Below are 57,671 nucleotides of genomic sequence, written 5' to 3'. Positions count from 1 at the left end.
CACGAAGGTTGGCTAAGTACGGTCGGACATCGTACGGTTAGTGCAATGGCATAAGCCAGCTTAACTGCGAGACAGACACGTCGAGCAGGTACGAAAGTAGGTCATAGTGATCCGGTGGTTCTGAATGGAAGGGCCATCGCTCAACGGATAAAAGGTACTCCGGGGATAACAGGCTGATACCGCCCAAGAGTTCATATCGACGGCGGTGTTTGGCACCTCGATGTCGGCTCATCACATCCTGGGGCTGAAGTCGGTCCCAAGGGTATGGCTGTTCGCCATTTAAAGTGGTACGCGAGCTGGGTTCAGAACGTCGTGAGACAGTTCGGTCCCTATCTGCCGTGGGCGTTGGATGATTGAGGGGAGTTGCTCCTAGTACGAGAGGACCGGATTGAACGAACCGCTGGTGTTCGGGTTGTCATGCCAATGGCATTGCCCGGTAGCTATGTTCGGAATCGATAACCGCTGAAAGCATCTAAGCGGGAAGCGAGCCCCAAGATGAGTCATCCCTTGGACTTTAAGTCCACTAAAGAGCCGTTCGAGACTAGGACGTTGATAGGTCAGGTGTGTAAGCGTTGTGAGGCGTTGAGCTAACTGATACTAATGACTCGAGAGGCTTAACCATACAACCCAGATGGGTTTTACTGAAAATGTTCCAGACATTTTCCAGTACTTCCTCCTTCCCTTGAGGTCGTACAGTACTTAGATAGAATACAAACACTTAAGAAGTGCAACTCAAACCAGCTTTCCGAATTAATTTACTGCCTGCATCAAGATAAGACGGGTAGTGAATAACAAATTTGCTTGGTGACAATAGCATTGTGGTCCCACCTGATCCCATCCCGAACTCAGAAGTGAAACGCAATCGCGCCGATGGTAGTGTGGGGTCTCCCCATGTGAGAGTAGGTCATCGCCAAGCGCCTAATTTTCTCGATAAGAGAGCAGAAAGCCAGCTGAATAAGCTGGCTTTTTTTGTTTTTCGCGTTTTCAACTTCAACGCTCTATTCCTCAAAATACTTCTTTAATTACTGACTTTTTAATTTATCGCCTCATATGCAGTGTTAATAGAGAGCTACTCATAGCTCCGTTTTCTTCATTCTCCAACACCCCTAGCATCATTCCTCTAAATGGCTGCTTGGTCTAAATACTGTAGCGTACCGTATTGAGGTTCCTGTGATTTGTGTCCTTATAGGACTAATCGTTAAATTCAAAGCTCGTACTCTTTGTATGTTCGTTTAGGGGAGATTTAGCATCTTGGCTCGTATCTTTATCCCGTTCTCACTCCTCAACAAAAGTCTCTGCTTTACTGTTTCATTAACGAATATTCATTTTATCGCTCGTTCACTAAGGATCCCTCAGATACTTGTTGCTGATCTTATGTAAATTGGTCTTACCAATTTACATTCAGCGATTGAGTTTGCTATCAATGGAGATGTTGTGTAGTTGTAAATTTAATCTTTGATGCGGGTTGAGAAGCAGGAGGAGGTACTGACGTGAAAGGGGAGCTAACACAACAGCTTTTAGATGCTGTTGGCATCATGTTATTGGGCATGGGGCTGGTTTATTTATTTTTAAGTGTATTGATATTAGGTGTACATCTGGTTGCTAAGTGGTGCCGTGAAGAGCCCAAAGCAGCAGATCCGTTAAAGGCGAATGATGCTCGCTCGACCGGAGCTGCAAACACCTTGGATCCTAAATTGGTGGCTGCGATCAGCTTAGCCGTCCAGCAGTATCGTTCTCAGGCTAAATAATGGAGCGCCATATGAACCGAGTAAATTCGATTGTGGCGTCTAAGCCATTACAGTTAACCGATGTTGTTTTGAGGGATGCACATCAGTCTATTTTAGCAACGCGTTTACGCATTGATGACATGCTTCCGATTGCACCTCTGCTAGATAAAGTGGGATTTTGGTCGCTCGAGTCTTGGGGCGGAGCGACCTTCGATGCCTGTATCCGTTATTTGGGTGAGGACCCTTGGGACAGGATCCGCGAACTGAAAAAGTTAATGCCTAATACGCCTCAACAAATGTTGTTGCGCGGACAAAACCTTTTGGGTTATCGCCATTATGCCGATGATTTAGTGACACGTTTTGTCGAACGTGCCCATGCCAATGGGGTCGATGTGTTCCGTATCTTTGATGCGATGAATGATGTGCGTAACCTCGAGATGGCGGTAAAGGCGGTGCGTGATGTCGGTGGGCACGCGCAGGGCACAATTTCTTATACGACCAGCCCTGTTCATACGGTTAATACATGGGTCGATATGGCAAAGCGTCTTGAGGACATGGGCTGCCATTCGCTGTGCATTAAAGATATGGCGGGTCTACTCAAGCCGATGGAAGCCTTTGAGCTTATCAGTCGCTTAAAATCACAAACTCAACTCATGCTCTCATTGCATTGTCACGCCACCACTGGCCTGAGCACTGCTACCTATCAAAAGGCGATAGAGGCGGGAATCGATGTGCTCGATACCGCGATTTCTTCCATGAGCCAAACCTATGGTCATACGGCAACTGAAACTGTGGTTGCCATGGTGGCAGAGACTGAGCGTGATACTCACTATGACCTTGCCTTACTAGAGGAAATTGCCGCCTATTTCCGTGAGGTGCGGAAAAAGTACGCCAAGTTTGAAGGAGCATTAAAGGGCATTGATTCGCGCATTCTTCGTGCTCAAGTGCCCGGTGGCATGTTGACGAATATGGAGAGTCAGCTCAAAGAACAAGGCGCGGCTGATAAGCTCGATGCTGTGCTGGAGGAGATCCCTAGGGTACGTCAGGATTTAGGTTTTCTGCCTTTGGTTACGCCAACCTCGCAAATTGTTGGCTCTCAGGCGGTTATCAACGTACTGATGGGGCAAAGATATCAATCGTTGACGAAAGAGACTGAAGGCGTGTTAAGGGGCGAATATGGCGCCACTCCAGCCCCGGTTAATCCCGAGTTGCAGGCCAGAGTGCTAAACGGCGCGGCGGCGATAACCTGCCGTCCTGCGGATTTACTCGCACCAGAGTTGGACAAACTGCGTACGGAGTTATTATCAAAGGCGCAGGACCAAGGGATTAGTCTCGTCTCTGAGAGTAATGAAAAGTCTTTGGATGATGATTTACTCATCTATGCGCTCTTCCCGCAGATTGGTTTACAGTTTTTAAAGCACCGTCACGATCCAACCGCCTTTGAACCTAAACCTGAACTTGCGCCAGTGTTGCCTGCTACGCCGCGAGAGGCCGAAACCTATACCGTCATGGTTGAGGGGCAAACTTATGTGGTTGAAGTCGCCGAGGGTGGCGAAATCAGTCAAATCCAAGCTCAAGGGCAAGCAGCACAGCAGCTTGGTCAAGCTAATCCTTATCAGTCGAGTGCTGCGTCAGTACCTCAAACCAGTGAAGTGAAACTTAAGATGAGCGCGCCACTATCGGGCAATATCTTCAAAGTGCATGTCGGCATTGGTGACAAGGTGTGCGCCGGCGATGTTGTTATCATCCTAGAGGCCATGAAAATGGAGACTGAAATCCGCGCTCAGGGAGATGGCATTATTACCCATCTCTTTGTGAAAGAAGGGGATTCGGTTGCCGTGGGTTCTCAATTACTGGCCTTAGCTTAGGAGTCGTTATGGATGGTTTACTGGCTTTCTGGGCCGAAACGGGCATAGCCCATTTTACTGCAGGGCAAGCTTTGATGATGGCTGTGGGCGCCTTGCTGTTATACCTTGCGATAGTGCGTGGCTTTGAGCCACTACTGTTGTTACCTATTGGTTTTGGCGCCGTGCTGGCGAATATTCCCAACGCGGGCTTTACCGAAGAGGGCGGTATGCTGTATTACGCCTACCATGTTGGGATTGAAACCGGGGTGTTTCCGCTGCTGATCTTTATGGGAGTTGGCGCACTGACAGATTTTAGTGCGCTGATTGCCAATCCAAAGACCTTGCTGCTCGGCGCGGCGGCGCAGTTTGGGATTTTCGCGACCTTAATTGGGGCGATAGCGCTAAATCTAGTACCAGGTTTTGAATTTACCATGCAGGATGCCGCTGCCATTGCCATTATCGGTGGCGCGGATGGACCAACGGCGATTTTCCTTGCCTCTAAGCTTGCGCCTGAGTTACTGGGCGCGATTGCTGTGGCGGCCTATTCCTATATGGCGCTGGTACCGATTATCCAGCCGCCGATAATGCGCTTACTCACGACCCAAGCCGAGCGTGAGATAAAGATGGAGCAGCTCAGGGAGGTGAGTAAGAAGGAGAAGATTATTTTCCCGTTGATGGTATTGGGCTTAACGATTTTATTCTTACCCGCAGCGACTCCTCTGGTTGGCATGTTTTGCCTTGGCAACCTAATGCGTGAGTCGGGTGTGGTCGATAGATTATCGAAAACGGCGCAAAACGAGCTGATTAATATCGTCACCATTTTCTTAGGTTTGGCCGTCGGTTCTAAACTTTCTGCGGAGCAATTCTTGCGCGTCGAAACCTTGGGGATCTTGGTTCTGGGGGCGTTGGCATTCGGGATTGGTACCGCAGCAGGGGTGCTGATGGCAAAACTGATGTGTAAATTAACTGGCGGTAAGGTCAACCCGTTAATTGGCGCGGCGGGCGTATCGGCAGTGCCAATGGCGGCAAGGGTGGTGAATAAGGTGGGGTTAGAGGCTAATCACCATAACTTTTTGTTGATGCATGCCATGGGGCCAAACGTTGCTGGGGTATTAGGCTCTGCGGTGGCGGCTGGGATTTTACTGGCTGTGCTTGGCTAGGCTGCGTGTTTGGTGGCTAGAGCAAAGCCTATTGGTTAACAATAGGCTTTTAAGCCGTTAACCACAGGAGCAGCATTAGCAGCAAAATCACCGTGCCGCTGATGGCTATGATGTAGATAAAGCCACGTTTTCCTTGGGCCAGCGGCAAACCATTGGCTTTTAAAAACAGTATCCACAGTAAGCAAAGGATAAGTGGGAATAAAAACAGTTTAGTCATGTTTCATTCTACTTTTGATAAATAAGTGAAGAGTTTAACAGCTTGTTTAGCCGAAAGTCATGGATGTTTTATTCGCAATAAATGAAATACGGATAATAAAAAAGACCGCATCTAAGCGGTCTTTTTTATTGGATAACTCTTAATGATTTATCGTGAGAGATTAATTATCGGCAATCGCAGCCGTTTGAGTCTCGTTGCTGTAGAACTGCTCAACATCAAGCTCATTTTCAGATTTGCCAATTACCACGGCGGTCATCATGTCGCCTGTGACGTTGGTCGCAGTGCGGATCATATCGATAATACGGTCGATGGCGGCAATAAAGGCGATACCTTCTAGGGGTAAACCAATCACACCTAAAGTGACGGTTAACATCACCATGGCGCTGCCTGGCACGCCAGCGGTACCGACTGAGGCCACAGTGGCTGTGACGGCAATCATCACATAATCTAAGGTATCGAGTGGAATGCCGTAAATTTGAGCGATAAAAATCGCGGCAATTGCAGGGTAGATACCACCACAACCATCCATGTTCATGGTGGCGCCGAGTGGCATAACGAAGGCGCTATAACGCTTTGAAACACCCATGGTTTCAACCGCTCTGGTACTGGCGGGCAGGGTGCCGAAGCTTGAGGAGGTACTAAAAGCCACTAATTGCGCCGGCATGGCCTTACGGAAAAATTGCACAGGGCTTAAGCCCGCGGCAAATTTAACCAGTCCGCCGTAGACAAAAATCATATGGATAAGGGCGGCAATATAGATAGCGGCAATAAATTTACCTAGAGGTAATAGGGTCGATAAACCATATTCACCCACTACCCAAGCCATTAAACCAAATACGCCAATTGGGGTGAGTTTTAGCACCATGCGTGTCAGTTGGAACATGACTTCTGCACCTGCTTCGATGGTGCGTTTTAGTGGCTCTGCTTTCTCACCAACCTTGTTGATAGCAATACCGACTAATGCGGCAAATACAATGATCTGTAGTACTTTCCCATCCGCCAGTGAGGCAAAGGGATTGACTGGGATCATATCGAGCAACACCTGCGCAAAGCCTGGAATATTGCGCTCACGCACTTCCGTGGTGGCCAGTTGCATTGTGCCGCCCATATCGATAAGCGAGCCAACCGCTAAACCAATCAGTGAGGCAACAGTGCCAGTCAGCATAAACATGCCTAAGGTCTTAAGACTTAAGCGTTTGAGATTCGTTTGAGAGCCGAGTGAGGTGATACTGACCACAATCGCACAGAAGACCAGTGGGGCAACCAGCATCTTAATGGCGCTGATAAACAAATCGCCAAGCGGTTTAAGCACAGTGGCGGTTTCACCTAAAAGTACGCCAACGAGCGCACCTAAAATAAAGCCTGCGAGGACTTTTTGCCAAAAAGGAATGCGGCTAATGGTTTGAAGGATCATGCGTTTTCCAAAAATATATCATTACAAGCCCGTGGACCTGAGATGCTAGTATGAGTATCCACTTGAAGTGAGTGAACTTATACCAAGCGACGAGTCAGGTACAGGACATTTTTTGCCATTAAAGGCATTGTATCGGCTGTGATAGGGTTATAACAAACCGATTTTCTTATAACTTATTGTGATAAATGAGTTTGTTGTGAAATGGTTAGTCGCTACATCCTTTTAACGCTGTGGTAGTTCACTGTTTGATAGCGTGAAAGAGCAGTAATTTCATAGAGTAAGCTTTTATGTCTGAATTAAGCATGATGTTTTCTGGGGCTTTTTTAGCCGCGACCTTGTTACCGGGAGGATCAGAAGTTTTACTGATTGCGTTGCTGAATAAAGCGCCGCAAGTTTGGGTCGCATTAGTGGTGGTGGCCAGTGTGGGCAATACCTTAGGGGCGATGACAAGTTTTTATCTAGGGCGGTTCGGTCGGTTTGCAAAGTGCCCCGAGGCCCTAAGTGAGGGAAAGCAAGCCAAAGCCTTAGCCATTATTGAGCGTTACGGTGTTTGGTCGTTATTGTTGTCGTGGGCGCCAGTGATTGGCGATCTATTATGTTTATTGGCGGGATGGTTGAAGCTTCGGGCGTTCCCCGCATTAGTGATGATTTTGATCGGCAAAACCCTGCGTTACCTTATTGTGGCGGCCGCCACATTACATTGGTTTAGTTAGTTTTTAAACGTGTTGTTCGGTTAAAGGACGATAAGACTGCAAAGGAAGTCCTTGTATTACTTGGAACTTTGCAGGGCTTAATGAGTCTGAACTCATTATTGATACCGAGCATTCTACAGGGGCTAATTTTTTAGCCTATTGATGTATAAGGGGAATACCTTGAAAAAATGGATATTAGCGGTCGCGATCTCCGCCGCACTCGCAGGTTGTGCCAGCCAAACCTCAACTCAATTACCCGCGGGTGTAAAGTTAATTGAAAATGTGCAACTGAAGGACTCTGAAGTTGGTATTCCCTTTAAAAAATATCAGCTTGCCAATGGTCTAACGGTTATTTTGCATCAAGATCATTCCGATCCCTTAGTGCATGTCGATGTGACTTATCACGTCGGCTCGGCCAGAGAACTTGCTGGCCGTTCAGGCTTCGCCCATTTATTCGAACATATGATGTTCCAGGGCTCTGAGCACGTCGCCGATGAGCAACATTTTGAGGTGGTGACCGAGGCGGGGGGCACGCTAAACGGCTCTACCAATACCGACAGAACCAACTACTTTGAGACAGTCCCTAGCAACCAGCTCGAAAAAATGTTGTGGCTCGAGTCTGACCGTATGGGCTTTTTGTTGCCGGCGCTGACCAGCGAGAAGTTTGAAGTACAGCGCGAGACAGTGAAAAACGAGCGTGCTCAACGCATTGATAATCAACCCTATGGCCGAATGAGCGAGCGCTTTAATCAGGCGATGTTCCCGGTCGGTCATCCCTATTCTTGGCCTGTGATCGGCTGGCCAGAGGATCTTAACCGCGCCACAGTGGATGATGTGAAACACTTTTTCCAGCGTTGGTACGGCCCGAATAACGCCACTCTGACCATTGGCGGCGATTTTGATGAACTACAAGCCTTAGCCTGGGTAAACAAATACTTTGGCGAAATCCCCCGTGGCCCCGAGGTTCAGCCAGAGCCCAAGACGTTAGTCACGCTCGATAAGACGCGCTATATCTCAATGGAAGATAACGTGCATTTACCGCTGATCCGTATCGGCTTTCCGACTGTGTATGCCAGCCATCCCGATGAAGCCGCGCTGGACTTATTAGCCAATATCCTCGGTGGCGGTAAAACCTCACTCGTTTACAAAAACTTGGTTAAGGATGGTTATGCAGTACAGGCAAGCGTGAGCCAACCCTGCCAAGAGTTAGCCTGTCAGATGTCGATTTATGCCTTAGCCAATCCGCAAAAAGGCGCGACCTTAGCCGAACTTGAGCAGCGTATTCTCGACTCGATTAATGAGTTTGAGCAGCGCGGCGTCACCGACGATGACCTGCAAAAAGTGAAAGTGCAGTTTGAGGCCGATACCATTTTTGGCCTGCAGAGCGTAAAAGGCAAAGTGTCTATGCTTGCCTTGAATCAAACCATGTTTGGTGAGCCGAATAAGATTGCAGTAGACCTTGCGCGCTACGCCAATGTGACCAAAGACGATGTGATGCGGGTATTTAAAAAGTACATCAAAGACAAGCCCATGGTGGTGATGAGTGTGGTGCCACAGGGAATGACGGCTTTAGTCGCTCATCCGGATAACTTCACCCCTCAAACCTTGCCCGTGGCGTATACGGCTGTAGAGGGGGATTTACCCGCCGCTAAGTTAGTGTCAAGTTTCGACCGTTCCAAAATGCCTGCCTCGGGCGCGGCGCCCGTGCTAAAAGTCCCGACGATTTGGACCACTAAGTTAGCCAATGGCATCGAAGTGATGGGCACTCAAAGCAGCGAAACTCCAACAGTAGAGTTAGTGATTTATCTTAACGGCGGACACAGATTAGTGCCCGTTGAAAAGGCGGGCCTGGCAAGCTTAACCGCTGAGATGCTAAATGAGTCGACTCAAAAGCGCTCAACCGAGCAGTTGTCGCAGGCGCTTGAGATGCTCGGCAGTACGGTGGACTTTAGTGCCTCCGAATCCCAAAGTACGATTAAGGTGTCGGCGCTTACCGAGCACTTGGATGAAACCTTAGCCATTTTAGAAGAAAAGCTGTTCCAACCTGCGTTTAACGAGGCCGACTTTGCACGGGTGAAGCAACAACAGTTGCAGCAAATTCAGCATATGCAGTCAGATCCAGGCTATGTCGCTAACTCTGCGTTGTATAGCTTGCTCTATGGTAAGAATAACGCTCAAGGCGTGAGTGATGCGGGGACCTTAGATTCCGTTGCTGCGCTGACTCTTGCGGATGTGAAGGCGTTTTATGCTGAACAGTACCGTGGGGCAAACGCTAAAATCATTACGGTAGCGGATCTGCCTGAAAGTGCATTGCTACCTAAGCTCGCGGGATTGAGTCAATGGCAAGGGGAGGCGAGTAGATTGCCGCCACTCAAGTCATTCCCTGCACTGAAGGGCGGGACTATCTATCTTATCGATAAACCGGGCGCCGCTCAGTCGGTGATTAACATTGCGAAACGTGCCTTACCCTATGATGCAACAGGTAATTATTTTAAATCTTACCTTATGAACTATCCGCTTGGTGGTGCCTTCAATAGCCGTATTAACCTCAATCTACGTGAGAACAAGGGGTATACCTATGGGGCTCGCAGTTCATTTACCGGTGGCGTCGAAGTCGGTGACTTTGTGGCCTCGAGTGATGTGCGTACCGATGTGACGGCTAAGGCGGTAAATGAATTTATCAAAGAGATCAAAGTCTATCAGCAGAATGGGATGACAGACACTGAGCTCGGCTTCATGCGTAACTCGGTTTCCCAAGGGCAAGCATTGGATTATGAGACGCCTTATCAGAAGGCGGGTTTTATGCGGATGATCCAGCGTTACCAGCTGAGCCAAGATTTTACTACCGAGCAGGACAAAATTATAAATACTGTAACAAAAGATGAACTCAATGCCCTCGCGGCTTCCGAGCTAGATATCTCGAAAATGATCATCTTAGTTGTCGGGGATAAGGCGAAAATTGAAGCGGATTTAGCAACTTTAGGCTATCCAATTGAAACTTTAGTATTGTAAATTAGCTTTTCGACCCAATATAAATTGCAGACAAGCTAATTGTGCAGCACAACCTCGCTGCCAGTCTAAAGTATTAACGAGTAAGACGGTGACAGCATTAGCTGTCACCGTCTGCGTTTTATCGCAGAAGAATGTAATTAGGCTTGCTCCACGGACAGGTTTAGATTTATTTTGAGGCGTATTTTGAAAGATAAGCCTCAAAATAAAGGTCTGACTGTTAACCTTGTCGCGATAGCGAATCACCAATCAGAGAAGCGCAAATTGAAGCCATTCAATGAATTAGTACAACATTTCTCGGACGCTCAAGGGCGTGCCGCACTCCTTGGCATGTTACGTGGAATTGAGCGTGAAGCGCTGCGTATCGACGAGTCAGGCTACCTTGCGTTAGATGGTCATCCATTAGAGCTTGGCTCGGCATTAACGCATTCGCGCATTACGACAGATTACAGTGAAGCACTGCTTGAATTTATCACCCCAGTAAACAATCAAGTTGGCCCCCTATTGCAAGGACTCACCGAGACCCATGCCTTTAGCGTGCGTCATTTGCATGGTCAGCGCCTGTGGCCTGTGAGCATGCCATGTTACGTGAAGGATGAGCAGAATATTCCGGTCGCCCGTTATGGCAGTTCTAACACGGGTAAGATGAAAACCTTGTATCGCAAGGGCTTAACCTACCGTTATGGCGCTCTGATGCAGATCATCTCTGGGGTGCATTTTAACTTCTCGGTATCGCAGGAGCTGTGGCAAAGCCTCTATGAGTTGAGTGACAAAAGCGTGAGCTTTGAGGATTTTATCTCCGAATCTTACTTTGGCCTCATTCGCAATTACCGCCGTTTAGTCTGGGTGTTACCTTATCTGTTTGGGGCATCACCTGCGCTGTGTAGCTCGTTTATCAAGGGGCAGAAGACCGATTTACGCTTTGAAAAATCGGGCCGTGGCACCTTGTATCTACCCTATGCGACTTCGCTGCGGATGAGCGATTTAGGTTACACCAATAAAGAGCAAGAAGATCTTAATATCAGTTATAACTCCCTGCCCGAGTATCTGGCTGGGGTGAGAGCCGCGATTAAGATGTCATCGGCCAACTTTGCCAATATCGGGGTGAAGGTGGATGGTGAATATCGCCAGCTCAATGCCAATGTGCTGCAAATTGAAAACGAATTTTACTCGCCTATCCGTGCTAAACGCGTCACCAAAAGCGGTGAGAAACCCTCTGAAGCCCTTGCCCGTGCGGGGGTTGAATATATTGAGGTGCGTGCATTAGATGTAAACCCCTTCAGCCCGATTGGGATTGAAGAGAACCAAGTGCGTTTCCTCGACTTGTTTTTACTCTATTGCTTATTAACCGAGTCGCCTAAGTGCGATGTGGCAGAAGAAGCCCGTTTAAGTGCTAACTTAAAATCCGTCGTGCTTGAAGGCCGTAAACCTGGGCTCGAGTTATTAACCGAGACTGGTACACGCTCACTGCAAACGTGGCTTTTGGATCTGTTTGAGCATTTGGATGCATTGGCCAAATTGCTCGATGGTGATAAACAGGATTACCAAGCGGCCTTAGCCCATTGGCGTGAAGCCGTGAATGACCCACAAAAGACCTTGTCAGGGCTGGTCATTCAGCAATTAATCACTAACGGCCAAGACCATGGACAATGGGTGATGTCACTGGCGCAGCAATATCACCAATATTTTATGGATTACCCCTTATCTGCCGAGGTTGTCAGCGATTATCAAGCTGAGGCGCAAGCATCGCTTAACAAGCAAGCGGACATCGAAGCGGCGCAAAGTGCGGTATCCTTTGATGATTATCTGACGGACTATTTCGGGACTTCATCCTAATGAGTCACTATTTAACTGGGCACAAACTTACACTTGCCGCTAGTCTACTTGGGCTCACGGCATTGTTGTCTGGTTGTGTCTCCTCGCCTGAAGATGACTTAAGTTGCGGCACTGTGTCCGGGTATTTACAGCCCGATGCCAGCACCCATTGGTATCGCGTAGTGGTGACCCATCTCAATGGTAAGCCTGTGGTGTCTAAACCTAATTATCAATTGGCGCCGGGGGAATATGAGTTCACTGTCGCCGAGCTGATTGATGATCCTTCCCTTGGGGTTTCCCTCAGTGCGCGTACTCCTAAAACCTTCAAGTTAATGGTGGAAGGGCATCAGCGTTACCATATTGGCGCCTTATTCCATACGGATAAGCGCTATATGGGTAAAGATACCAACTATTGGGAGCCTGGTGTGTGGCAGCAAGAAAACCATGAATGCCAGTTTGATCTCAGCCCTGAAACAAAATAATCCGATTTAACAATGGATTGTCATTTCTGTTAATGAGTTTGGCCTGATAATAGGCGCTAAGGTGATCTTAGCGCCAAAAACAGGATTGGCGCTTTGCCTCACCCTATGACTGTGCGATGATGGGCCAGTTTTATTTCTTGGGAGAACAAGCGCTGAATGAAATGGCTTTCGACAACTCTGCTATGTGCATCCATTGGTTTACTCTCTGGCTGCGCCACTTCTCCGCCTAAATCTCCCGATAACCTTTGCGATATTTTTCAAGAGCATCGTTCATGGTACGAAGCCGCTAAGGACACCCGTGATAAATGGGGCGTGCCTGTGCATGTGCCACTGGCGATGATGTATCAAGAAAGCTCCTTCAAGCATAATGCCGCGCCGCCAATGGAGTACTTCTTAGGGTTTATTCCCATCGGTCGAGCCAGCGATGCCTATGGTTATGCACAGGCCAAAACCATGACCTGGGATGATTATGTTCGCGAGACGGGAAACAGCTGGTCTTCGCGGAGTAATTTTGATGATGCTATGGATTTTATGGGCTGGTTTATTTACAAGACTAATAAAATCAATGGCGTTTCCAAGTGGGATGCGAGGGCGCAATACCTCAACTATCACGAAGGCTGGGGAGGCTATCGCCGCGGGACTTATAAGTCTAAGGCGTGGCTGGTGAAAGTCGCGGCTAAGGTGGATGACAGGGCTAAGCGCTATGCGGCTCAGTATAAAACCTGTCAGGAGGATCTAGATTCTTCTTGGTTGTGGCGCTTATTCTTCAGCTAGTAACAGATTTATGCGTTTAGGAGCTTATGGTTGATAAGCTCCTAATGCCACTACTGCGCCAATTGGTTATTGGCCGCAATCGCTTCGAGTGCTTTTACCGCTTTCTTCTTACCGCGTTTTTGCTCATACATAGCTTGGTCTGCCAGTTTAAATGATTTTGCCCAATCATTGTCGTATGCGGCTATACCCACGCTGAAGTTAAGATTTAAGGATGACTCTTGGTGTAACTTGACGCGCATAGCATCCAAATCGCTTTCAAGCAGCTCTAATGGACCATGGCAGAGGGCGACAAACTCATCCCCCCCGAAGCGCGAGATAATGCCTTTATGCTTCCAATAACTCAGTATGGTATTAGCTACTCGCTTAATGGCCATATCGCCAGCCTGATGCCCATGCTGATCATTAATGGTCTTGAGATTATCCATATCGATAATCACCAAAAAGCTGCCTAGATGAGCCTTAGGTTGCCAATGTTGTAGGGCATCTTCGAAGTTTTTACGGTTATAGAGTCCGGTTAAGTTGTCAAAGTTGGCGAGTTTAGTGATTTGCAATGACTTCTGGTACAGGGCAATCGCATTGCTGGCCTCATGGGTGAGAATAGAGACCAGGTTGCGGTCGTAATCACTAAAGGCACCGACACTACTACTGTCGAGATTAAGCATGCCATAGAGTTTGCCATCGATGCGTATTGGGCTTGAGAGTGTAGAACGTATCGGTTGCTTAGCCGCGGTGAGCAAGATGTGCTGCTCTTCACCGGTGAGCGTACTGGCGGCATTGATGTTTTTCATATCATCCACTACTACCACGCGGTCGCATTTGCCCTTAGTGAGCCGATATTCGAAGGACTGCTCGAGGGAAAAATTCAATTGCTTGAGCATGTTAAGATCGAGCCCAACAACGGATTCGAAGTGCAGTTTATGGGTCTCTTCGTTGACTTTGATGATGCTACCCATTTCGGCACCGTTAATGATGCAAACGGCTTTATTCAGCAGTGCATCGAGAAACGCATGTTCATTTTTATACTGGCTCGATAGATGGGCAAGCTCATAAATAGCATCGTTAATGCTCACCACTTGCTCTAAGTGTTGCCATAGACGGGTTAAGCGACCCTGGTGAAGATAATAAATAAGGCTGTAGGCAATCACATAGATAAGACAGACAAACAGCAGCGGCAGAATAGTCCAACCTTCGGTGGGAGCATTAAACACAAACAGTAAGACGAATAATACTATTGGCACTATCAGCAGCAATAGATGATAGCGATAGTCCAAGCGGTCTATGGTTTTACGTTTAAAATTATCCCTTAATTTCACTCGGCAGTTCCTTTGTTCGTGCTCCGGTTAGTCAGCTTTAATCACTACATCACTAACTCATTCACGCTGAGTATGGATAAGTATATAACGAAGATAAAAAAATGACGGATAAGGGAACAATTTTGCTCCCTTATCAGTGGTCTGCGGCTCGGTTAGGCTTTAGCGAACTCAGCTAAAATCCACGCGAGTGGCGCTTGGTATTGGCTTGGCATCCAAGTTTGCAGCGCGCTAATGCTGTCTTTTAATACGGTAGTATTCGGCACAGAAAGGTTTAAGTGCCCGACTTTACGGCCAGGACGAACCTCTTTGTTGTACCAATACAGTTCGGCATTAGGCAGGTTTAACCAGCGGGGATCGTTTTCGATACCAATCAAATTGACCATCACGCATTGAAAGTTCACCTGTGGCTGCGGAATCGCAATACCGCACAGGGCTCTTAAATGCAGTTGGAATTGATCCATATGGGTGCCCGCTTGGGTCCAATGGCCTGAGTTGTGCACCCGCGGTGCTAACTCGTTAACCAGCAACTTATCGCCAACACGGAAACACTCCATCGCCATCACGCCGACATATTCCAGCTCATGCATAATGGCGCTGAGCATGCCTTCCGCTTGGGCTTGCAGGTGATTCAGGCGAGTCAGTGGCGAAATTGAGGCCATCAAAATGCCGTCTTGGTGCAGGTTGAGTGTTAATGGATAAAACACGCATTGACCTTCACGGGTACGTACGCCGACTAAGGAGACTTCTTCATCGAAGTTGATTGCTTGTTCGGCAATGGCCAAGTTACGCCAATCTTGGGGGATCTCTCCCGCTTCGGCTTGTTTTAGCCAGTGTTGACCCTTACCGTCGTAACCACCTGTGCGGCGCTTCATTAGCACTCGCGGGCCAAAGGCTTGGTACAGATTTTCGACGTCGGTTTTATCATCGACAAGTGTCCAAGGCGCCGTTGGGACTTGGATCTGATCGAGTAAGCTTTTTTGGCTGTAACGATCGGCCAAACGGCTAAATACTGGGCCGTTAACAAAATGCTGATGGGTGCTGAGTTGTAAGCTTAAGGCGGATTCGGGCCACTGCTCGCGTTCGGCGGTGATGATATCGTGAGGCGCTAGCGGCAGGATTTCATCGGTTGGCGTCATGATATCGACGGCGCGAACATCAATCGCCAAAGGCTCGCCCGCGTGGGTCAGCATGGCGCCAAGTTGGCCATTACCTAATACCCAAACCTTAGGTTTTGCACTTGCTTGAGTCATTAGGCTTCCCTCGGGTCGGGATTGTCCAGCACTGCGCGGGTTTGTTCTTCTCTAAAGGCTTCTAAACGTGCGGCAAGTTCAGCATCGTTATTGGCTAAGATTTGGCAGGCGAGTAGACCGGCGTTAAAGGCACCTGCGGTTCCGATGGCCAGAGTGCCAACGGCAATGCCTTTTGGCATCTGCACGATAGACAGTAAGCTATCCATGCCCGACAGCGCTTTGCTTTGTACTGGTACACCTAATACGGGTAAGCGAGTTTTTGAGGCAATCATACCGGGTAAGTGAGCAGCACCGCCCGCACCACCGATAATAATTTTAAAACCACGGTCAGCGGCTCCGGCTGCAAACTCCATCAGTTTATCTGGCGTTCTATGGGCAGATACGACTTCAACATGGTAAGGCACTTGCAGTTTATCCATGATCTCAGCGGCGGCTTCCATTGTGGGCCAATCACTCTTAGAACCCATAACAACAGCAACAAGGGCTTGCATGATAACTCCTTAACTCACTAATTTTAATTATATTTTGACCTTGTATCAGGTCTGGGTACAGTCGATGTCCGCAACCCCTATCAGAGCCGGGAGCATCATGGCGCAGAATAATAGCATGTAAAGCCTGATTTCTGACGTTTTTTGCGCGTAAAAATAGCGCTTTTAGCGTGGATAAAGTGTTCGCTGAATGGGCTTAAATCCCCTGAGACCATTAAAGGTTTCAGGGGACAGGTATAATAAGCGTTAACTTGAGGGTTAATGAGTGACAGTCGTACTTGATTCGATAATCTGTTCTGGCACTGGCGCTTCTGCCAAGGCTTCGCGCAGGGTGGGATAAAACTTCAGTACGCCCTCAATTGGTTGCACTTTAGCTCTCGCTAGGGTGCGAATAGGTTGGAACTGCAAATCGGCAATGATCAGCTTAGTGTGGTTAAGTTTACATTTATCGATGAGTTTATTGAGCGCCGCAAGGCCCCCCGCATCGAGGATGGATACCCCATCTAAGTAAAGGACGATGACTTGTTTGTCTTGGGTGAGGCTCGCTATCTCGGCAAAAATTCGATCAGCCGCGGCAAAGAATAATGGACCGTTAATTTTTATCACCGCCCAGTCAGCGGGGAGGGGGTGATCGACATAGCGCTTATTGCTGCTGATATCATAAAGCTTGGTCATCTCAGCAATTTCTTTCATAAACAGTAGGGCGGCTAAGATAATCCCTACACTGATGGCGATCACCATGTCGAAAATGACTGTGAGTGAAAAACAAGTTAAAAATACTAAGATATCGCTGGTGGGGGCCGTTTTCAGTAAATGCACCGCTTTGGGGGCTTCACTCATATTCCAAGCCACCACCAATAATAATGCGGCCATGGCTGACATGGGTAAGTAGGCTAATACTCCCGCGAGCGCGACTAAACCCACCAAGACCACTATGGCGTGGATCATCGATGCTATTGGGCTCTGGGCTCCCGCCTTAACGTTTGCCGCGCTGCGCGCAATGGCCGCCGTTGCTGGGATACCGCCAAAAAATGGGGTAATGATGTTACCTATACCTTGGCCGAGGAGCTCACTATTCGCGCTGTGGCGTTTTCCTGTCATGCCATCGAGCACTACGGCACACAGCAGCGATTCAATCGCACCTAACATGGCAATCGCAAAGGCGGCGGGCAGTAAGGCTTGAAAGGTCGCCAGATTAAATTCAAAGGTTTGACCGTTTGCGCCCGTTTGTAACCAAGGCCATTCAAAGTGGGGGAGTACAGCGGGAATACCTGTGCCGACACTGCCGTCGCTTAATTGATAATGAAAGCGTGTTCCTATGGTTTCAATATCGGCGCCCATGGCATTTAACACTAGGGCAAGAATACTGCCTAAGGCGATTGCGGGCAGATGGGCTGGTACTGGGAGCTTCAATTTAGGCCAGAGTAGCATAGTGGCTAAGGTGGCCGCGGCGACTAACAAGCTCGGCAAGTGAAGGCTGGGTAATGCCTGGCCTAAGGCCATGATTTTGGAAAAATATTGCTCCGGCATGTGCTCTATATGCAGGCCAAAGAAGTCTTTTAGCTGCAAAGTTGCAATCACTACCCCAATCCCTGCGGTAAAACCTAAGGTGACGGATTCTGGGATGTAGAGGATCAATCTGCCGAGCCTTAACATCGCCATGGCGACTAACATCATGCCTGACATCACAGTCGCAATGAGCAGCCCTGCCAAACCAAATTGCTGGGCGATGGGATAGAGTAATACGACGAAGGCGGCCGTTGGTCCTGAGACGCTATAACGGGAGCCGCCCGTCATCGCTATGATAAAACCACCGACAATGGCGGTGTATAGGCCATATTGTGGGGCGACACCGCTGGCAATGGCCAGTGCCATCGCCAACGGAATGGCAATAATCCCGACGGTCAGTCCCGCCAGCAGATCTTGTCCAAAACGTTTAACCGAATACTTATCTTTTACGCACGCCTCGCTAAGGGCGTGGGCAATTCTTAATGAAAACAAATGAGCAGAGTGTGACACGTGTGGGTCCATAAACGCGGCTTGTTACAAGGCTCTATTTTAGAGTCCAGAAAAATGTCCTTGTGTGATCATAGTTGCAAAAGACGGTTAAATGTCTTTGTTTTTGATAAATACTGTGCTTGGTAAAGCGGATGTGACAATTTCTCTCATCAAATAACCCTTTTGTGCCGAGGCTGCGTTTATAGGGATATCCACCATTGAGAACACTTTGATTAGGTCACTATCATGAGATATCCATCTTCAGTCTTTCGCCATAAAGCGCATTTAAGTTTTGTTGTTTCGGGATTAACGCTCGCTATTTTGCTCGGTTTGAGTGCTTGCAGTGATAAAGCCGCCGAGCAGCAAACCCCTGCTGAATTAGCCGCTCAAGCAAAACTCGCCGCCGAGCAACAGGCCGAGCGTCAGGCCAATAGGCAAAGAGATGCCGCAATCGCCATGCATGAACAAGCCTCGTCAGCAAAACTGCGGACAATGAGTGCTGAGAGTCGAGCCTATATTGCGCAACCTACTGCCAGTATCAGTGCTGCGCCCGCGTTAAACGGCGATTGGCCGGGGGCTGTGCCACCCGAGCGCAATCGCTTCGAGAAGCAAGTGCAAAACGGCATCATGGTTGCGGGGGAAATCCCGGTCTCCACCTTTGCTATCGATGTCGATACTGGTAGTTACACGACCTTAAGGCGAATGTTAAAGGAAGGGCGGTTACCACAGAAGGACACGCTGCGGGTTGAGGAAATGCTGAATTATTTTTCCTATGACTATCCACTGCCGGGGAAAAATGACGCGCCCTTTAGTGTTACGACCGAGCTTGCACCATCGCCCTATAACGATGACATGATGTTACTTCGCATCGGTTTGAAGGGATATGAGCAGAGTAAGGCTGAACTGGGCGCCAGTAACTTAGTGTTTCTGCTGGATGTGTCAGGGTCGATGGCATCGCCCGATAAGTTACCTTTGCTGCAAACTGCCTTGAAAATGCTGACCCAGCAATTGGATGCTCAGGATAAGGTATCGATTGTCGTCTACGCCGGCGCCGCTGGTGTAGTGTTAGATGGTGCAGCTGGTAACGATACTCAAACCCTTAACTATGCGTTAGAGCAGCTTAGTGCCGGCGGTTCAACCAATGGGGCGCAGGGGATTCAGCTTGCCTATCAGTTAGCGCAGAAACACTTTGTTGAAGGCGGCATCAATCGAGTCATTCTCGCGACCGACGGTGACTTTAATGTCGGCACGACCAACCTCGATGAGTTAATCGATTTGGTTAGCGCGCGGAAACAACAGGGCATAGGGCTCACGACACTCGGCTTTGGCATGGGCGACTACAATGACCATCTGATGGAGCAATTGGCCGATAAGGGCAATGGGCAATATGCCTATATTGATTCTATCAATGAGGCGAGAAAAGTGCTGGTGGAACACTTAAGTGCAACCTTACTCACCATAGCAAAAGAGGTGAAAGTGCAGGTCGAGTTTAATCCCGCTCTTGTGGCCGAGTATCGCTTGATTGGCTATGAGAACCGAGCGCTCGCGCGTGAAGATTTTAATAATGACAAGGTGGACGCGGGCGAAATTGGCGCAGGGCATACAGTCACGGCGCTTTACGAGCTGCGTTATGTTGATGCGGGGAATTTGGCCAATGATAAACTTCGCTATGGCTATAATCCCAAAACGGGCAATGAAAAATATAGCCGCGACGAAATCGCCTTTCTGAAATTACGTTATCAGCTACCGGATGCGACTCAAAGCCAGCTACTGAGTTATCCGATTCGAGCAGACCAAAGGGTAAAATCATTAGCGCAGGCGAGTGATGATTTTCGTTTTGCCGCTGCAGTGGCTGGTTTAGGACAGTTGCTGAATCAAAGCCACTATTTGCATCAATTTGATTATAATAAGCTTAGTGCGCTCACACGTTCTGCGCTGGGGGAAGATACCAGCGGCTACCGACATGAATTTATGCAACTTGTCGATACCGCTGCGGCACTCGCACAAACACAGCGAGCACCAATCAAAAAATCCTTTGATGTCGGAGATAAACCTTTCCCGCCCGAGGACAAACTGCATCAGCAATGAGCCAGATAATTATTTTTCAGTTAGTTAACCATTAGGGAGCTGCCATGGCCCTGGCGATACCGCAAATGCATGCCCATGAGCATACCGATGAACAGTTAATGCAACGCTATGCCAAGGGCGATGGCAAAGCGTTTGAGCAGCTTTATCTTAAACACAAAGGCGCTTTGTACCGTTACTTTGTGCGCCAACTCGGCGACAAACAGTTAGCCGAAGATTTATATCAAGAAACCTGGGGACGGGTGATCCGTGCCGCCGCCAACTATGAGCCGAGCGCCAAGTTTAATACTTGGCTCTATCGGATTGCCCATAATCTGTTGATTGACCATGTCAGGGCGGTTAAGCCCGTCGACTTAGTCAGCCATGATAATGAGGAAGGGCTAGATACCTTTGTGGGAGCAGAGCAGGAACAACCCGATGTGCATTGGCAGGAAACGCAAAAGAGTCTGTTGCTTAAAACCTGTATAGCTCTGTTACCCCAAGTGCAGAAAGAGGCCTTTATTCTCAATATCGAAATGGGCTTTACCGCAGCGGTGATCAGCGATATTGCTGGGGTGACACTCGAGGCGACTAAAAGCCGTATTCGTTACGCATATCAAAGCTTAAAAGATTGTGTCAATGCTAAATGGCAGGAGGTTGGTCATGAGTAATTCCACTCTGTCATCGGAAGAAGAGGCAATACGTCAGGAAGTCTCGGCTTGGTATCACAAACAAGCACTGGAAATGCCGCCAGAGAGGCTCGACCAAGATATTTTGCGCCTATCACAGGCCCGCCTAGCTGAAATGAATGTGAGCCAACTTAAGCCTGTAGCTACGCCCGTGTGGCGCCGTTTTCCATGGGCGTTATCGAGTGCCGCCTCCTTAGTGCTTGTCGTTGGTTTAGTGATCCTTAACCGAGGCTATTTTGAAGAGGAGTTAGTTACTCCTGCCGCTTTGACTATGAGTGCGCCCATGCCCGCCCAAGCTCAATTAGATAACGCGGCGCATCAAGCCAAAGTGGAAGAAGCTGCCACACAAAATCGGCAAAGGGAAGCGATGAGGGCACAGGCTAAGATGTCTGCGCAGGAAAATCAGCAAGTTGAGTCTCGAACTGCACCACAAATTGCACGGGCACTGCCGCAGCCAGATCAAGCTGTAATACCTCGTGATGAGGCTTTGATGGCGTCTTTAACACGCTTACAAGCCTTGATTGAAGCCAAACAAAGCCAGGAGGCATCTGCCTTAGCGCAAACGCTGCTGAAGCAATATCCTGAGTTGGCAAAAAGCGACACTGAGCCAGTGTCGGTTGATGCTAAGATGATTGCCAAATTTAAAGAATTGCAACAACAGCTTAGTGAATTAAATCCATAATCATCAAGTTGCAGTGAGTTAGGGATAGTTGTCCTAACTCACTGTCCATGCTCACTATTGTGACATAAAGATGTTTTGCCTATTAATATTGCCTTTTTTACAGACTCTCGTGTTAATTACTTGATCATGGTCATAAAGTGAACAGGAATTCGCCTGTTATATTGGAGATCGATAGACGACTTGACTAGTATCAATAGTCAGAGCCCAATTTCAGGAGGCGATATGCTTAAAAGACTCATGCATGATCATAAACATATAGCAGTTTTATTGAATGTCTTGAAAAACAAGCAGATGAAATTAGCTGAAGGTGAGGCGATTAATTTTATCGTGGTTCGGGACATAGTAGAGTATATGCAAGGATATGCTGAGCGTAGCCATCATCCTGTTGAAGACATTATCTATGCTTATTATTTGGCAAATAAGGCAAATGATGAAATCGATAAGCTTAGCGCCGAGCATCAAGTAGTAACCGCAGCCTCCTCGGCATTAATGAATACCTTGAATTTGATCCTGAGTGACATAGTAGTCGCGAGGGATAAATTGGTGGCTGATTTTGCCGAATATGTCGACCTGCAAGAAAAGCATATGCAAATGGAAGAGCGGGAAATCTTCCCCCTGCTGGCTAAAACCTTAACCGATAAGGATTGGCACCTTATTGAGCAGCAATGCCAAGCCTCGTTAATCGATGATCCGTTATTCCTCGACCGTGAGCAACAGGCCTTTGATGAGTTGCGTTCTTATCTCAGGACAGCTGAGTAGAGGTACGTAGAAACAGAAAAAGCGCCATTGGCGCTTTTTCTTTATATGCTGTTTATCAAACAATGGGTTACAACTGGATAGCGTCTATATCGTAATCAAAGTTGTTATCAATCTCTTGAAGTTCCTTGAGTAAACGATGTTTGTCCTTTAACGCTTCAATTTCTCGCCACTTACGCTTTTTATTGGAGCCTCGCGAGCGATCGGGTCTTTCTACGACTTCATCTAGCGCACAACCATAATCTAAACGATCCATGGTAACCTCCTGTTGTTGTATGTTTTGTCAGCGATTAAATAACATATTTTCAAAACAGGGTGCAAGAATTATGTTTCATTTGTGTTAACTTGAAATGAAGTTTGAATGATATGTCATTGATCTTCGCGAGAGTCGTGGAGGCAGTTGTGAGGGAATATTTTAGGTTTATTAATAAGATAAAATAAAAAAGCCAGCGATTGCTGGCTTTTTGTTCGATCAGATTTTACCCTGTCGATACAGGTTAATTAACCCATTGCTTGAGGCATCTAAGGCGGTGGCGTCTTGCTCGGCGCCGATGCGGGCGAGGACGTCATTTCCTAAGCTTTTTCCGAGTTCAACACCCCATTGATCGAAGGAGTTGATGTCCCAAATGGCGCCTTGGACAAAGGTTCTGTGCTCATAGAGCGCAATCAGTGCGCCTAAGGTTTCAGGAGTCAGCTTATCCATTAACAGCGTGTTGCTTGGCTTATTGCCAGGCATGACCTTGTGTTTGGCGATAAGTAACTTTTCTTCATCACTTAAGTTGCTCTTACTCAATTCGGCCAGTGCTTCATCCAAGGTACGGCCTTGCATGAGTGCTTGGGTTTGTCCGAAGCAGTTAGAGGCTAACTGATCATGGTGCTCTCCGATAGGATTATGGCTTTGCAGCGGCATAATGAAATCAGCAGGGATTAATGCGGTACCTTGATGCAGCAGCTGGTGGTAAGCGTGCTGACCGTTTGTGCCTTCGCCGCCCCAAATCACAGGACCCGTGCTGTAATCCACATGAGTACCGTTGAGCGTGACCGATTTACCATTACTTTCCATATCCAGTTGTTGGAAGTAAGCGGGAAGTCCACGTAGGTAATGATCGTAGGTCAATACCACATGGCTCTGGGCATTAAAGAAATTGCCATACCACAGAGAGAATAAGCCCATGATGACGGGCATATTTTCGGCCAGAGGCGCATTGGCAAAATGGGTATCCATTTGGTGCGCGCCCTTTAATAGGGAGCGGAAGTTATCCATGCCGATGAGTAAAGCGATGGGTAAGCCAATGGCGGACCAAAGTGAATAACGACCACCAACCCAATCCCACATCGGGAAGATATTGTCGGCATCGATACCAAAGTCAGTCGCTTTTGCCACGTTAGAGGTCACGGCAACAAAGTGCTTCGCCACATCAGACTGTGAACCACCTTTGGCTAAAAACCACGCCTTGGCCGTTAAGGTGTTGGTCAGCGTCTCTTGTGTACCAAAAGACTTAGACGACATGATAAACAGGGTGGTTTCAGGATCGAGCAGCTTAAGTTTTTCACTGATCGAGGTGCCATCGACGTTGGCAACGAAATGGCAATTGAGGCCTGTCATCCAATATGGGCGTAATGCTTGGGAAACTATCTTAGGGCCAAGGAATGAGCCACCGATGCCAATGCTGACGATATCGGTAATAGTTTTACCAGTGAAACCTTTCCATTGTCCAGAGGTAACTGAAGTGACAAATTGCTGCATCTTGTTCAGCGTTTGCTGTACTTCAGGAACGATATCTTGACCCTCGGCAATGATGGTTTGCTCGGCGGTGCTGCGCAGTGCGGTATGCAGTACTGCACGTTTTTCGGTGGTGTTAATAATATCACCAGCAAACATCGCCTTGATTTTAGCGTCAAGCTTTGCCTCTTGCGCCAGTGTCAGCAGCAAGTTGAGTGTCTCTGGTGTCGCTCTATTTTTTGAATAATCTAAAAATAAGCCACAGGTAGAAAGCGACATATTGCTAAAGCGTGCAGGATCGCTTGCAAAGAGTTCCCGCATATGCGGGATCTGCTGGCTATGCGCTGCTAACGCTTGCCAAGTTGTGCTTTGGGTCAAGATAGTCATCGAATCGTCTCCGAGGATACTTAGTTTGCCAGTTTTGCCTTGAGCATGACTTCGAGTTTACCTTGGTCGATGGCGAAGTTACGGATGCCTTCTGCTAACTTGTCGACAGCCATAGGATCTTGGTTGAAGTCCCAGCGGAATTGCGCTTCGGTTAAAGGTTCACCCGCAGCAACCGTGGTGCTGGCAGGAAGCAGTTTAGGTTGAATAGCAACTTGAGAGTTTGCCAGCTCTTCGAGTAATGAAGGGCCAATAGTCAGGCGGTCACAACCCGCTAATTCGATGATTTCACCGATATTACGGAAACTTGCACCCATAACTACCGTGTTATAGCCATGCTGTTTGTAGTAGTTGTAAATTTCAGTCACAGAAACGACACCAGGATCATTTACGGCGTCATAGTCTTTACCTGTATCATTTTTGTACCAGTCGAGGATGCGGCCAACGAATGGAGAAATTAAGTACACGCCAGCTTCAGCACAGGCACGCGCTTGAGCGAAGCTAAATAGTAGGGTTAAGTTACAGTTGATGCCTTCTTGCTCTAACTCTTTGGCGGCACAAATGCCTTCCCAAGTTGAGGCTAATTTGATCAGAATGCGAGATTTATCCACGCCAGCTTCTTGGTACAGACGCACTAGTTTGTGCGCTTTCGCAATGGATTTTTCTTTATCGAAGGATAAGCGGGCATCGACTTCAGTTGAAATACGGCCTGGAACCAGTTTCAGAATTTCCACGCCAATGTTCACGGCAAGCTTATCGCTGGCATCATCAATCTGTTGCTCAATATCAGCACTTTGTAATTTAGCCCATGCAATGGCATTGTCGATTAGAGCTCTATACTCGGGGATTTGAGCCGCTTTTAAGATGAGTGATGGGTTGGTCGTTGCGTCTTCTGGCTGATAGCGTTTGATCGCTTCAATATCGCCAGTATCGGCCACAATCGTAGTGTATGACTTGAGTTGCTCTAATGTATTTGCCATGAAAAACATCCTTCTCAGATAGCGGTCTAAACTCAGAAATGAACTGATGACTATTAGAAGCGATTTTGCCAACTTTTCCAACCATCAATGTAAAAAAATTACAAAAATGGTAAAACTATATCGTATTAGCGCGAAAAGCGGTGATTGCATTACAACGATTAGCTAAGCATCATCAGATTGCATAGTGTAGATGTTATAAAAATAAAAAGTCGCTGCAAGCAGCGACTTTTTTATTCTTAAGAGTGCAATTACTTCAGAACAGGTTGTTTTTCAGTAGTTGTCACGATAGCTTCGATGCGACGGTTAGCTGCATGAGCTTCTTTAGAGTCACCAGCCACTAATGGCTTAGTGATACCGTAACCGTTAGAAGTTACACGGCTTTGGCTGATGCCATATTTTTCAACAAGGATCTTAGCAACAGCGTCAGCACGCTTGTCAGACAGAACCATGTTGTATTCTGGTTTACCTACGTTAGAAGCGTGACCCGCAATTTCAACAGTGAATTCTGGGTTCTTGTTCATGTAATTAGCCAGTCTTTCGATGTCTTTGTAGTACTCTTTCTTCACTACAGCAGAATCGTTAGCAAACTGGATAGAACCTACATCTTCTTGCTTCTTAACGTTTTCGTAGATAGTACAGCCAACAGAGTCAACTTTGTGAGTTGCTGGAGTTGCTGGGCACTGATCTTTATCGTCGTAAACACCATCGTTGTCAGAATCAACTGGAGTTGCTGCAACAACGGCTGCTGCCACTGGTGCTGCCGCGGCAGTACCAAAACGGTAGCTTAATTCTAAGCCCCAGTAGTTGCTGTCTGCATTTACTGGAACGATAGCGTTAGCGCCAGCGTTATCATCTAAGTTTTCATAGCGACGGTATTTAGCTTGTAACTTCAGGTTATCAGTGAAGTTATAGCCAACACCTGCACCGAAGTAAGGTGCGAAGTCGTTTTCGCTGTAAGAACTAGATACGCCACCAACGCGTTGGTTGTTTTCTAGGGTGTAGTACATTGCGCCAGCTTCAGCAGACAGGCTCCAACGGTTACCTAGTGGCCACACGCCCACTAAGCCAAGAGTTGCACCTTTTACATCTGCATCATTGCCAATGCCTGCATAGGTCCAATCTGCACTACCTAGATCACGATAGCCGATTTCTGCACCAAAGTAGTCATTAAACATATAGCCAGCGAAGATGTCCCATGCGTATGGGTTGTCATCGCCGTTATCAGTTGCAATGTGTTCATAGTTATTAACGCCTAAACCTGCACCAACATACCAAGGTGTTAGCTCTTGAGATGCACTGGCAGCAAGTGGAAGCATTGATGTAAGCAAAACTACTTTTAATGTATTCTTCATCATTTTCTCTAAGTCCATTGTTTATGATTCTCCACCAATATGCTTTGCAGGTTTTATGCAAAACATTGCTAGCACTTAGTGTGGGGATCCTTTGGTATTGTAGCCAGCGATTAATTATCACTGCATTTGTTAAATTTTTCCAGTGCTTACTCTGAAGTTTTTTTATCGAATAGAATATTGTTACTTTTGATTGATGTTAAAAAGGCATCCCGAAGGATGCCTTTTAATTGTATTTAATTTGTTAATTAAATTTAAGGTTAACGTGTCCAAACCCAATTTTCAATTTCAATAGGGTCAACACCGTTTGCCTTAATATAGTTGCGATGATCAACCAGTCGTTGCAGCATATCGGTCGTGATTGAAACGTGCTTAGTTTCATCAATGACGCCTTGTTGGAATAGTTTGTAAGCCATATCAATAACAAGGTGATAGCGAGAAGTGCCATTGCGAACACCCATATCAAATGGTGTTGTTGTTGAACCTTCTTCCTCATAACCTTTAATTCTGAAACGGCGACTTCCTTTGTAGTCAAAAATTAACTTTTTGATCGTATTTGGATAACCGTGATAGTTAAATACTACCCCTTTATCTTGGGTAAATATTTCATCCATCATCCATGGTTTTTCTTTAAATTTACGGCTACCTAAGCCATCACTGCTTAATTCGGTCACGCTGACAAAACGAATTCTGACCCTTGGTAACAGTTCACGAATAATCACTAAAGAGGCCATACATTCTTGAGTGACATAATCACCACAACCTGCAAGCACGATATCTGGATTTTCATCTGAAGCAAAATCCCACACCATCACACCGTCTTTTGCTTGTTTACGTGCTTCTTCTAAGCTCAGCCATTGTGGTAGCTCTTTCTTACCAGCCACTAGGATGTTTAGTTTGTCACGATCCGCAAAAGCGCGTTCGGTATAAACTAAGGTGCTGTTTGCATCAGCAGGTAAATAAGCAGAGATAATCTTTGGATGTTTTTCTAACATCGCACCGAGGAACGATGGGTTTTGATGCGAGTAACCGTTGTGATCCTGACGCTCTAATAATGAAGAAAGTACTACGTTGCACGCCGGTAGAGGTTTGCGGAAATGCACCCCTTGGCTGGCGTAAACATATTTACAGTATTGGTCGGCCATTGAAGATACAACCTGTGAGAAAGACTCATAGGTTGGGAACATGCCGTGGCGACCCGTTACTGTGTAGCCATGCAACATACCAAATAGCAAGTTCTCAGAGAGTAACTCGAGCACGCGGCCATCACGAGTCATATCCTCGTCCCAGCTTTCAATTGGCCATTGCCATGCGCGGTCGGTTTCTTCAAATACTGCTTGCAGTTGGTTTGAATAGGTTTCGTCTGGGCTAAAGATACGTAAGTTGCGTTGGTCACGGTTCAGTTTGAATGCATCACGCATCCATTGACCCATTTTCAACATAGAGTAGCCACGGTGTCCACGTGGCACTTCTGGACCGTAGCTGAGTTTTTCGAGATCAGGATTGGATAACGATCTAACAACTTCACCACCATAAGTGAGATGTTGGCGACCACAAGCTAAATGCTTAGGTGGGATCAAGGAGCTAATATCTGCATCAAAAATCAGTTCACCCTGGCCATTGATTTGGTAAAGCTCTTGGAACTGATAGCTAGCCAACCAGCTATCCAGTGCGCTGAGGTGGCCTTTATCGGTCGCACATTTGTTGACGATAACTTGGTGCGATTCGCAGTTACCTTCTAATTTTGTACCATTATATTCGCTAACACCTGTCCAGCCTTTGGCGGTGCGCATTAAGATCACTGGCCAGCGAGGTTTGACAATATCTTCACCCTTACGTGCGCGGGTTTGGATATCGTTAATCATGCTATAAGCAGTATCCATAGCGGCTGTCATTTGGACGTAGATATCTTCTTCCGCTTCGCTGTCGACAATAATGGGGTGATAACCAAGACCACGGAATTCAAGATCGAGCTCTTCATGGCTCATGCGTCCCATACGGGTTGGGCCTGAAATCTTATAGCCGTTGATATGCACGATTGGTAACACTGCGCCGTTGGTGGCAGGGGAGACTAAACGGTTCGCATACCAGGAGGCTGCAAGAGGACCTGTTTCTGATTCACCGTCGCCCACTAATACGGTTGCGATAAGATCAGGATTGTCTAATACCGCGCCCCAACCTACAGCTAACGAGTAACCTAATTCGCCCCCTTCAAGGATTTGACCGGGTGCTTCTGGGTTTGCGTGAGAAGGGTAACCATAGGCTGCCGAAAACTTCTTACAGATATCTTCGATACCGGTTTCATTATAAGGAATGGTTTCTGGATAAAAGTGGCTGAGTGAGCCTTCGATGAATAGGTTAGCTTGTACTGCGGGGAAACCATGGCCTGGGCCGACTAAGTAAATAAAAGGACGATTATGTTTTACAATGAGTCGGTTGACGTTGGCATAAACGAAGTTAATCCCCGGACAAGTCCCCCAGTGCCCTAACAGGCGAGGTTTAATGTCCGAATGCGCAAGTGGGCGCTTATGTAATACGTTTTGCTTTAGGTAAATCTGAGAGGTGGCGAGGAAGTTAGTGGCTCTTACATATTTTTTAAGAGCATTTATCTCATGTGTAGTCGTCATATTAAGCCTCACTAGAGCAGACGGAATTGAACTGTGTTGTGTTGGGATTACTATATTTGTAATTTTCTTACAAAAATGTGCCCTGCATCCAAATTTTAAAACTTGTGTTCGTCGTTAACGCATGTGGATTAAGTTTATTAAATTGTTAATTTAATATTAACAGTGACTTATCTAAGCTTTACGAGTGTGAGGTTGTAGCTATTTAACGATGCAAACCTAGGCTTGATCACATGAGTAATTTCGAATACTGTGCTATTTTGCTGCGTTGAATTCGGTAGCCGTGATGTTGTAAATTCACGGAAGGATAATTTGAAAGAATAAATCTACCGATATTCTTACCTTTATTTGGAAGGATTCATTCACCACAAATGTTGCACCTCGCTAAGTATAGGTGGAGGGAGGCATTTGCTACGGGAAGAAGTAAAATAATATGCTAGAAACGATTGTAAACTTTTTGAACGCACTGCTCTGGGGCAAATTGCTCGTTTACGGATTGGTGGGTGCGGGGCTTTATTTCACCTTACGACTTGTATTTATTCAACTTACACACTTCAAGCACTCTCTAAAAGTCATGACCATGAGCCGCCAAGGCTGTGAAAGTGGTCTGTCTTCATTCCAAGTCTTTTGTACCAGTATGGCCGCTCGGGTTGGTGCCGGAAACATGGCTGGTGTTGCCGTGGCGATTGGCGCTGCTGGACCTGGCGCTGTGTTCTGGATGTGGTTAATCGCCATGTTGGGTATGGCGACGGCTATGGTGGAGTCGACGCTTGCACAAGTATATAAGGTTCGAGACACCAACGGTCAGTTTCGAGGCGGTCCTTCCTATTATATGGAGAAGGGACTTGGTCAGAGGTGGATGGGGGTGTTGTTCGCTTTCTTCCTGATCATCGCCTTTGGTTTAGTGTTTAACGCGGTGCAAGCCAATACCATTACAGGCGCAATGGAGCGGGTGTTTGGCTTCAACCCGACCTATGTTGGTATCGGCTTAGTGTTAGCCAGTGGTTTTGTGATTGTCGGTGGCTTACGTAAAGTTGCGAGAGTATCAGAGTTTATCGTGCCTATCATGGCACTGGCTTATATTCTGATCGCTTTTATTATCGTGCTGTTCAATTTAGATCAACTGCCAGCCATCATCAGCTTGATTGTAAAGAGTGCGTTCGGTTGGCAAGAGGCCGCCGCAGGTGGTGTTGCTTATACGGTCGCTCAGGCTATGCAAGCGGGAATCGCCCGTGGTTTGTTTTCAAACGAGGCGGGGATGGGCAGCGCGGCAAACGTGGCGGCGAGTGCCTCACCTAATCCTAATCATCCTGCATCCCAAGGTTTTGTGCAGATGATGGGAGTGTTTGTCGATACCATCGTTATCTGTACAGCAACTGCGGCGATTATTTTGCTTTCAGGCGATATCGGTTCTAGCGAAGATGGCATTCGTCTCACCATCAATGCGATGTCAAACCACGTAGGAGATTGGGGCGGCGCCTTTATTGCGATAGCTATCTTCCTATTCTGCTTTACCTCTATCATTGCTAACTATTCCTACGCCGAAACCAACGTAATGTTCTTAACGGGTAACAGCACTAAGGCGTTACCGCTATTTCGTCTGTGCGTATTAGGCATGGTGATGTTTGGTGCTGTGGCCAAAATCAGCTTAGTGTGGAACTTAGCGGACGTGTCTATGGGACTAATGGCAACGGTCAATATCATTGCATTGCTGCTGTTATCTGGCTTAGCAATACGGGTTATCAACGATTACTGTGAGCAATTGAAGAGTGGCAAAATGCCTGAGTTCGATCGCAGTAAGTTCCCCGAATTGATGGAACAACTCGATGATGGTATTTGGCAGGATAATAGTGCCAACGAGCAGGCGAAAGCGCGTACTGAATCTGCGCTTAGTCGCTAAACTCAAGTTCACTGATTAGCGCTATCGGAAAAACCACGTCATCCGTACGTGGTTTTTTTATGCTTGTTCAGTATCATAGTGGCGTATTTTTTTGTTGGAGCGTGTTAATGTTGATTTTGGTTTCACCGGCGAAAACCCTAGATTTTGAGCAACCTCCCTTGACTCAAACCCACACTCGGCCCGATTTTTTAGCTTATAGCCAAGAGCTCATTCAAGTCTGCCAACGGTTAACCCCCAGTGACATAGCAACATTAATGAAGGTGAGCGATAACATCGCAGGTTTAAATGCCGCGCGTTTTGGGGAGTGGACACCCGATTACAGCATTGATAATGCTAAGCAGGCGATTTTTGCTTTTAGAGGCGATGTTTACACGGGGTTTGATGCTGATACGCTGACACCCGAACAGCTCGAACGTACCCAGTCACAATTGCGTATTTTATCTGGGCTCTACGGTTTACTGCGCCCCTTGGATTTGATTTTACCTTATCGCTTAGAAATGGGGACGGCGCTTGCCAATCCTAAAGGTAAGAATCTCTACGATTTTTGGGGTAATACTCTCACCGAAGCGGTCAATAATGCGGTCGCAGCGCAGGGCGATGACATCATTATCAACCTCGCATCTAATGAATATTTCAAGGCGATAAAACGAAAACAATTAGCTGGTCAATTAATCACTCCTGTCTTTAAAGATTTTAAAAATGGCCAATATAAAGTCATCAGTTTTTTTGCTAAAAAGGCAAGGGGAATGATGGCAAGATATATCATTGACCAGCAAGTGAGTTCGATTGAGGAATTAAAGGCGTTTGATGTGGCAGGTTATTACTACAGTGAAGAATTGAGTAAACCGAATGAGCCAACATTCTTGCGTGAAGCGCAGTAACTCATAATGCGTGAAATAAAAAGAGCAGCCTAGGCTGCTCTTTTTATTTACGAAGGATGTGCTGGCAGAAGATTATTTCGACTCAGTACTAATCGGTGTTAATACTAGATTTGAGTTCGCCATGACATAGGCAAATTGTGCATATGCCGCCACATTTTGCGCGAGCGCCTTAGGATCGATTTTATCCAAGGTGTCGTTAGGTGTATGGTGATAATCGAAGTAATCGTGGCCATCCTGTCTTAATGACGCAACTGGTACGCCTAATGCGGGCAACATGGAGACATCTGGCCCACCAGATGCTTGATTATTACCAAGGGCGACACCGTTATATGTCATTGGCTTTATGCTCTCTTGGACTTGTGCAAAAACGCTATCATTTACCTTAGTGTCAATTTGATAAATTGGGCCAGCGCCAAAATCCGATTCGGCAGCAATGTAATGCAGAGGTAGCTCGGCTTTGTGTGCTTCAGCATAAGCCTTACCTCCCACTAAGCCAATTTCTTCGGCAGCGTAAAGTACCACTCGTACAGTACGCGCAGGCTTTTGCGGAAGATCTTGAATATGTTTCGCCGCGGCAGTCACAATCGCAACGCCAGCGCCATCATCAATTGCCCCCGTCCCCTCATCCCAAGAATCTAAATGGGCGCCAATCAGCACGATTTCATTGGGTTTACTACTGCCAGTGACTTCTGCAATTACATTGTAAGAGGTATTCGTACCTAAATCCTTCGGTGACATATGCAGCTCGAGCACCGCATTCGGATCGCGTTTTAACATGGCATCTACTAAGTCTGCATCGGGATTAGACATCGCTGCGGCTGGGATTTTAGGCACGCCATCTTGATAACGCATTACGCCAGTGTGCGCCATGCGGTCATGGTCAGTGCCAATGGAGCGAATGACGATTGCAACGGCTCCCTTTTGCGCCGCAGCGACTGCACCTTTCGAGCGGCCGCCGACACTTTTGCCATAACCTTCACCCGTGATGTGACGTTCAGTTTTTTGATCGATAAAGGCAATCTTGCCTTTTACATCTTCAGGATTTGCCGCTTGTAGTGCCGCAAGGCTATCAAAACGTGCAATTTTAGCCTTAATGCCTTCAATTGGCGTTGCAACACTACCACCTAAGGCCGTGATCACTAAGGGTTGTTCTACCGGCGAGATGATCTTGGCTTTGGCTTCTCCACGTTCCCAAATAGGAACCTGTACAGGCTCTTTATAAACCTTATCAAACCCGAGACTGGTTAACTTATTCATTGCCCAGTTCACAGCAATTATGTCTTTTGGGCTGCCAGCTAAGCGTGGACCGACTTCTACAGTGAGGGATTCGACTATGTCATATCCCAAGGATGACGCTAATGCGGTTTGCTGTAATTGCGCGGGAATATCATTTTTTACGGGTGTTTCTACGTGGGTTTGACAAGCGCTAAAACCGCCAATAAATAGACCAGTTATCAATGTTGTTTGGTAGGATTTCATAGGTTTCCTTTATTTTTATTAAGCATGTCCCATTTTTGAAAACAATCTAGCAAAAAGTGTGCTTTATGTCCCGACTATATCTGTAAGGCAACGCTATATTAGCGCAGGGGTTAGTTTTAGGAGAAAAAGTGCGTAATGAATATTGAATTGATGCAGGAGCGAGCCGATCATGCCGTAGTGCTATTAAAAGCACTCGCAAACGAACGCCGTTTATTTATCCTTTGTTATTTATTGAACGAAGGTGAAATGTGCGTTGGCGAAATGAATAAAAAATTAGGCTTAAGTCAATCGGCACTATCACAACACCTTGCTTGGTTACGCAAAGATAATTTAGTAACCACACGCAAAGAAGCGCAAACCGTATTTTATTCGCTTAAGAGTGATGAAGTGCGTGAGATGATCCATTTACTGAACAATATTTATTGTCATTAATGGTAATCATCAGATATAAAAAAACCGGCAATTGCCGGTTTTTTTTATTCACTAAGAAAATTAAGCAGCCAGTGCTTTGATCTTAGCGTTCAAACGAGCCTTATGACGGGCAGCTTTATTCTTGTGAATAAGGCCTTTAGTCGCCATACGGTCAACGATTGGTTGTGCAGCAGCGAAAGCTTCAGTTGCTGTTTTGTGATCGCCAGCTTTGATAGCAGCGATTACTTTTTTAACGTATGTACGTAACATTGAGCGACGGCTGGCGTTGTGCTGACGACGCTTTTCAGATTGAAGCGCGCGCTTCTTTGCAGACTTGCTATTAGCCAAGGTGCAACTCCTAAAAACTGGATTTGATACTTTTAAAGGCCGAGGAATATGCCTGCATTTAGTCACTTTGTCAATGACTATGATTGAATAATCATCATAAAGATAAATTAATTCAACCCGCCTTGGCTATCTTCAACCCAACTCGTGTAATATGTGGCGCAATTCTAACAGCTATTGCCGCAGTGTGACAGAGCCTGAGTCGATTTTTTGAGATGAATCACCTAATCCATTCGATGTAGGTCTGGGGGACGTTTGAGTAAAAAATTATTGAAATCTGGCATGATTGTTAGTGCTATGACGTTGATTTCTCGTGTTTTAGGTTTGGTTCGAGATGTAGTTGTTGCCAATTTAATGGGGGCAGGGACAAGCGCCGACGTTTTTTTCTTCGCTAATAAAATTCCTAACTTTTTACGCCGATTATTTGCTGAGGGTGCTTTTGCTCAGGCATTTGTTCCCGTCCTGACCGAATATCAAGAAAAACACACTTCGGACGAGACTCGAGAGTTACTCAGTAAAGTGGCGGGGACCTTAGGGCTGTTGGTGACCATTGTGACTCTTGTCGGTGTCATCGCATCGCCTGTTTTGTCCGCTTTATTTGGTGGCGGCTGGTTTGTAGCTTGGCTTAACAATGAGCCCGATGGCGCCAAATTTGAGCTGGCAACCGTTGTGCTTAAAATCACCTTCCCGTATCTGTGGTTTATCACCTTTACCGCGTTAGCGGGATCCATTCTCAATACCCGTGGACGTTTTGCGGTATCGGCCTTTACCCCAGTATTCTTAAACGTGGCTATTATTGCGGCGGCAATGTTTTTTGCGCCGACGTCTTCTCAGCCTGAAATTACCTTGGCATGGGGGGTGTTCTGTGGCGGTTTAATTCAGTTTTTATTCCAGATTCCCTTCTTACTTAGAGAAAAGGCTCTCGTTAAACCGTCATGGGGCTGGAAACATCCTGGTGTCGTGAAGATCAGAACCTTGATGATCCCAGCGCTGTTTGGGGTGTCAGTTTCACAAATCAATCTATTATTCGATACCTTCATTGCCAGCTTCCTCATGACGGGCTCCATCAGCTGGTTGTACTATTCGGACCGCTTATTAGAATTTCCACTCGGTTTATTCGGTATTGCCATTGGCACCGTGATTTTACCTGCTTTATCTCGCAATCATGTGAATGCCGAAGGGGATGGCTTTGGTAAAACCATGGATTGGGGCATTAAGGCGATTCTTTTATTAGGATTACCCGCCATGATGGGGCTGATTGTGCTTGCCCAGCCCATGTTGATGGTGCTGTTTATGCGCGGCGCATTCTCTATCCAAGACGTAGAAATGGCATCCTACAGCTTGATGGCTTATGGCAGTGGTTTACTCAGCTTTATGCTTATCAAAGTGTTAGCACCTGGATATTACTCACGCCAAGACACAAAGACCCCAGTGCGTTACGGCATTATCGCCATGATCACTAACATGGGCTTTAACCTGATCTTTGCGATTCCCTTTGGTTATGTTGGCTTAGCGATTGCGACATCAATGTCGGCTTTATTGAATGCCACTCTGTTATATCGCGGTCTACACAAGGCGGGTGTTTACCGAATTTCTAAGCCCACAATGGTGTTTTTCCTTAAAGCCGTGGTTTCAACGGCCTTGATGGTGGTAGTCTTGTACTATTTCTTACCTACGCAATCCCAATGGTTGGAATGGCAGTTAGTTGGGCGTGCTAAGGCTTTGATTGGTTTGATTGCTGTTGGCGCGATGACGTATTTACTTGGCTTATTGGCATTAGGAATTCGTCCTTGGTCAATGAAACGGGGAGTTTGATTGCTGATTCTTATCGTTAGCTGTTATATAATCAGCCGATTTGCGCTTGGCAGTTGTCTAAAGTTATGGAATTAATCCGCGGTATACATAACATTTTGTCATCTCACCATGGCTGTGTGCTGACGATAGGTAATTTTGATGGCGTGCATCGCGGCCATGCACAGGTGATTGCCAATCTGGTGCAAAAGGCCAAGCAGCTTTCATTACCTCCGACAGTGATGACATTTGAGCCTCAACCACAGGAGTTGTTCCGTGGTGAGAATGCGCCCGCACGTTTGAGCTTACTGCGGGACAAAATCATCCTGTTAGATGAGTTAGGCGTTGAACGGTTAGTGTGTGTTAACTTCAATCGTGCCTTTGCAGATCAACCGGCTGAGCATTTCATCGAAGAACTGCTGGTGCGCAAGCTCGGGGTGAAATACCTCGTCGTTGGCGATGACTTTTGCTTCGGTCAAGGCCGAAAAGGCAATTTTGAAATGCTGATGCAGGCGGGAGCTCGTTATGGCTTTACCGTGGTAAGCACCCAGAGTTTTATGGTGGGCTCGCAACGCGTGAGTTCTACTGCGGTAAGAGAACAATTGGCTAAAGGAAACCTAGAGCAGGCGAGACGCCTACTCGGTCATCCTTTTACCTTAAGCGGCCGCGTGGCCCATGGCCAAAAAATTGGCCGCACCATAGGTTTCCCCACCGCCAATATTGCCCTCAAACGCAATGTGGTGCCCGTGCGCGGGGTGTTTGCGGTTAAACTCTATTGGGATGAGAGCGATATTTATGAAGGGGTTGCCAACATTGGTTTCCGCCCGACTGTAAATGGTCAAGTTTGTCAGCTTGAGGTGCATCTTTTTGATTTTGAAGGTGACATTTATGGCAAGCATGTTGAGGTTGAGTTAGTGGCAAAACTTCGCGATGAACAACCCTTTGATTCATTGGATGCACTAAAACAACAGATTTTGAATGATGCAAATGAGGCCAGAGCTTTATTTGGTAACGATGCAGGCTGATATTTATCAGTTTAATTAACGGTATAGGATCAATGAGCGACTATAAATTTACTTTGAATTTGCCGGAAACTGAGTTTCCGATGCGTGGTAATTTGGCAAATCGCGAGCCAGAGATGTTAGAGCGCTGGACGAAAGACGGTCTGTATCAGCAGATCCGTGATAGCCGAATTGGCCGCACACCTTTTATTTTGCATGACGGTCCACCGTATGCGAACGGCAGTATTCATATTGGTCACTCAGTCAACAAAATTCTTAAGGACATTATTGTTAAGTCAAAAACCATGTCAGGTTTTGACGCGCCTTATGTGCCTGGTTGGGATTGCCACGGTCTGCCAATTGAACTGAAAGTTGAGCAAAAAGTCGGTAAGCCTGGTCAAAAAATTTCTGCGGCCGAATTCCGTGAAGAATGCCGTAAATATGCCGCCGAGCAAGTCGATGGCCAACGTGCCGACTTTATTCGTTTAGGCGTGCTAGGTGATTGGCAAAAGCCTTATTTAACGATGGACTTTGCTACCGAAGCCAATATCGTACGCTCTTTATCTAAAGTGATTGAAAACGGTCACTTACATAAAGGTGTTAAGCCTGTTCATTGGTGTACAGACTGTGGTTCAGCCCTTGCCGAAGCCGAAGTGGAATACGAGGATAAAACCTCTCCCGCTATCGATGTGGCCTTTACTGCGACTGATAGCAAAGCTTTAGCCGCTCAGTTTGGTGTAAGCGATTACTCACATCCTGTGGCTATGGTGATTTGGACTACCACCCCTTGGACGCTGCCAGCTAACCGCGCGTTATCTATCAGCCCTGAGCTGGATTACAGCTTGGTTGAATTTGCGAAAGAGGGCGCGACTCACGCAGTTATTCTGGCCGATGTGTTAGTTGAGGCTTGTATGACGCGTTACGGCGCCGAGAGCCACAGCGTGTTAGGTAAAGTTAAAGGCGTAGCACTTGAGCTGGTTCGCTTTAAGCATCCATTCTTAGCCTTTGACGTACCTGCGATTTTAGGCGACCACGTGACGACTGACGCGGGTACGGGTGTGGTTCACACTGCACCTGGCCATGGTCAAGACGACTTCGTGGTAGGCCAAAAATACGGTTTAGAAGTAGCAAACCCTGTTGGTGATAACGGCGTTTACAAACCAGACACTGAGTTTTTTGCTGGTCAACACGTATTTAAAGCAAACGACAATGTGGTTGCACTGCTGAAAGAAAAAGGCGCGCTATTACACCATGTTGCGTACCGTCACAGCTACCCACACTGCTGGCGCCATAAAACGCCCATTATCTTCCGTGCTACGCCGCAATGGTTTATCTCAATGGATAACCAAAACCTGCGCAAGCAAGCATTAAGCGAAATTGAGCAGACTCAGTGGATCCCTGACTGGGGCCAAAGCCGTATCGAGAAGATGGTTGAGAATCGCCCTGATTGGTGTATCTCCCGTCAACGTACTTGGGGCGTGCCAATTACCTTATTCGTACACCGCGAAACTGAAGAGCTGCACCCTGACAGCGTGTCGTTAATGGCACGTGTAGCCAACCGCATTGAGCAAGAAGGCATTCAAGCTTGGTGGGATCTCGATGCTGCCGAATTACTGGGTGAAGAAGCAGAACAATACCGCAAAGTGACCGATACCTTAGACGTATGGTACGACTCAGGTTCAACCTTTGCTTCTGTGGTAGGCGCGCGCCCAGAGTTTCATGGTCATGGTGTCGATTTATACCTTGAAGGTAGCGACCAACACCGTGGTTGGTTTATGTCATCTCTGATGATTTCTACCGCTATGACTGGCAAAGCACCTTACAAGCAAGTGCTGACCCACGGCTTTACCGTTGATGGTAAAGGTCGCAAGATGTCGAAATCTATCGGTAACGTTATTGCGCCGCAGCAAGTCACCAACAAGCTAGGTGCGGATATTCTGCGTCTTTGGGTTGCTGCAACCGACTACAGCGGTGAAATGACAGTATCGGATGAAATCTTAAACCGTAGCGCCGATGCTTATCGCCGTATTCGTAACACCGCTCGTTTCTTACTGGCGAACCTTAATGGCTTCGACCCTGCTAAGGACTTAGTGGCTGTAGAAGATATGGTAGCGTTAGACCGCTGGGCGGTGCGACGCGCGGCAGCACTGCAGCAAGAAATCATTGAAGCTTACGAGCAATATAACTTCCATATTGTGACGCAAAAGCTGATGCAGTTCTGCTCGGTTGAGCTAGGTAGCTTCTACTTAGACATCATCAAAGACCGTCAATATACAGCTAAGCAAGAGGGCCATGCCCGCCGTAGCTGCCAATCTGCACTGTTCCACATTGCTGAGGCTATGGTGCGTTGGATTGCGCCAATCCTGAGCTTTACTGCCGATGAAGTGTGGCAATTACTGCCTGGTCAACGTGATGCTTATGTGTTTACCCAAGAATGGTACCAAGATCTGCAATCTATCACTTTAGATACTGATTTAAGTGATGCGTACTGGGAAAATCTGCTGACTGTGCGTAACGAAGTCAACAAGGTCATCGAGCAAGCGCGCCGCGATAAACGTATTGGCGGCTCCTTAGACGCCGAAGTCACGCTGTTTGCCGATGCTGCTTTAACTGAACAGTTAACGCATATTGGTGATGAGCTGCGTTTTGTCCTGTTAACTTCAGAAGCCAAAGTATTGCCATTGGCAGATGCGACAAGCGATGCCGTTGAAACTGAATTGGCTTCATTGAAGTTAGAGGTAAATGCAACAACAGCAGAGAAATGCGAACGTTGTTGGCACCATAGGGAAGAAGTGGGCACGATTGAGGCTCACCCAACGCTGTGCCATCGCTGCGTAACCAATATTGAAGGTGACGGCGAAGTTCGTCTGTTTGCGTAAAGGATCTGTATGCCATTAACTTGGAAAGACAGTGGCTTACGTTGGTATTGGGTAGTTGTATTGGTGTTTTTGGCCGATCAACTATCTAAACAATGGGTCTTAGCCAATTTTGATTTGTTCGAATCGGTGAAGTTATTACCTTTTTTTAATTTCACCTATGTACGTAACTATGGCGCCGCATTTAGCTTTTTAAGCGAAGCGGGCGGTTGGCAACGTTGGTTATTTACCTTAGTGGCTGTTGGTTTCAGTACCTTGTTGACTGTGTGGCTGCGCAAGCAATCGGCATCCCTCTGGAAGTTAAACTTGGCTTACACCTTAGTGATTGGTGGCGCCCTAGGTAACTTAATCGATCGATTGATGCACGGTTTTGTGGTGGATTTTATCGATTTTTATTGGGGCAAGAGCCATTATCCCGCCTTTAATATCGCCGATTCCGCGATTTTTATCGGCGCCGTGCTGATCATTTGGGATTCGTTTTTTAACAGCAAATCCGAACAAGATAAAACCGAAGAGGTGAAGTAGTGACTGTGACACGTTCGTTATTGTGCCATATGAATATTGTGCTTGAAGATGGTTCGACCGCCGATAGCACTAAAGCCTCGGGTAAGCCAGCACGCCTTAATATCGGTGATGGTACTTTAAGCCCTGCATTTGAAGCGCAACTTGTTTCCTTGAATGAAGGCGATAAGCACAACTTTACGCTTGAAGCGGTCGATGCGTTTGGTGAGTCAAATCCCGATGCGATTCATTATATGGATAGAACCCGCTTCCCAGCCGATATGGAGCTTGAAGTTGGCGTTATCGTCAGTTTCGCAGGCCCAGGCGGCAGTGAGATCCCCGGAATTGTGCGTGAGGTTGCGGGCGATTCGATTACGGTCGATCTCAATCACCCTCTGGCGGGACGCAAAGTGACATTTGAACTCGACGTGGTGAAGGTATTGTAAGATGAAATTAGATCCTACCAGCCCAAGTTTAAATATTATGCTGGCCAATCCTCGCGGCTTTTGTGCTGGTGTGGATCGCGCCATTAGTATTGTTGAGCGCGCACTTGAGTTATTTTCGCCGCCGATTTATGTTCGCCATGAAGTGGTGCATAACCGCTATGTAGTGCAAAATCTGAAGGACCGCGGTGCCGTTTTTGTCGAAGAGTTAGACCAAGTACCGGATAACAATATTGTTATCTTCAGTGCTCATGGAGTTTCTCAGGCTGTGCGTGCCGAGGCTAAGGCGCGTGGGTTGCGTGTTTTCGATGCGACTTGTCCATTAGTCACCAAAGTGCATTTGCAGGTTACTCGAGCGAGCCGCAAGGGGATTGAATGTATTTTGATTGGCCATGAGGGACATCCAGAGGTGGAAGGCACCATGGGGCAATACGATAACCCTAATGGTGGTGTTTATCTGATTGAATCTCCTGCGGATGTCGAAACTTTAGAAGTTCGTGATCCAAATAACCTCTGCTTCGTGACTCAAACAACGCTCTCGGTAGATGATACCCTCGATATTATCACCGCATTGCAAAAGCGTTTTCCTTCGATTGAAGGTCCGCGTAAGGATGATATTTGTTACGCGACGCAAAACCGTCAGGATGCAGTGCGGAACTTATCGGCCGATGTGGATCTGTTAATTGTGGTCGGCTCGAAAAACAGCTCTAACTCTAACCGCTTGCGTGAATTGGCATTAAAGACGGGGACTCAATCTTATCTGGTTGATACCGCGGATGATATCGATTCATCTTGGTTTGAAAATGTGACTAAAGTTGCGGTGACCGCAGGCGCATCGGCACCAGAAGTGCTGGTTCAGCAAGTGGTTCAAGCGATTGCGAAATTAGCACCGAGTGTCGTTACCGAAGTTGAAGGACGTAAAGAAGATACCGTCTTTGCTGTACCAGCGGAATTACGCTAGTTCATTCGAATCAATATGATGAATAAAAAGAGGCCAATGGCCTCTTTTTTATTATCAAAATTCACCAAATACAAACAAGGCATAATGGAATTAACGCTTATATGCTATTGTTACTGGCTACTTACATTTTACTCATCTATTATTAACTGCTAGTAATGTTTTTATCGTAAGATTAAGATTTAAAAGGGTAAATAGCTGAAAAGCTTGTCAAAAATATGACTAAATTCGAACGATTGACGCATAACAGAATTCAAAGGGGCTTCTCTTTAATTGAAGTGCTTGTCGCATTGGTGATTCTAGTGATTGGCTTGATCGGTATTTTTAATTTACACATTGTGGCTAAACGCGGCAGCTTTGAATCCTTTCAGCAAACACAAGCCTCCTATTACGCCAATGATATTATCAACCGCATGAAGCTAAACCGAACACAGCTTGATAGCTATGCCGGAGAATACACTGGCGCCCCAAGTTCTGTCGCAAAGGTGTGTGAAAACACAACACTTTGCAATCCAACAGAATTGAAGTTGTGGGATATTTTTGAATGGCAATCTTCGTTAACCGGAGAGTCTGAGACTGTTGGCACTCAAAACGTTGGGGGATTGGACTCTCCTACGGCTTGTATTGAAGTGAATAATCGTGATGTGCTCGTTGTGATTACTTGGCGAGGTATACGCGAGACCAATATTGATACCTCAGCCGTTGCAGATGCTGCAGACACTTGTGGTGCTGACACTAAAAATAGGCGCATTTTTTCACTTAAGACAGTGATTATTTAGATGAAAAAATCATTTCGTATGAAGTTAAGTAAAACCATGGAACGGGGAATGTCACTCGTTGAGTTGATGGTCGCTATGGTCATCGGGCTTTTTTTGACTGCCGGTGTTTTTACTATGTTTAGCATGTCGTCATCAAACGTCACGACGACAAGTCAGTTTAATCAGTTACAAGAGAATGGTCGTATAGCCTTGGCCATTATGGAAAGAGATATTAGCCAGTTAGGTTTTATGGGGGATTTAACGGGGACTGATTTTATCGTCGGGACAAATACCAATATCGAGGTCACGACCATAACCGCTGATTGTGTCGGCGATGGGCTGAATAACGCGACGCTGCCTAATAACCAGCCGGCTCATTTTAGGCGTTTGTGGGGGTATGAGAATACTGCAACAAGTACTCATCTTAGTTGTTTGGGGAACAGTGATGTTAATGCAGATACAGATGTTTTGCAGCTAAAACGCTTTATTGGACCTAATGTCGCAGCGGGGAACTCAAGCTCTGTGTATGTGGCTGCGAACTCCTCTCAGGCGGTATTTTTTGTTGGTGCTCCTACCACAGCGCTTGAAAATCCGAGAACATGGGAATATCAACACCATGTGTATTTTATTGCAAACGACGCAAATCAAATACCTATCCTAAGGCGTAAAACCTTAACCAGTACAGGCATGAGTAACGATGAGCAGTTAGTTGAAGGCATTGAGAATATTCGATTCTTATATGGTTTTGATAATGATGGGGATAGCACTCCTGATAGCTTTATGCCTGCTGAAGATGTCACATCATTGATGTGGGATAACGAAGGCTTTCAGCGATTGGTCGCGATAAAAGCGTTTGTACTGGTGAGATCGATTAACGAAGACAAGAGCTATACCAACGAGACTGAGTACCTTTTGGGAGACAAAACCATCACAATTCCTGCTAACGACCATTATCGTCGTAAGGTATTGTCGACAACCATAGTATTGGAAAATCCAGTGCTTATACGCAGTTAATTGAGGCCATGAGTGATGAGAAAGCAGAAAGGGATAGTGTTGTTTTTTGCATTAATTGTCTTGGTCCTCATGACAGTTATTGGTGTTGCATTGGCGGTTAACTCCACACAATCGCTACGAATGTCAGGTGCTGGCGCAGAAAGAATAGAAGCTAAAGCCATTGCTGATGGTGGTTTAGAAGCTGCGATCGAGGCTAATAAAGGAACAAGTTTGGCAACGTTATCAAATATAGCAACTACAGCTGAATTTGGTGCTCAACAGATATTAACCCCCATTCCATTCGAAGTTGATGCAAGTGGTAATATCGTTATTGGTGCTAAAGATGTGGGATGTCAACGGAGTTCGAGAGCTAATGGTGGAAATCTCATTAATTGCCGACGAGTGGAAATTAACAGTACAGTTAATTTTGGTCGTGATAATTTAGGACGGCTAACTGTTGTTACGTTGGTGGAACAAGAAGTAATAGCTGGGAGTTAAGATATGTTAATCAAACCACTCACTTTTTGTACATTGTTTGCATTTATTGCAGCGCCAGTTTCAACCTTTGGCGATGATACAGAATTATATGTTAAAGAGTCGACGACTCGCACGGGAGCTAGGCCTAAAGTCTTGGTTATTTTTGACAACTCAGGGAGTATGTCAACCGAAGAGATTACTCAAGTGGTTGATTATGATCCTAGTTATGATTATCCCCCTGTAAGTGGCTCTGGTTACAGCGACAGCCGGATTTATTACACAGTTGGTGGTGGCGCATTACCAACACCTGATACAAATTCTGATAGACGAAATTTCAGTGCCAGTATTAACGGCTGTAATCAAAGTAAAGCAGCATTGGATCAATATGGGCGTTTTACAGGTTATATTCGTGAGTTTACATCGAGCGGTACGACTGGTGTATGGAAAGAACTTCCCGAAACAGATGGACGCAACATCACTATCGTGGATTGTTGGGAAGATATTACTAAAGTAGATCCTAATAACTCATCTTCTTATAATGATGGGTTTCCTGCTAATGGCTTAACTACTGGTTCTGGCAAGAAAAAGAAGGCATATCCATATTTCATTTCATCCTATCCTAGTAGCACATGGGGGGATGCCTTAGCTGCAGCGAAAAATACGGATTTTGGTGTTGGTCAGCCAGTCACTTTTTATAGTGACAATTATTTAAGATGGTATTGGTTATCTAAGGCTGGGAAATTACCAACTATGAAAGTTGCTCGATTAGATATCGCAAAAAAAGCTATATCTAATATTATTAGCTCTACACCCACGGTTGATTTTGGATTAGCTGTTTTTAATTACAATTATCCTAATGAGGGTAATCGGGATGGTGGCCGGATAGTTTCTGGTATTACACAAATGACGGATGCTGCTCGAGACAGCTTGCTCTTAACTATTGATAAGTTACCGGCAAAAACTAATACACCTTTGTGTGAGACTATGTATGAAGCCTATCGTTACTTTGCAGGTCAAGGAGTGAAGTATGGACATGGCGATACCGATTACGGTTCTTATGTAGGAAACCGCCCTCCGTATGACACTTCTGTTGAAAAAGGAGGGGCTTATAGTAGTCCGTTTAAGGTTTGTACAGATATTGCCTATGTTATTTATGTAACTGATGGTTCGCCAACTGTCGATAAAAGTGCTAACAATGATGTTATAAGCTTAACTTCGACAGGAAGTAAAGATGGAGATTATTCTTCATTTTCTAAAAATTTAGATACACCAAGCTATTTACCAGCACTAGCAAGTTATATGTTCAATAATGATTTGATCAATAAGCTGGATAGCTCTAACACTGAACAAATGCAAAATGTACGCACTTATACTATTGGTTTTAGTAAAGGTGCTGAAGATGCTGCTCCTTTATTAGCTGAAACAGCTAAACGTGGTGGGGGGTTATATTTTGCGGCTCAGAATAGTTTAGAGTTACAAAACGCACTTAATGATGCATTATCAAATATTCTGAATATCGACTCTAGTTTTACCTCTCCAAGCATTGCCAGTAATAACTTTGATAGAACTCAAACTTTTGATGCTGCTTACTATGCGATGTTTTTACCAGGCAAAGGCCCACGTTGGAGTGGTAACTTAAAAAAACTTAAGGTAACAGGCGATGGAACCTTAGTGGATAGTCAAGGAAATGCTGCAATTGCTGATAATGGTAATATTAAAGATACGGCTTGTACTATTTGGTCTGATTGTGCAAGTCAAAAAGATGGAAATAAGGTAGAGGTTGGTGGTGCTTCTGCTCAAATAAAGAGCCAAGCGAACCGAACTATTTTAAGTAATTTAGGAGGGGCTAGTAGTTTGTCTCCTCTGACATTATCAAATGCACAAAATGCCGCAGGAGGCGATCAAGCTTTAGCTACCTTTATGAGAACCAGTATCGATGAAGTCGCTAATACTTTGGACTGGCTGAAAGGTATTGATGTTGACGATGACAATAAAAATGGTAGCACAACTGATAAACGTAATGATGTAATGGGCGATCCTTTGCATTCAAAACCACTTGCATTGAATTTTGGTAGTAAAACGGCAACAGATATCAGAATTATTCTTGGTACTAACCAAGGTGTTTTACATATGTTTAAGGATGGTGGAGAGGCAGTATCCGAAACATGGGGATTTATTCCTTATGAGCTTCTACCTAATTTATTTGAGCTTAGAACAAATGATCCATCCGGTGTACACACAGTTTATGGAATGGATTCCTCTCCAGTTGCATATACTGAGACCGATTCAACAGGTAAAGTAAACAAAGCGTGGGTTTTTGCAGGTATGCGCCGAGGTGGCTCATCTTATTATGCATTAAATGTGACTAATCCTGATAACCCCTCTCTGATGTGGACTATTAATCCTTCTACAGATGGTTTTGCTGATCTTGGTCAGACTTGGTCTGAGCCTATTGTCACTAAAATAGTGGGCTATGAAAAACCTGTTCTGATTTTTGGGGGAGGATATGATGTGAGCTTCGATGCTACTCCATCTAGTTCACCATCGGGACGAGCTGTCTATATTGTTGATGCTGAGAAGGGAATCTTAATACACTCCTTTGGTGGCTCAGCTAGTGGAGCTACTGTACTACCAGATATTCAAGGCAGTATTCCTAATTCTGTCGCTGTACTTGACAGCAACAATGATGGTTATACAGACCGAATTTATGCGTCAGATGTTACTGGTAACATTTGGCGGATGGATTTACCAAGTGCGAGTATTGATACTTGGACTGCGTTCAAATTCGCATCATTGGGGGGAACTAATAGTGATAACCGGCGGTTCTTCGCTGAGCCAGTTGTTGCACAAACGATGTTTACAAATTTATCTGAAGTATCAGTGACGACAGGAGGTGAGACTGTCACAACCAAGACATCTCAAAATGTTCCCTATGATGCTGTTGCTGTTGGTAGTGGTATGAGGCCTAGTCCTTCAAGTACAAGCGTTAATGATATGTTTTTCATGCTTCAAGATCGTAATGTGGTCACTAAGAGTTTTACTGGTAGTAACATTCCTTCAGCTATTACTATCAACAATTTGTATGACGTTTCATCAAGTGCCCCCACTTCAGAGACAGATAATATTAGCTTTAGTACTAAGTTAGGTTGGTTTTATGATTTTTCAGGAGTCGGTGAGAAAAGTTTAACCGCTGCACTAATTATTGATGGTAAGGTGTATTTCACGTCTTATTCTCCTCCGGCGGACTCTGTTGCTGATAATGTATGTGTTGTTTCTGGTAGTGGTAAACTTTATGCGTTTGATTTACATAAAGGGACAAGAACATTTTCCCAACTGTACTACGAACTTGGAGAGCGTGTGCCTGATACCCCACAAATAGTGATCCCTGCACCTGAAACAGGAAAAGATCCTTATATTTATATTATTGGTGTTGGCAAAGGTGATAAAAATGAAAATGGTGAATACAGTGGCACGATAAATGTGGCTTCAGGTTTAGGGGTAAACAAAATTTATTATCATATTGATGAGTAAAAACATTAATGAAAAAGAATAGACTGCAAGGGTTCACGTTAATTGAAGTCATGATCGCTGTTGTTATTGTGGGGATTTTGGCTTCGATAGCCTATCCCTCATACATTGATTACGTGGTTAAGAGTGGACGGTCTGAAGGAGTTGCAGCGGTGATGAAGGTTGCGAATCTTCAAGAGCAGTATTATTTGGATAACCGAGCCTATGCTACTGATATGACTAAGCTGGGGTTAGCCGCTAGTCCTTTTGTTACAGAGCATGGGCGTTATAGCTTAGCGTCAAGTGGTACCAGTTCATTCACTATCACTGCGACTGCACAAGGTTCGCAGGCTAGTCGAGACTCAACGTGTGCGACTATTACGATGACATCTGCTGGTGTAAAGGGGCCTTCTGCGGAGTGTTGGAAATGATAAGATATTGTATTGCTTTAGCATTAGCTTTGCCTACATTTGTGTTTGCTGCGGAACCTACAGTGGTTATGCAGGATTACAAATGCCATGTCACAACGACAAATGGCGATAAAGTGCTGTTTTATCGATGGTGGATTAAGGATGCCAACTTAAGTATGGCGAGTCTTCCAGGAATGCAAAAAGTAGACGGAGATAAAAAGAAATTCTTTATTAAAGAGGTTGTAGAGTGTGTCGAGCTTAGCAAAGAGTTTACTAATGAAAACAGTAAGAAAATTGATGAGCTAACCTTGAGATAAGCTTATGTGTGCGGACATATCTTCTGGCTCATGAACAGCTTTTACCATCTGCTCCGTAGGAGATTAGTCCGCTAGAGCTTATGTTTACACTCTTGGAGTTGGTCGCGGAGCCGCCTGGGCAGTAGATGATTTCTACAGCGCTGTTTGCTGATAACATGCCTTCAGAGCTAAAGGTAAAACTCGCCGAATTGCTTTTTACACTGTCATTTGTATTGAATGCGTCAATAACGCGAATATCTTTATTATCAGGGCTGATCACTTTAATCCCATTTCCCCAATTTGTACCACATGCACTTCCGTTTGATGCACAAACTTTAATTGTTGCGCCATAGCTGACGGCTTGATTTCTGGCAAAAACCATAATGTCATGAATTTTGGCGATATTATTATTAACGCGCACACCTTCATAGACGGATATTAAAGATGGTACTCCGATAGTTAATAATATTGCAGCCACTGCAATCGTAACCATCAGTTCAACCAGTGTGAAACCAAACAATTTATTTAGCATGCACTCAACCCTCACTTATACAAACTAAAGTATAAGCGAGAATAGGCGGGATTTCAGTATCTAAGTTGTTTCCTTTATGCTGTTTAATTTCTAAAAGATAGTCTCAATCCTTTATGTTGTTAGTTGATATCGCCTTCAATCAATACGCGCCATTTATCCGCAGCGGATATTGGCATCTGTCGATAGTCTTGCCCTGCCAGCTTGATTTACCACAATCCCTCGCGAGTAAGGGCTCGTGGGACTTGATGGACAATACTTCAATGTTCCATTAGTACCAGAGGCAAGACCGTCTGGTTGAAAACGAATTGAGGTTCGATTGTAGATGACAATATCACTGGCATTGAAAGCGTTAGTGGTAAAAATAGTCGTTTCATTGCCATCAAGTTGACTATTGCTGTTTACATCAATAAATACCGTTAAACCAAGCTGCCAGTTAGATGTGCACTGATTGTTGCTTAAGGCACAGACTGTCACTTTTCGATTGAAGGAAATGGCATGATTTCGGGCGAGCATTAGTGTTTGCTGGATGACTTTGATATTACTATCAGCTCTGAATCTTGTGTTGAAATCGCTTAACGAGGGAGCGCCAATCGATAACAGAATGGTCGAAATGGATACCGTAGTGATGAGTTCAATCAGGCTAAAGCCATGTGGTAGAGTTTTCATAACAGTTCCTTTGTTATAAATGTCGCTCGCATCCTACGAGCCTTTGGAGCAAAACTGCTGCTGTTTAAGTATAGAAGCGTACCAATGAGACTTTTAGATTTTTACGGACTAAGAATTGTTTTATAGAAACTGTGTTTTATGAGGAAAGCGCTGCCTATACTTCAATAATCGCCTAACCCCGTGTAAGCTAATGGCATTCTATTTGATTATCTGTCAGCAAGTACCGAGGAATGTTTGATGAAAAAAGTTGAAGCGATTATTAAGCCTTTTAAATTGGATGATGTACGCGAGTCACTTGCTGAGATAGGTATCACCGGGATGACAGTGCTAGAGGTTAAAGGTTTTGGCCGTCAAAAAGGGCACACCGAGCTTTACCGCGGTGCGGAGTATATGGTCGACTTTTTACCTAAAGTTAAAATAGAACTCGTGATTCAAGATGATTTAGTCGACCAAGCGATTGATGTTATTGTGGAAACAGCTCGTACTGGTAAAATCGGCGATGGTAAGATTTTCGTAACTGATGTAGAGCGCGTTATCCGCATTAGAACTGGTGAAGAAAACGAAGAAGCGGTGTGATTCATCCGTTTAAAGAGAGGGCCATTAGGCCCTTTTTTGTTGCTTAAAATTTATGATTAATGGGACTAAGTCTTTCTGTTCCTGAAATATCTTTAATGCAAAATAGCCTCTTTAGTTAGACTAAAGTAGTTATCTCTTATCTGTTCCATGGTATAACTTAGCCACTTAAATAGGCTTGTTGAGGTTGTTATTTTGGCTACGAAACGAATCGTGATAGTAGGTGGTGGGGCGGCAGGTTTAGCGCTAGCCTCTAAATTAGGCCGCAAGATGGGCGGTAGTGATGTCGTCGATGTTTGCTTAATTGATAAAAGCCCAATCCATATTTGGAAGCCAAAATTACACGAAGTAGCTGTTGGGGTTATTGACCAGTCTATAGAGGGATTGTTGTATAGAGATCATGGTCTTAAGAATGGTTATCGATACATTCGTGGCGAAATTGAGCAATGTGAACCCGATGCCAAAACCATCCAACTTGCTGCGGTTTATAGTGACTCTGGTGAATTGCTGCTTGAGCCCCGTCAAATTGAATACGATTACTTAGTGCTAGCCTTAGGCGGGGTCTCTAATAGTTTTAATACCTTAGGTGCTGAGAAACATTGTATTTTCCTTGATAGTTTAGATAACGCTAACTTATTCCATCAAAAATTATTAGATGCATTACTGCAACTCAATGAAACACAAGAGAAAGTCAGTATAGGTATTGTTGGCGCAGGTGCCACTGGTGTCGAATTAGCCGCAGAGCTTCACCATGTTATTGAGTCGGTGAAAGAGTATGGTTACCTCAATATCTCTAAGCATCATCTTGATGTGCATCTTATTGAAGCATCACCAAAAATTCTCCCACAGTTACCCGAACGTGTGAGTGCAAGAGCTCAAGCGGTATTGGATAAAATTGGCATCCGTTTGCATATCGGGGTGCAGGTTAAAGAAGTCACCCGCGATGGCTTTATTACACAGGATGGTGACGTTATCGAAGCGGGACTTAAAGTGTGGGCGGCTGGTGTGAAAGGTCCAAAAGCGTTTCAAAACTTCTCTAAATTACCCATTACGCCTCGTAATCAAGTGGAAGTTGATGCTTGTATGCGAGTGAAAGGCCATCAAGATATTTATGCGCTTGGGGATTGCGCTCTATTAATTTTGGAGTCCGGCCAACCTGTGCCACCGCGCGCTCAAGCGGCAGCGCAAATGGCGGATACCTTGTATGAGAATATTGTGAACCGTTTGCAAGGGAAGGCGGAAAAACCTTTTGTGTATAAAGACTATGGTTCTCTGGTGTCTCTAAGTCGTTTTTCTGCGGTCGGTAATCTAATGGGGAATTTGCGTTCAGGGACTTTCTTCGTGGAAGGTCATATCGCAAGGATCATGTATATTTCGTTATACCAAAGACACTTAGCGAGCCTATATGGCTGGTTCTCCGCAATTATTTATCGCATTGCACAAAAGTTACTCAAATGGCAAAGGCCAAAGCTGAAATTGCATTAACTGAAAACAAAACAGAGAGCCTTGGCTCTCTGTGTTGTTTTAGCCTTGCTGAGCTAAAAATTAATGTTTGGGAGAGGCTGAAGAGTCTCGGATCACAGGCTCTGGCGTAAATGTTTTTGCAAACTTGGCATCTTGTTCACGGCGTTTCGCGATTAACAGCTCTGTTGCCACTTGGGCTATTTCAGCGTTAGGTTGATGCACTGTTGTTAGTTTTGGCCAAGTTTGGCGTGAGAATGGGCTGTCTTCGAAGCCGACAATGGATAGATCGCCAGGGATATCTAGCCCTGCTAAACGAGCTGCAAAAAGTGCCCCTGCTGCAATTTCGTCGTTACAGGCAACAATCGCTGTTGGACGGTTCTTCTGTTTGAACAGTGTGTTAGCCCCTTCAACGCCAGACTCAAATGAGTATTTTCCTTCAATTATGTAATCTTCATTCAGAAGCAGGCGATTTTTTGTTAAGGCTTGTTTATAACCAAGTAACCGCTCTTTGGTGGACTCGTGGTGTAGATCGCCACTTAAAAAGGCAATTTCTTTATGGCCTAAGTCGATCAAATGCTGAGTAATTTCTACCGCACCAAATTTGTCATTGACTAAAATCGTCAGTCCATCCTGCTCTTTATTACCTTCGCCGGCAATAATTCGCACATAGTTGGCCTCAATATCACTTAAGGCTTTAAGGACTTTAGGATCTTCAGAAAGAGGCGGTGTTAACACTAAACCTGCCAGTCGCGAATGTTTCACTAGTTGAGTCAGTTCATCGCAAATGGTGTCAGATTTGGCGTTACAAGGATGAATAACCAGTTCATAGCCTTTATCTTTACAGGCAGACAAAATCCCGTTTTGCATATCAATAATGTAATAAGCGTTGGGATTATCATAAATAAAACCAATGGCATAGGATTTTGTGCCAGCAAGATTTCTGGCCGCGAGATTGGGCTGGTAGTTTAATGCCTTGATGGCCTCATTCACTTTATCAACCGTGGCTTGTTTTACTGAAGGTTCGTTATTGGTTACGCGGGAAACTGTCTTGATTGACACTCCAGCATATTTAGCGACGTCGTTGATAGTGACTTTCATTGATCTACAAACTCTTTATTCAAATGTGCGAAGGGCTAGCTAATTGATGAACCTAAATCCTTTAGGCGCAATTTACAAGCCGACAGCGTTGTCAGCTTACTTTTTATTATGCTTCTTATAGTGCGAGCATTTACCGCGTATAGCAATGCTGAATTGTTACAAACTGAGGCATTTTTCAACTGTTAACACTCGGTTATAAGTTGTAATTTTACATCAAAACATCCAAGTAATTATTTTTGCTAGAATATATTGATTTTTCTCTTCTCAACACTTCACTTTATGACATTTTTTTTCGTCCAGAGTTATTTTGTTGTGGCAAGGCTGTTAATTATTGTGTAATGTTTGCACTAGACATGACAGCGTTGTCATTCCATCGGAATGGTTATGAATACTAAAACGATAATAAAGTTATGGAAGGGAAACGAGATGCGACCATCATCCTTTAAGAAAAGTGTACTAGCTACAAACATTGCTATCCTACTCGGCAGCGCTGTTTCAATCGGAGCTGTTGCTGCAGAGGCTGAAGCCGCCGCTGCGGCAACAGTGCCTGAAAATATTGAGAAAATTGAAGTGCGTGGTATTCGTGCTTCAAACAAAGCCAATATCAACGAAAAACGATTTTCAAATGCGGTTGTTGATGCTGTAACGGCTGAAGATATCGGTAAATTCCCTGATTCTGACGTAGGTCAAGCTTTAGGCCGCGTTCCAGGTGTGACTGTTGGTCGCACATTTGGTCAAGGTAGCTCTGTTTCTATTCGCGGTACCGATCCGTTAATGACGTTGACTACGCTGAATGGTCAAAACGTTGCATCAACAGGTTGGTATGATCAAATGAACGTCGACCGTTCATTCAACTACTCTATGCTGCCATCAGAACTGATTGGCGGTATGGAAGTGTATAAATCTACCCAAGCTAACCTCGTTGAGGGTGGTATCGGTGGTACCGTTATTGTTAAGACTCGCAAACCATTAGATATGGACGCTAACTCTGTATTTGCCTCTGTTAAAGGTGAATACGGTTCAGTGAACGAAGATGTTGCACCTGAGTTATCTGGCTTATATAGCTGGAAAAACGACGACGAAACCTTCGGTGTCTTACTTGCTGGGTCATACATTGACCGTGAATATCTGCGTACTGGTACTGAAGCGGACCTCGACTGGGGTGGCCGTTCTTCAGTTCAACCATCAAGCTTTCTGCAAGAACAAGAACGTACTGCGCTCGATGCAACTGTGCAATTCCGTCCAACAGACAATTTAGAGTTTGGTGCTCACGTACTGTCACTCAAGCTTGGTGCTGATAGTATTGGTGCCAACATGTATATCGAAACTGACACTAACTGGGGTGAAGGTGCTTCTCACTGTAAACAGTTTAACGCAGCGGGTGTGTGTACTCTGAGCGTCACTCCTGAAAGTGACCCATCTAATGTGTTCTTCCAAAACTGGGCGCGTAAAGGTGAAATGACGTCCGATACCTTTGAGTTAAATGCGGACTATAAAGGCGACGGTTTTGCTATCTCTGGTGTAGCGGGTAAAACCAAGGCTGAAGGTGGTACTCAGATGAGTGCTAACTTTGGTTATGGTTGGTGGGGTGACAAGTTTGGTCAGGTGAAATGGGCGGGTACCGTTGATGCAACGGGCAAGCAAATTGATATCAATGGCCGTGACATGGGATTCACCCAAGATCAACTAGACACTACAGTGGGCACTTCAACTTGGACTGGTATTAAAGGTCCTAACTCTGACGAAGAAACTTATCTGCAGTTAGATGTTGATTTTGATTTAGATTTTGGTGTTATCAATAAGTTTGAAACTGGTGTGCGTTACACTCAACATGAATTTGAAAAGAGTGAATACCGTGCAATTTACGATCCTGCTAAGAAGAATGAGTTCAAGACTTCAGATCTTTACAGCGGCACCATGAAGTTAGGCTACGACGGTTGGACTATTCCTAAAGCCGATCTGGATGCAATGATCAACGCGACTGAATCTCTGGTTGACCAATTTGCTTATAGCCGTTCAGCTTACGGCCTTATCGAAGAAGATAACTTCTCAATGTACGGTATGTTCTCATTCGATGGTGAAGGTTTCCGTGGTAACTTCGGTTTACGCTACATTCAAACTGACGTGACTTCTAGCGGCCATATCATCGATAACTCGCCTGCAGACATTTTAGGTGTGAACCAAGGTTGGAGCGAAGAGATCCATAGCATCAGTGACAGCTACAGCGATGTGTTGCCAAGCTTTAACATCTCTTTCGACCTTGCGCCTGATTTGATCTTACGTATGTCAGCAGGACAAGCAATCACTCGTCCTAACTACGATAACTTGTTCTTATCAACATCAACTGGTTATCCAGATGATAGACGTGGTAACGAAGAGATCACCTACGGTAATCCAGGCTTAAAGCCAATGAAGTCTTCACAAGCTGACTTAAGCCTTGAATACTACTATGGCGATGGCAACTTAGTTTCTGCGACTTACTTTATCAAAGATATCAGTAACTTCATTGTTGCAACTACCCAATATAATCAACAGATTGGCGTCGTGAACAATGACTTAGAAACCCCTGCCGATAATTGGACTGTAAATAATTATGAAAACGCGGGTGGTGGTGAGATCGATGGTATCGAGTTACAGTTAAACCACGCTTTCGAAAATGGTTTCGGTGTTAACGCCAACTATACCTACGCAGATGGTACCGCTCCTGCTGAAGTGTACACTGATAACATTGGTATGTTTACTGAGTCCTCTAAGCACAGTGCTAACTTAGTGGGTTACTGGGAAAATGATGATTTCTCAGCTCGTGCAGCTTACAACTGGCGCTCTGAGTACATGGTGCGTGAATACGGTAAATACTATGGTAACCGCATGCACGATGCCTTTGGTACTCTGGATGTGACTTTAGGTTGGAACGTGACAGAAGCCATTGCTTTACGTCTTGAAATTGTTAACTTAACCGCTGAAGACGATGTGCAATATGGTGCAGCGGGTGTAGGTACAGAAGTTAAACCTGCACTACAAGACGATTTCCCTGCATGGTCATTTAAAGGCGAAACGACCTATAAGTTAGGTGCAAGTTTCGTATTCTAATACCTTGTTAAGTCTAAAAGCCCAGTCTCGACTGGGCTTTTTTATAGATGAGTCAAAGCCGATGAAAATCAAACGCATTGCAATTATTGGTGGCGGTACAGCGGGTTGGTTAGCCGCAAACCATTTGGGCGCAGAGTTATGTCACGACCCAGAAATCGAGATCACCCTGATAGAATCTTTAGACGTACCGACCATTGGCGTGGGCGAGGGAAGTGTGCCTTATCTTGCCAAAGGGCTGAAACGTTTTGGTATTTCAGAGGCTGAGATGCTACTGACTTGCGATGCCACTTTTAAGCAAGGGATTAAATTTGTTAATTGGTTAGATCCTAAACATGGAGAAAATCATTACTATCATAGTTTTGATACACCCTATCCAGCGGGTGTCGATGTGTCGAACTTTTGGCTGGCAAATGCTGCTGGCCGGCCGTTTGATGATGTAGGGATCCAAGCTCGGATCTGTGAGTTAGGATTATCGCCTAAACGTAAAGGTTCGGGCGATTATGAAGGCGCACTGTCCTATGCCTATCACTTCAACGCCTTGAAATTTGCAGGTCTTCTCGCTAACAACGCTAAGTCGAGATTTAACGTAAAGCATCAATTTGCCACGATTAAAGGTGCCGAAGTTTGTCAATCCGGCCGAATTACCCATTTAGTGACTGCGGATGATACTTCACTTGCATTTGATTTTTATGTGGATTGCAGTGGATTTGCTTCAATCTTAATTGATAAAACCCTCAAAGTGCCTTTTGTGAGTAAAGCCAATGAGTTACTCACTGATACCGTACTTGTTCAGCAAGTTGCACTGGGCGCCGATGAGGAGATTAACCCCTATACCACTGCGACGGCCCATAGAGCGGGCTGGATTTGGGATATTCCGCTTACGACTCGGCGCGGTACTGGTTTTGTGTATTCTAGTCGCCACATGAGTGATGATGAAGCGTTAGGTTTATACGCCGACTATCTAAATGTCGATAGCGCTCAATTTAATCCGCGTAAGATTCCAATGAAGGTCGGCTACAGAGAAACATTTTGGCACCACAATTGTGTTGCATTAGGGTTAGCACAAGGCTTTGTTGAACCGCTAGAAGCAACGTCGATATTGGTATCGGACTTTTCTGCAGAATTACTTGCACGGAATTTCCCTCGACATTTGGAAGATATCGATGTGCTCACGCCGCACTATAATCAGGTCACGACCTATGTGTGGGAAAGAGTCGTGGACTTTATTAAATTGCATTACTGCATTTCTGATAGAACAGATTCGGATTTCTGGCTCGATAATAAAAACAGTGAGACTATATCTCAGGAGTTATATCAGCGACTTGCGCGCTTTGCCTTAAAGCCTCCCCATGCATCTGATTTTTTTGGGCGTTTTGAGTTGTTCGATCATAAAAATTTCCTCTATGTGCTGTATGGCATGAAATTCAACACGGCAGCCCCTGTCTTATCTGCGCAAGAAGTTAAGCATTGTGAAGCATTAATGACAGGGAATGACCAGCTAGTCGTTAAAGCGGCCTCAATGCTGTTAAAACATCGAGATTGGCTTGAAGGCTTAAAGCAGGCCTTTGAGCAGGCTCGTTCTACAAAGGTTTAATTTCAATCTGGATGGCTATGATGTTAGTGCCAATATTTGATAACGCAATCTGTGTCTATGATTTTGAGCTGTATAATCGTTTTGAGGGTAAAGACGATACTTATCAAACTATTGACGCCTTGTTTGCGTTACCAGAAGTGCTAAATGAGGCAAATGTACCCGATGCTAATGGGGGACGAGCCTTGTCTAC

General features: G+C 45.6%; 48 protein-coding genes and 2 rRNA genes (2 of these 50 running past the window's edge). 34 read left to right on the top strand and 16 right to left on the bottom strand.

All coding sequences use genetic code 11. From position 1 onward, the window contains the following. The 5 genes from SHEWANA3_RS16610 to SHEWANA3_RS16590 form a co-directional block, all read left to right on the top strand. Positions 1-622, top strand: a 23S ribosomal RNA gene (locus SHEWANA3_RS16610) (it extends 2,271 nt beyond the left edge of the window). Positions 623-800: 178 nt separating this feature from the next. Next, positions 801-916: ribosomal RNA gene (gene rrf / locus SHEWANA3_RS16605) — 5S ribosomal RNA — on the top strand. A gap of 574 nt (positions 917-1,490) precedes the next feature. Further along, positions 1,491-1,748, top strand: coding sequence for an OadG family transporter subunit (locus SHEWANA3_RS16600; protein WP_011717989.1), 258 nt, complete (start codon positions 1,491-1,493; stop codon positions 1,746-1,748). 11 nt (positions 1,749-1,759) lie between these two features. After that, positions 1,760-3,595 (top strand): sodium-extruding oxaloacetate decarboxylase subunit alpha, encoded by a 1,836-nt coding sequence (gene oadA / locus SHEWANA3_RS16595; protein WP_011717988.1) that lies wholly within the window; start codon positions 1,760-1,762, stop codon positions 3,593-3,595. Between the two features lie 8 nt (positions 3,596-3,603). Then, positions 3,604-4,734, top strand: coding sequence for a sodium ion-translocating decarboxylase subunit beta (locus tag SHEWANA3_RS16590; RefSeq protein ID WP_011717987.1), 1,131 nt, complete (start codon positions 3,604-3,606; stop codon positions 4,732-4,734). Between the two features lie 49 nt (positions 4,735-4,783). Here the strand turns inward: SHEWANA3_RS16590 and SHEWANA3_RS23645 are convergent, their stop codons facing one another. Together SHEWANA3_RS23645 and SHEWANA3_RS16580 are read right to left on the bottom strand one after the other, a co-directional pair. Beyond that, positions 4,784-4,951, bottom strand: a complete 168-nt coding sequence (locus SHEWANA3_RS23645) for a hypothetical protein (protein WP_011623730.1) — start codon at positions 4,949-4,951, stop codon at positions 4,784-4,786. 160 nt (positions 4,952-5,111) lie between these two features. Next, positions 5,112-6,365 carry a dicarboxylate/amino acid:cation symporter gene (locus SHEWANA3_RS16580; RefSeq protein ID WP_011717986.1) on the bottom strand — a complete coding sequence of 418 codons (1,254 nt, stop codon included), beginning with the start codon at positions 6,363-6,365 and terminating at the stop codon, positions 5,112-5,114. Between the two features lie 287 nt (positions 6,366-6,652). On the opposite strand from SHEWANA3_RS16580, the gene SHEWANA3_RS16575 reads away from it, so the two are divergent. The 5 genes from SHEWANA3_RS16575 to SHEWANA3_RS16555 all read left to right on the top strand — a co-directional run bounded on the left by SHEWANA3_RS16575 (position 6,653) and on the right by SHEWANA3_RS16555 (position 13,137). Continuing rightward, on the top strand, positions 6,653-7,078 hold the full coding sequence (locus SHEWANA3_RS16575) for a YqaA family protein (protein WP_011717985.1): 426 nt from the start codon (positions 6,653-6,655) through the stop codon (positions 7,076-7,078). Positions 7,079-7,219: 141 nt separating this feature from the next. Then, complete coding sequence (locus SHEWANA3_RS16570; protein ID WP_011717984.1) at positions 7,220-10,069, top strand: pitrilysin family protein; 2,850 nt, start codon at positions 7,220-7,222, stop codon at positions 10,067-10,069. Between the two features lie 183 nt (positions 10,070-10,252). Continuing rightward, on the top strand, positions 10,253-11,902 hold the full coding sequence (gene gshA / locus SHEWANA3_RS16565; protein ID WP_011717983.1) for a glutamate--cysteine ligase: 1,650 nt from the start codon (positions 10,253-10,255) through the stop codon (positions 11,900-11,902). Beyond that, complete coding sequence (locus SHEWANA3_RS16560) at positions 11,902-12,363, top strand: hypothetical protein (RefSeq protein ID WP_011717982.1); 462 nt, start codon at positions 11,902-11,904, stop codon at positions 12,361-12,363. The genes gshA and SHEWANA3_RS16560 overlap by 1 nt, the downstream gene beginning before the upstream one ends. 156 nt (positions 12,364-12,519) lie before the next feature. Further along, positions 12,520-13,137, top strand: coding sequence for a hypothetical protein (locus SHEWANA3_RS16555; RefSeq protein ID WP_011717981.1), 618 nt, complete (start codon positions 12,520-12,522; stop codon positions 13,135-13,137). 50 nt (positions 13,138-13,187) lie between these two features. Here SHEWANA3_RS16555 and SHEWANA3_RS16550 read toward each other — a convergent pair whose 3' ends face one another. From SHEWANA3_RS16550 to dauA, 4 genes are all read right to left on the bottom strand, one after another. Continuing rightward, a complete protein-coding gene (locus SHEWANA3_RS16550; protein ID WP_011717980.1) occupies positions 13,188-14,450 on the bottom strand; it encodes a sensor domain-containing diguanylate cyclase in 1,263 nt (420 codons plus the stop codon). A gap of 152 nt (positions 14,451-14,602) precedes the next feature. Continuing rightward, positions 14,603-15,700, bottom strand: a complete 1,098-nt coding sequence (gene purK, locus SHEWANA3_RS16545) for a 5-(carboxyamino)imidazole ribonucleotide synthase (protein ID WP_011717979.1) — start codon at positions 15,698-15,700, stop codon at positions 14,603-14,605. Beyond that, positions 15,700-16,191, bottom strand: a complete 492-nt coding sequence (gene purE / locus SHEWANA3_RS16540) for a 5-(carboxyamino)imidazole ribonucleotide mutase (RefSeq protein WP_011626975.1) — start codon at positions 16,189-16,191, stop codon at positions 15,700-15,702. The genes purK and purE overlap by 1 nt, the downstream gene beginning before the upstream one ends. Before the next feature lie 255 nt (positions 16,192-16,446). After that, positions 16,447-18,207 (bottom strand): C4-dicarboxylic acid transporter DauA, encoded by a 1,761-nt coding sequence (gene dauA / locus SHEWANA3_RS16535; RefSeq protein WP_041412735.1) that lies wholly within the window; start codon positions 18,205-18,207, stop codon positions 16,447-16,449. A gap of 225 nt (positions 18,208-18,432) precedes the next feature. Here dauA and SHEWANA3_RS16530 point away from each other — a divergent pair, with 225 nt between their 5' ends. The 4 genes from SHEWANA3_RS16530 (at position 18,433) to SHEWANA3_RS16515 (ending at position 22,380) form a co-directional block, all read left to right on the top strand. Next, on the top strand, positions 18,433-20,274 hold the full coding sequence (locus SHEWANA3_RS16530) for a VWA domain-containing protein (RefSeq protein ID WP_011717977.1): 1,842 nt from the start codon (positions 18,433-18,435) through the stop codon (positions 20,272-20,274). Between the two features lie 44 nt (positions 20,275-20,318). Further along, a complete protein-coding gene (locus tag SHEWANA3_RS16525; protein WP_011717976.1) occupies positions 20,319-20,921 on the top strand; it encodes a sigma-70 family RNA polymerase sigma factor in 603 nt (200 codons plus the stop codon). Next, the gene (locus tag SHEWANA3_RS16520) at positions 20,914-21,621 is read left to right on the top strand and encodes a hypothetical protein (protein ID WP_011717975.1); all 708 of its coding nucleotides are present in this window, start codon (positions 20,914-20,916) and stop codon (positions 21,619-21,621) included. The genes SHEWANA3_RS16525 and SHEWANA3_RS16520 overlap by 8 nt, the downstream gene beginning before the upstream one ends. A gap of 222 nt (positions 21,622-21,843) precedes the next feature. Then, positions 21,844-22,380: a hemerythrin domain-containing protein gene (locus SHEWANA3_RS16515; protein WP_011717974.1), complete on the top strand. Its 537-nt coding sequence runs from the start codon at positions 21,844-21,846 to the stop codon at positions 22,378-22,380. A 67-nt stretch (positions 22,381-22,447) separates the two neighbouring features. Here the strand turns inward: SHEWANA3_RS16515 and SHEWANA3_RS16510 are convergent, their stop codons facing one another. From SHEWANA3_RS16510 to SHEWANA3_RS16490, 5 genes are all read right to left on the bottom strand, one after another. Beyond that, positions 22,448-22,633: a DUF3545 family protein gene (locus tag SHEWANA3_RS16510; protein WP_007650190.1), complete on the bottom strand. Its 186-nt coding sequence runs from the start codon at positions 22,631-22,633 to the stop codon at positions 22,448-22,450. 216 nt (positions 22,634-22,849) lie between these two features. Continuing rightward, positions 22,850-24,487, bottom strand: coding sequence for a glucose-6-phosphate isomerase (gene pgi / locus SHEWANA3_RS16505; protein ID WP_011717973.1), 1,638 nt, complete (start codon positions 24,485-24,487; stop codon positions 22,850-22,852). A gap of 20 nt (positions 24,488-24,507) precedes the next feature. Next, a complete protein-coding gene (gene tal, locus SHEWANA3_RS16500) occupies positions 24,508-25,464 on the bottom strand; it encodes a transaldolase (protein ID WP_011717972.1) in 957 nt (318 codons plus the stop codon). Positions 25,465-25,712: 248 nt separating this feature from the next. Continuing rightward, positions 25,713-26,834 (bottom strand): OmpA family protein, encoded by a 1,122-nt coding sequence (locus SHEWANA3_RS16495; protein ID WP_011717971.1) that lies wholly within the window; start codon positions 26,832-26,834, stop codon positions 25,713-25,715. A gap of 239 nt (positions 26,835-27,073) precedes the next feature. Further along, complete coding sequence (locus SHEWANA3_RS16490) at positions 27,074-29,440, bottom strand: phosphoketolase family protein (RefSeq protein ID WP_011717970.1); 2,367 nt, start codon at positions 29,438-29,440, stop codon at positions 27,074-27,076. Positions 29,441-29,870: 430 nt separating this feature from the next. Here SHEWANA3_RS16490 and SHEWANA3_RS16485 point away from each other — a divergent pair, with 430 nt between their 5' ends. Together SHEWANA3_RS16485 and yaaA are read left to right on the top strand one after the other, a co-directional pair. Further along, on the top strand, positions 29,871-31,337 hold the full coding sequence (locus tag SHEWANA3_RS16485) for a sodium:alanine symporter family protein (RefSeq protein WP_011717969.1): 1,467 nt from the start codon (positions 29,871-29,873) through the stop codon (positions 31,335-31,337). Between the two features lie 107 nt (positions 31,338-31,444). Continuing rightward, positions 31,445-32,218 (top strand): peroxide stress protein YaaA, encoded by a 774-nt coding sequence (gene yaaA, locus SHEWANA3_RS16480; RefSeq protein WP_011717968.1) that lies wholly within the window; start codon positions 31,445-31,447, stop codon positions 32,216-32,218. Between the two features lie 72 nt (positions 32,219-32,290). Here the strand turns inward: yaaA and SHEWANA3_RS16475 are convergent, their stop codons facing one another. Next, the gene (locus SHEWANA3_RS16475) at positions 32,291-33,697 is read right to left on the bottom strand and encodes a M28 family metallopeptidase (protein WP_011717967.1); all 1,407 of its coding nucleotides are present in this window, start codon (positions 33,695-33,697) and stop codon (positions 32,291-32,293) included. A 135-nt stretch (positions 33,698-33,832) separates the two neighbouring features. Between SHEWANA3_RS16475 and SHEWANA3_RS16470 the strand changes: the two genes are divergently transcribed. Beyond that, positions 33,833-34,129 (top strand): metalloregulator ArsR/SmtB family transcription factor, encoded by a 297-nt coding sequence (locus tag SHEWANA3_RS16470; protein WP_006084975.1) that lies wholly within the window; start codon positions 33,833-33,835, stop codon positions 34,127-34,129. Positions 34,130-34,189: 60 nt separating this feature from the next. Here SHEWANA3_RS16470 and rpsT read toward each other — a convergent pair whose 3' ends face one another. After that, a complete protein-coding gene (gene rpsT / locus SHEWANA3_RS16465) occupies positions 34,190-34,456 on the bottom strand; it encodes a 30S ribosomal protein S20 (RefSeq protein ID WP_011623708.1) in 267 nt (88 codons plus the stop codon). Positions 34,457-34,708: 252 nt separating this feature from the next. Here rpsT and murJ point away from each other — a divergent pair, with 252 nt between their 5' ends. From murJ to SHEWANA3_RS16405, 12 genes are all read left to right on the top strand, one after another. Continuing rightward, positions 34,709-36,268, top strand: a complete 1,560-nt coding sequence (murJ, locus tag SHEWANA3_RS16460; protein WP_011717965.1) for a murein biosynthesis integral membrane protein MurJ — start codon at positions 34,709-34,711, stop codon at positions 36,266-36,268. A gap of 65 nt (positions 36,269-36,333) precedes the next feature. Then, positions 36,334-37,269: a bifunctional riboflavin kinase/FAD synthetase gene (ribF, locus tag SHEWANA3_RS16455; protein WP_011623706.1), complete on the top strand. Its 936-nt coding sequence runs from the start codon at positions 36,334-36,336 to the stop codon at positions 37,267-37,269. A gap of 32 nt (positions 37,270-37,301) precedes the next feature. Further along, complete coding sequence (gene ileS / locus SHEWANA3_RS16450) at positions 37,302-40,124, top strand: isoleucine--tRNA ligase (RefSeq protein WP_011717964.1); 2,823 nt, start codon at positions 37,302-37,304, stop codon at positions 40,122-40,124. 9 nt (positions 40,125-40,133) lie between these two features. After that, complete coding sequence (gene lspA, locus SHEWANA3_RS16445) at positions 40,134-40,646, top strand: signal peptidase II (RefSeq protein ID WP_011623704.1); 513 nt, start codon at positions 40,134-40,136, stop codon at positions 40,644-40,646. Next, positions 40,646-41,068: an FKBP-type peptidyl-prolyl cis-trans isomerase gene (fkpB, locus tag SHEWANA3_RS16440; RefSeq protein WP_011717963.1), complete on the top strand. Its 423-nt coding sequence runs from the start codon at positions 40,646-40,648 to the stop codon at positions 41,066-41,068. The genes lspA and fkpB overlap by 1 nt, the downstream gene beginning before the upstream one ends. 1 nt (position 41,069) lies before the next feature. Next, positions 41,070-42,026 (top strand): 4-hydroxy-3-methylbut-2-enyl diphosphate reductase, encoded by a 957-nt coding sequence (gene ispH / locus SHEWANA3_RS16435; RefSeq protein ID WP_011623702.1) that lies wholly within the window; start codon positions 41,070-41,072, stop codon positions 42,024-42,026. Between the two features lie 215 nt (positions 42,027-42,241). Continuing rightward, positions 42,242-42,802, top strand: a complete 561-nt coding sequence (pilV, locus tag SHEWANA3_RS16430; RefSeq protein WP_011717962.1) for a type IV pilus modification protein PilV — start codon at positions 42,242-42,244, stop codon at positions 42,800-42,802. Next, positions 42,803-43,795 carry a PilW family protein gene (locus SHEWANA3_RS16425; protein ID WP_011717961.1) on the top strand — a complete coding sequence of 331 codons (993 nt, stop codon included), beginning with the start codon at positions 42,803-42,805 and terminating at the stop codon, positions 43,793-43,795. It begins immediately after the preceding gene. A 15-nt stretch (positions 43,796-43,810) separates the two neighbouring features. After that, positions 43,811-44,272, top strand: coding sequence for a pilus assembly PilX N-terminal domain-containing protein (locus SHEWANA3_RS16420; RefSeq protein ID WP_011717960.1), 462 nt, complete (start codon positions 43,811-43,813; stop codon positions 44,270-44,272). 3 nt (positions 44,273-44,275) lie between these two features. After that, positions 44,276-47,782, top strand: coding sequence for a PilC/PilY family type IV pilus protein (locus SHEWANA3_RS16415; protein ID WP_011717959.1), 3,507 nt, complete (start codon positions 44,276-44,278; stop codon positions 47,780-47,782). An 8-nt stretch (positions 47,783-47,790) separates the two neighbouring features. Continuing rightward, the gene (locus tag SHEWANA3_RS16410; protein WP_011717958.1) at positions 47,791-48,189 is read left to right on the top strand and encodes a type IV pilin protein; all 399 of its coding nucleotides are present in this window, start codon (positions 47,791-47,793) and stop codon (positions 48,187-48,189) included. Further along, entirely contained in the window at positions 48,186-48,485 is a 300-nt protein-coding gene (locus SHEWANA3_RS16405; protein ID WP_011717957.1) for a TapY2 family type IVa secretion system protein, read from the top strand. Before SHEWANA3_RS16410 ends, SHEWANA3_RS16405 begins: the two co-directional genes overlap by 4 nt. 28 nt (positions 48,486-48,513) lie before the next feature. Here SHEWANA3_RS16405 and SHEWANA3_RS16400 read toward each other — a convergent pair whose 3' ends face one another. Both SHEWANA3_RS16400 and SHEWANA3_RS16395 read right to left on the bottom strand, forming a co-directional pair. Next, positions 48,514-48,996: a GspH/FimT family pseudopilin gene (locus tag SHEWANA3_RS16400; RefSeq protein WP_011717956.1), complete on the bottom strand. Its 483-nt coding sequence runs from the start codon at positions 48,994-48,996 to the stop codon at positions 48,514-48,516. Between the two features lie 153 nt (positions 48,997-49,149). Next, complete coding sequence (locus tag SHEWANA3_RS16395; RefSeq protein WP_011717955.1) at positions 49,150-49,662, bottom strand: GspH/FimT family pseudopilin; 513 nt, start codon at positions 49,660-49,662, stop codon at positions 49,150-49,152. A gap of 237 nt (positions 49,663-49,899) precedes the next feature. Here SHEWANA3_RS16395 and glnB point away from each other — a divergent pair, with 237 nt between their 5' ends. Together glnB and SHEWANA3_RS16385 are read left to right on the top strand one after the other, a co-directional pair. Further along, a complete protein-coding gene (gene glnB, locus SHEWANA3_RS16390; RefSeq protein WP_011073353.1) occupies positions 49,900-50,238 on the top strand; it encodes a nitrogen regulatory protein P-II in 339 nt (112 codons plus the stop codon). A 192-nt stretch (positions 50,239-50,430) separates the two neighbouring features. Next, positions 50,431-51,720: an NAD(P)/FAD-dependent oxidoreductase gene (locus SHEWANA3_RS16385; protein ID WP_011717954.1), complete on the top strand. Its 1,290-nt coding sequence runs from the start codon at positions 50,431-50,433 to the stop codon at positions 51,718-51,720. A 60-nt stretch (positions 51,721-51,780) separates the two neighbouring features. Here SHEWANA3_RS16385 and SHEWANA3_RS16380 read toward each other — a convergent pair whose 3' ends face one another. Continuing rightward, on the bottom strand, positions 51,781-52,797 hold the full coding sequence (locus tag SHEWANA3_RS16380; RefSeq protein ID WP_011717953.1) for a LacI family DNA-binding transcriptional regulator: 1,017 nt from the start codon (positions 52,795-52,797) through the stop codon (positions 51,781-51,783). A gap of 426 nt (positions 52,798-53,223) precedes the next feature. Between SHEWANA3_RS16380 and SHEWANA3_RS16375 the strand changes: the two genes are divergently transcribed. The 3 genes from SHEWANA3_RS16375 to SHEWANA3_RS16365 all read left to right on the top strand — a co-directional run. After that, complete coding sequence (locus SHEWANA3_RS16375; protein WP_011717952.1) at positions 53,224-55,887, top strand: TonB-dependent receptor; 2,664 nt, start codon at positions 53,224-53,226, stop codon at positions 55,885-55,887. A gap of 61 nt (positions 55,888-55,948) precedes the next feature. Beyond that, positions 55,949-57,481 (top strand): tryptophan halogenase family protein, encoded by a 1,533-nt coding sequence (locus tag SHEWANA3_RS16370; RefSeq protein ID WP_011717951.1) that lies wholly within the window; start codon positions 55,949-55,951, stop codon positions 57,479-57,481. A gap of 17 nt (positions 57,482-57,498) precedes the next feature. Further along, positions 57,499-57,671, top strand: partial view of a putative 2OG-Fe(II) oxygenase gene (locus SHEWANA3_RS16365; RefSeq protein WP_244096574.1) — the 5' portion only. Its footprint extends 481 nt past the window's final position; the window shows 173 of its 654 coding nt (coding positions 1-173); it begins with the start codon at positions 57,499-57,501; its stop codon lies off the right edge, out of view.

It is taken from the genome of Shewanella sp. ANA-3 (assembly GCF_000203935.1).
Classification (GTDB): domain Bacteria; phylum Pseudomonadota; class Gammaproteobacteria; order Enterobacterales; family Shewanellaceae; genus Shewanella.
Note: the sequence above shows the minus strand (reverse complement) of the source record. Positions and strands in the feature narration are given on the sequence as shown.

Coding starts and splice junctions, on each gene's coding strand:
- SHEWANA3_RS16395 (WP_011717955.1), bottom strand. CDS start 49,662: ATGAAAACTCTACCACATGGCTTTAGCCTGATTGAACTCATCACTACG.
- SHEWANA3_RS16490 (WP_011717970.1), bottom strand. CDS start 29,440: ATGACGACTACACATGAGATAAATGCTCTTAAAAAATATGTAAGAGCC.
- ileS (WP_011717964.1), top strand. CDS start 37,302: ATGAGCGACTATAAATTTACTTTGAATTTGCCGGAAACTGAGTTTCCG.
- SHEWANA3_RS16515 (WP_011717974.1), top strand. CDS start 21,844: ATGCTTAAAAGACTCATGCATGATCATAAACATATAGCAGTTTTATTG.
- SHEWANA3_RS16470 (WP_006084975.1), top strand. CDS start 33,833: ATGAATATTGAATTGATGCAGGAGCGAGCCGATCATGCCGTAGTGCTA.
- SHEWANA3_RS23645 (WP_011623730.1), bottom strand. CDS start 4,951: ATGACTAAACTGTTTTTATTCCCACTTATCCTTTGCTTACTGTGGATA.
- tal (WP_011717972.1), bottom strand. CDS start 25,464: ATGGCAAATACATTAGAGCAACTCAAGTCATACACTACGATTGTGGCC.
- SHEWANA3_RS16405 (WP_011717957.1), top strand. CDS start 48,186: ATGATAAGATATTGTATTGCTTTAGCATTAGCTTTGCCTACATTTGTG.
- SHEWANA3_RS16520 (WP_011717975.1), top strand. CDS start 20,914: ATGAGTAATTCCACTCTGTCATCGGAAGAAGAGGCAATACGTCAGGAA.
- SHEWANA3_RS16370 (WP_011717951.1), top strand. CDS start 55,949: ATGAAAATCAAACGCATTGCAATTATTGGTGGCGGTACAGCGGGTTGG.
- purE (WP_011626975.1), bottom strand. CDS start 16,191: ATGCAAGCCCTTGTTGCTGTTGTTATGGGTTCTAAGAGTGATTGGCCC.
- SHEWANA3_RS16420 (WP_011717960.1), top strand. CDS start 43,811: ATGAGAAAGCAGAAAGGGATAGTGTTGTTTTTTGCATTAATTGTCTTG.
- ribF (WP_011623706.1), top strand. CDS start 36,334: ATGGAATTAATCCGCGGTATACATAACATTTTGTCATCTCACCATGGC.
- oadA (WP_011717988.1), top strand. CDS start 1,760: ATGAACCGAGTAAATTCGATTGTGGCGTCTAAGCCATTACAGTTAACC.
- SHEWANA3_RS16570 (WP_011717984.1), top strand. CDS start 7,220: ATGTATAAGGGGAATACCTTGAAAAAATGGATATTAGCGGTCGCGATC.
- yaaA (WP_011717968.1), top strand. CDS start 31,445: ATGTTGATTTTGGTTTCACCGGCGAAAACCCTAGATTTTGAGCAACCT.
- SHEWANA3_RS16485 (WP_011717969.1), top strand. CDS start 29,871: ATGCTAGAAACGATTGTAAACTTTTTGAACGCACTGCTCTGGGGCAAA.
- SHEWANA3_RS16475 (WP_011717967.1), bottom strand. CDS start 33,697: ATGAAATCCTACCAAACAACATTGATAACTGGTCTATTTATTGGCGGT.
- SHEWANA3_RS16495 (WP_011717971.1), bottom strand. CDS start 26,834: ATGGACTTAGAGAAAATGATGAAGAATACATTAAAAGTAGTTTTGCTT.
- SHEWANA3_RS16560 (WP_011717982.1), top strand. CDS start 11,902: ATGAGTCACTATTTAACTGGGCACAAACTTACACTTGCCGCTAGTCTA.
- SHEWANA3_RS16510 (WP_007650190.1), bottom strand. CDS start 22,633: ATGGATCGTTTAGATTATGGTTGTGCGCTAGATGAAGTCGTAGAAAGA.
- SHEWANA3_RS16590 (WP_011717987.1), top strand. CDS start 3,604: ATGGATGGTTTACTGGCTTTCTGGGCCGAAACGGGCATAGCCCATTTT.
- SHEWANA3_RS16530 (WP_011717977.1), top strand. CDS start 18,433: ATGAGATATCCATCTTCAGTCTTTCGCCATAAAGCGCATTTAAGTTTT.
- SHEWANA3_RS16555 (WP_011717981.1), top strand. CDS start 12,520: ATGAAATGGCTTTCGACAACTCTGCTATGTGCATCCATTGGTTTACTC.
- SHEWANA3_RS16415 (WP_011717959.1), top strand. CDS start 44,276: ATGTTAATCAAACCACTCACTTTTTGTACATTGTTTGCATTTATTGCA.
- SHEWANA3_RS16375 (WP_011717952.1), top strand. CDS start 53,224: ATGCGACCATCATCCTTTAAGAAAAGTGTACTAGCTACAAACATTGCT.
- SHEWANA3_RS16525 (WP_011717976.1), top strand. CDS start 20,319: ATGGCCCTGGCGATACCGCAAATGCATGCCCATGAGCATACCGATGAA.
- SHEWANA3_RS16380 (WP_011717953.1), bottom strand. CDS start 52,797: ATGAAAGTCACTATCAACGACGTCGCTAAATATGCTGGAGTGTCAATC.
- pilV (WP_011717962.1), top strand. CDS start 42,242: ATGACTAAATTCGAACGATTGACGCATAACAGAATTCAAAGGGGCTTC.
- pgi (WP_011717973.1), bottom strand. CDS start 24,487: ATGACTATCTTGACCCAAAGCACAACTTGGCAAGCGTTAGCAGCGCAT.
- glnB (WP_011073353.1), top strand. CDS start 49,900: ATGAAAAAAGTTGAAGCGATTATTAAGCCTTTTAAATTGGATGATGTA.
- purK (WP_011717979.1), bottom strand. CDS start 15,700: ATGACTCAAGCAAGTGCAAAACCTAAGGTTTGGGTATTAGGTAATGGC.
- lspA (WP_011623704.1), top strand. CDS start 40,134: ATGCCATTAACTTGGAAAGACAGTGGCTTACGTTGGTATTGGGTAGTT.
- SHEWANA3_RS16580 (WP_011717986.1), bottom strand. CDS start 6,365: ATGATCCTTCAAACCATTAGCCGCATTCCTTTTTGGCAAAAAGTCCTC.
- SHEWANA3_RS16575 (WP_011717985.1), top strand. CDS start 6,653: ATGTCTGAATTAAGCATGATGTTTTCTGGGGCTTTTTTAGCCGCGACC.
- SHEWANA3_RS16410 (WP_011717958.1), top strand. CDS start 47,791: ATGAAAAAGAATAGACTGCAAGGGTTCACGTTAATTGAAGTCATGATC.
- ispH (WP_011623702.1), top strand. CDS start 41,070: ATGAAATTAGATCCTACCAGCCCAAGTTTAAATATTATGCTGGCCAAT.
- SHEWANA3_RS16400 (WP_011717956.1), bottom strand. CDS start 48,996: ATGCTAAATAAATTGTTTGGTTTCACACTGGTTGAACTGATGGTTACG.
- SHEWANA3_RS16425 (WP_011717961.1), top strand. CDS start 42,803: ATGAAAAAATCATTTCGTATGAAGTTAAGTAAAACCATGGAACGGGGA.